Raw genomic sequence first — 43,418 nt, 5'->3', positions numbered from 1 at the left:
GCCCCTGCTCCGGGCCGGCCGCCCTGCCTCCCGTCAGACGGCCGACGCGGCGGACCGGGCGTTGCGGCGGCGGACGTAGACGGTGGCCAGGACACCGGCGAGCACCGCCCCGCCGCTCATCCCCGCGACGGACGGGTTGATCATCGGCACGGCGGCGGCGGGCTCGGCGCCGCCGCACCGGGCGTGCCCGATGACCAGGTTGGCGCCGTTCAGCGACGGCAGCAGGGTGAGGTGGACGGCGTTGACGGTGAGGACGCCGTTGGCGTCGGTGGTCTGCTCGTTGAGGACGATCGAACCGACCAGCGGGATGCTGACCCTGGTGTTGGCGGGGGCGTTGGCCTGGAGGTTGGTCGGGATGCCGGCGACGCTGATCGACCCGCCGGCGATCAGGCCGCTGCCGGTGGCCCCGGCGGGGGTGGCGGCGCAGGTCGAGTCGACGCCGGTCAGGGAGACCGAGGCGACACCGAGGTCGAGCCCGAGCTTGTCGACCGTCGCGGAGGCCGAAGCGGTGCCGTCGACCGGGTTCCCGGCGGTGTTCGCGGTGAGCACGGCGGTGGTGGCGACCGGCCCGACGGTGAGGCCGACCAGGGTCCGGGTGCCGCCGGACGGGTACGTCGACTCGGGCGACGGCGGGACGGCGACCATCCCGCCCAGCGCCTCCGTGGAGACGACGTAGGCGTCGGCCACCGGGGCGGGCAGCGCGGCGTACGCCGGGGACGCCACGGACAGGGCTCCGACGGCGAGGGCGGTTCCGGCGAGGACACGGTTGCGGGTACGAGTGCGCACGGGTGGGCCTTTCGGACGGGGGCACGGCGGACGGAGGTGTCCGCCGTACGGAGGGGGCAGGAAGGGGGGTGGTGCGTCGACTCCGCCGACCGGCCGCGGTGTTCGGTGCGGCCGCGGCCTCACCGGCCGGGGAGAAGTCTCGGCCGCTCAGACGGTGGCGATCTCCTGGGCGGCGGGCGCGGGGGCCTGACCCGGCGGCGGCTCGGCCGTACGGGCCGTCTTCTGCCAGGAGCCCTTGCCCCGCACGATCCGCCAGAAGGCGCGGACCGCGACGAGGTAGGTGGTGGCGGCGTAGACCGCGAGCGCCAGGCCGTAGCCGAGCGCGGCCCGGCGGCTGATCCCCGGTTCGCTGCGGCGCCGGTACAGCGGCCCCCAGAGGGCGAACTCGGCGACCCCGACGACCAGGTAGAGCGCGATCAGCACGGCGCCGCCCTGGCGGAGGAAGGCGAGCACGAACTCGGGGTAGAAGACCGCGTTGTAGCCGAAGACGGCGATCGGCACCGCGTAGACCACCAGGCCGACGACCTGGAGCCAGGGCTGGACCATGAAGTAGAGGACTTCCAGGAAGCCCGCCGTGGTGAACTCCCGGGAGCTCCAGACCCGGCGCAGGTACGGCGCGCACTGCATCGAGCCCTGCGCCCAGCGGACCCGCTGGGTGATCAACTGCCGTACGTTCCACAGGGCTTCCTGGTCCACCCAGGCGGTCGTGGTGTAGCCGTTGCGCCAGCCGGCCAGCATCATCCGCAGCCCGAGCTCGAAGTCCTCCAGCAGCGCCCGGCCCCACGGCCCGCCGCTGCCGCCCCGGTCGATCGAGCGCAGCGCGCTGAGCCGGTTGGCCTGGCCGTTGCCGCCCACGTTGACGGTCCGGGTGAGCCGGCGGGTGATCTGGATGGCGGAGATCGGCCCGCGGAACTCGATGTCCTGGAGCCGGGCCAGCAGCCGGGCGAAGCGGTTGGCCAGGCGCCCCCGGTGGGGCAGCGGCACGGCCACGTCGCGGTTGGACATCCGGACCTCGACCTGGACGGCGCCGATGGCCGGGTCACCGAAGCAGGAGGCTCCTGCGAAGGTGTCCAGCATGCCCGGGGAGGGCCGCCCGTCGGCGTCCAGGACGATCAGGACGACCCGGTCGGCGTCGGCGCCCTCCGGCAGCCGGGCTTCGAGCGCCCGGTAGGCGGCGTTCAGGGCGTCGCCCTTGCCGGTGCGCGCCCGCGGCAGCCGCCGGTCCACCAGGTGGACGGGCCGTCCCTCGGCGGCCCGGGCCCGCACCGCCTCGGCGGTCCGGTCCTCGCAGTGGTCGTCGACGACCCAGACCCGCGCCCGGGGGAAGTGCTCGGCGAGGTAGTCCAGGGTGGTGCCGATCACGGCCTCCTCGTCCCGGCAGGGTATGAGGAAGTGCCAGTCGAACCGGTCCGGATCGCCCGGGGCGTCCGGGCCGACCCGCAGGAAGTTGCGCACGATCACCGTGACGTAGGCGAGGAAGCCGATCCCCAGCACGAAGGAGAGGGAGACGGACAGGTCGAGCAGGGTCACGGCGCATCGGCCTCCGCGTCGCGGGTGGACGTTCGGGTGATCAGGAGGAGGAAGAACAGCAGCGCGATCAGGCCAGCGGCCATCATCAGCACCGAGCCGAACAGGACGTGCGTCCAGCCGAACCCCTCGTCGCCGTACCGGTACTGCATGGCGACGATCAGCGTCAGCCGGCCCAGGTTGGCGGCGAGGACCAGCGCGGCCGCCAGGACGAAACCCAGCAGGACCCGGGCCGGCCCGCGGGTGCCGAACAGCAGCAGGACTCCGGCCAGCAGCGCCAGCGGGGCGATCAGCAGGGCGCTGCCGCACCCGGTGGTGAGGGCGATCCCGCGCCCGAACCCGCTCGCGTCGCCGGCGTACAGCACCGGCGCGTCGGGGGCGGCGAGCAGCAGGGTCCGCAGGCCGAGCCCGTGCGAGACCACCCACCGCGCACCGGCCAACTCATGGAACCGGTAGGCGCGTTCACCGGCGACCAGGGCCCCGCCCAGGCCCAGCAGCAGCGGTCCGGCCACTCCGGCGAGCACCCGGCCCGACAGCGGGGCGCGGCCGGGCCGCGACAGCGGCGGGCGGGCCGGCCCCGGTGGCCGGGCGGGTTGCGGGTACACGTCTGCGGTCACGGGGACACCCCTTGGAAGGAAGGCGGGTTGGCGGCGGGCGGCGCGGTGCGGTGCGGCGGGCTAGCGGCCGTCGCGCTTCCGGTCGGTCCGCTCAGTCCGCTCTGCCCGGTCGGCGGCCAGCCGGCTGCGTCGCAGCAGCGCGACTCCCACCAGCACCAGGGCGGTGCCGGCCGCGGCCGCGAAGCCGAGGCCGGGCGAGCCGGTCGAGGCCAGTACGCCGCCGCCGGCCGCCGTCGGGGGGAGTCCGCCGCCTATGGGTCCGTACATGGTGGTCCCTCTCGTCAGGTCCGGCCGTGATGCCCGGTCGTGATGTCCGAGTCATCCCGATCTTTGCGATCTGGAGCCGTATGTTGCTGGGCTGATCGGATGATCGGATAGATGCGCCGCGCCCATTCGGGTGGAAATCACCCGTTTGCCGCAACCGGCCGCGCGGGGGCACCGGCGAACCGGTATCCGTGGGCGAGGCCGGCCGCCAAGTGGTCCCGGTGCGCCGGGTCTTGATGCACCGGCACACGAACCACCGCCGGGCCCGTTCCGCTCCCGAGGCGGCCTCGGGCGGACCCCGGACGGCCTCCTGTCGGCCAAGTGGGTGACATTGTTCCCATCTATGGATCTTTCTGACGAATCTCCCCATATCGTCTGCTGATACTTCACCACCCCACCCCCTCGCCCCCTTCGGAGCGCCATGTCCTCGACCGACGTCGCCCTGGTCCTCGGAACCCGACCGGAGATCGTCAAACTCGCCGGAGTGGCCCGCCTCCTCGGCCCGCGGGCCCGCATCGTCTGGAGCGGCCAGCACTGGGACCCGGCCCTCACCACCACGTTCTTCGCCCAGTACGGCCTCCCCCGCCCGCACCACCTGCTGAAGGGCGTCGGCGGCGAACCGCGCGGACGCCAAATAGGCCGGATGGTCAGCGCGTTGAGCGACCACCTCGCGGCCCGCCCACCGGCCGCCGTCCTCGTCCAGGGCGACACCAACACCGCCGCCGCCGGCGCCCTCGCGGCGCACTGCGCGGGCATACCCGTCGTCCACGTCGAGGCCGGACTGCGCTCCTTCGACCCCGGCATGCCCGAGGAGGCCAACCGCCGCCTGATCGCCCCGCTCGCCGACCTGCACTGCGCGCCCACCGCGACGGCGGCGGCGCACCTGCTGCGCGAGGGGATCGAAGCCGACCGGGTGGTGATCACCGGCAACACCGTCGTCGAGGCGACCCTGGCGACCCTGCCCGCCGAGGCCGAGGCCCACCGCATCGTCGCCGAACACGCCGTCACCCCCGGCGGCTACGTGCTCGCCACCATCCACCGCCCCGAGAACACCGACGACGCCGCGCGGCTCGCCCAGATCCTCGACCAGCTCGCCGCCCTGGACCTGCCGGTCCTGCTGCCGCTGCACCCCCGGACCAGGGCCGCCGTCGAGGCCTTCGGCCTGCGCGGCCCGGTCGCACGGCTGCGCCGGATCGAACCGCTGGACCACGCCGGGTTCCTCGCCCTGGCCCGGCACTGCCGGCTGCTGGTGTCGGACTCCGGCGGGGTCCAGGAGGAGTGCACGGTGCTCAAGCGCCCGCTCGTGGTGGTGCGCAACTCCACCGAGCGTCCCGAGGCCGTCCGGGCCGGCTTCGCCCGGCTCGCCCGCCCGGGACACGAACTCGCCCGCGCGCTGCGGGAGTTGCTCGCCGACGAGGCCGTCGGCGAACGGCTGGCGCAGCTCCCCTCGCCCTACGGCGACGGACGGGCGAGCGCCGAGATCGTCGCCGCCGTCCGCAGCCGCTACCTCGCCCCCGAGCCGCGCACCGAACAGCACACCGAACAGCGCCCGGAGCCCGACCGCACACCGGTCGCGGCCGCCGCCACCGGCGTCGGCGGACACCGCTGAGCGAGGGCGGACAGCCGCCGCCTCCAGGACCCGCCCGGAAACTGCCAGGCACGAAGGTGGCGGGTCGGACCCGTCGACCCCGCCCACCCCGGCTGGCAGGGTCGGAAGCAGCCCGCAACCGGCGGGATCGACTGCACCCGGGGGGGCTCCCATGACGACGACATCCGACGGCCGGCCGGCCACCGGAGCGGGCGCGTCCGGGTGCCGGCCGCGGACCGCGGGCTGAGGCGGGCACCATGGACGACCGCTACGAGCGCCACTGCTTCGCCGACCCGCTGTTCTACGACGACCCCGCCCGCGCCGAGCACGCCGACGACCGCTTCGCCGCCGCCACCGCCCCGCTGCCGCCGGGCTGGGAGCGCCACGAGCACGGCCCCTGGATCAGCCTGCGGCCGCCGCACGCCCGACTCCCCGAGCAGGGCTGGAAGGTGCACGTCTCGGCCACCCCGGACGAGGCGGAGCAGGTCGTCGACCAGGTCCTGGCGTACGGCCTGGAGCACGGGCTGACCTGGAAGTTCCTGCGCGGCCGGGCCACCGTGCTCGCCCTGAACAGCAAGTACGCCGACCGCCGCGCCAGCGGCAAGCTGATCACGCTCTACCCGGAGGACGACACCCGGCTGGCCCGGGTGCTGGACGACCTGTCCACCCTGCTGAAGGGCGTCCCCGGCCCCTACGTCCTGAGCGACCTGCGCTACCGGGAGGGCCCGCTCTACCTGCGCTACGGCTCCTTCGTCGAACGCCACTGCACCGACGAGCGGGGCCGGCGCGTCCCGGCGATGCGCGGCCCGGACGGCGCACTGGTGCCCGACACCCGGGGCACCGTCTTCACCGTGCCGGACTGGGCACCGGTGCCGGAGCTCGTCTCCGCCCAGCTCGCCGCCGACGCCGCGCGTGAGGCCGAGGCCCCGGCCGACTTCCCGTTCGAGGTCGTCAAGGCGCTGCACTTCTCCAACGGCGGCGGGATCTACCAGGCCACCGACCGGCGCGACGGCCGACAGGTGGTGCTGCGCGAGGCCCGCCCGCACGCCGGGCTCGACTACGCCGGCCGGGACGCGGTGCAGCGACTGCTGAGCGAGCGCCGGGTGCTGGAGGCGCTGGCCGGGGTGGACTTCGTGCCCGCCCTGTACGAGTACCGGCAGGTCTGGGAGCACCACTACCTGGTCGAGGAGTACATCGAGGGCGAGCGGCTGGAGGACGTCTTCACCCGGACCTGCCCGCTCACCCACCCCGACCCGGACGAGGCCGAGCTGGCCGCGTACACCGACTGGGCGCTCGACGTGCTCGACCAGGTCGGCGGCATGCTGGCGGCGCTGCACGAGCGCGGGCTGGTCTTCGGCGACCTGCACCCCAACAACGTGATGGTCCGGCCGGACGGGCGCTGCGCGCTGGTCGACTTCGAGATCGCCTTCCCCGCCGACGACCCCGCCGCTCCCCCGCTGGGCGCGCCCGGCTTCGTCTCGCCGAAGGCCCGGCGCGGAACCGCCGTGGACGCGTACGCGCTGGCCGCGCTGCGGCTCTACCTCTTCCTCCCGCTGAACATCCAGCTCGGGCTGGACTCGGGCAAGGCCGAGCTGGCCGGCCGGGAGATCTCCCGCCGCTACCCCGTGCCCGCCGGGTTCGGGCCCGGGGTCGCCGAGGCGCTGCACCGGGCGGCCGGCGGGAAGCTGCCGGCGGGCGCCACCGAACGCGCTCCGGGTGCCGCCGACGGCGCCGCGGGGCCGGCTCGTCCGGCCTGGCCCCAGGAGCCCTCGGCGGACACCGCGGCCTGGCGCCCGGTGCTGGACTCGCTGGCCGCGGGCATCCTGGCGATGGCCACCCCGGACCGGACGGACCGCCTCTTCCCCGGCGACGTCGAACAGTTCGGCCCGGGCCACGGCGGCCTGGGACTGTCCTACGGCGCGGCCGGCGTCCTGTACGCGCTCCGGGCCTGCGGCCGCCCCGCCCCGCCCGAGCACACCGACTGGCTGGTGGCCCGCGCGGACGCCGCGGCCGACCTGCCGCCCGGCCTCTACGACGGGCTGACCGGCATCGCCTGGACGCTGGCCCGGCTCGGGGCGACCCGGGAGGCCGACGCGCTGGTCGAGCGGCTGCTCGCCACCGAGGCCCCGGCCGATCCGGGGCTCGGCTCCGGACGGGCCGGCATCGCGCTCGGCCTGCTCGACCTGGCCGACGTGCTCGGCCGCGAGCGGCTCGCCGACCGGGCCCTCGCCCTCGGCCACGAGCTGGCCCGGGACGAACCCGCACCCCGGCTGCGCGGCCTGCTGGACGGCTGGAGCGGGCAGGCCGCACTGTTCCTGCGGCTGTACGGGCACACCGGCGAGCGGCGCTGGCTGACGGCGGCCGAGGCGGCGCTCGGCCGCGAACTGGACGAGGCGGACGTCACCGACGGGATGCTCTTCCTGGTCGAGGACCGCCACCGCCGCAAGCTCCCGTACCTGGCCGCGGGCGGCGTCGGCACCGCCCGGCTGATCTCCGAGCTGGCGCGGCACAGCGGGGCGGACCGACCCGACGGCGCGGGCCGGCTGCCCGGCCGGTTCGCCCAGGCGACCGCCGCCGCCGACCGCGCCTGCCTCCCCGACCTGATCGCGGCGGCCGGCCTGTTCGAGGGCCGGGCCGGGCTGGTACTGCACCTGCTGCGCGGCGGACGCGGGGCCGAGGCCGACCGCCACCTGCGGCTGCTGGAGTGGCACGTGATGAACCATCGCGGCCACCTCGCCTTCCCGGGCCGGCGCTCGATGCGCCTGTCGGCGGACCTGGCCACCGGCGCCGCCGGAGTCCTGGTCGCGCTGCACGAGGCCGTCCTCGGCCCGGTGCCGCTGCCCGGCATCACCGACTTCCCCGGTCCTGAGGCCTCGCGGCCCTGAGGCTTCGAGGCCCCTGGGACCCGGGGGACCACCACGGCCACCATCCGGTGGCCGGCACCACCACGGAAAGGAACGACCATGACCCAGATCCTGGCCCTCCAGGGCCTCCAGAGCGAGACCGGCACCGGTGCCGTCGAGCCCAACAGCCACTGGAGCAGCTTCGCCCACTACCGCGCCGAGGCGCCCGTCGCCGAGGAGGCCGGTCTCTGATGTCGACGATCCTCTCCCTCCAGGCGCTCGAGGCCGCCCAGGACGACGCGGCCGTCCCGTTCAGCCACTGGAGCACCGACCTGCACCTGCCGTTCGGCGCCCCGGTCGAGGCTGCGGAGTAATCCTCCGACCGACGACGCGCAGGCCCGCCGGGACCACCCGGCGGGCCTCCGTCCGTCGTTCCCGGGCCCTCGTCGGCCGTGCCCGCCGGGTGGGGCCGGCCTCAGCAGGGCCCGGTGGCGTCCGCCGGGACGGTGAGCCCGGCCCGCTCGGCCAACGCCCCGGCCTGGAACCGGCTCTGCGCACCCAGACGCGCCAGCAGCTCGGCGATGTGGCGCCGGCAGGTGCGGGTCGACATGCCCAGCCGCCGGGCGATCGTGTCGTCCTTCTCCCCGGCGGCGAGCAGCACCGCGATCACGTCCTCGACCTCGCGGGACACCGTACGGGCGGCCCGCGGCGCGGTGTCGTACGGGACCGCCTGGCTCCACTCGTGCTCGAAGAGCCCGACGAAGTACGCGACCAGGGACGGCTCCCGGACCAGCAGCGCCGCTCCGGTGGCGAGCCGGGCCGGCACGAAGGCCGTGGTCCGGTCCACCACGACCAGCCGGGCCGGTACCTCGGCGCGGGTCCGGACCTCCGCCCCCGCGGCGATGACCAGCTCCGCGTAGGAACGGGTGGGCGGGTCGAACCGGGCCGGGTGCTGGTACAGGCTCCGCAGCCGGACGCCCCGCCCCAGCGCGGCCAGGTCCCGGGGCAGCGCCTCCGTCAGGTCCGCCTGCGGGTGGCCGCCGCCCGGCTGGACGGTCAGCACCTCCTCCTTGGCGGCGCCCACCACGGAGCCGAGCGCCGAACCGGCCGCGTGGGCGTCCTCCAGCAGGCGGACCGAGCCGTCCACGCCGCCGCCCTGCGCCCGGTACACCGGCTCCAGCGAGGCCACCTCGGCGCGCAGCCCCGCCAGCGCGGCCTGACGGCGGCCCAGCTCGGCCTCCGCGATGCGCAGCCGCGCCTCCTCCCGTCCGGTCAGCCGCGCGGCGGCCGCCTCCGGGCCGACCGCCGCGAAGCAGCCCGGCCCGGCTCCCGGTCGCCGCACCAGCAGGCACAGCGCCGCCAGCCGGTCGACGGCCGCCCGGCAGCGCGCCTCGCCGAGCCCGAGGTCGGTGGAGATCCGCGCCAGGTCGGCGGGCTCGACCCGCCGGTGCCGCACCGCCCACTCGTAGACCAGCCGCGTCTCGCGATCGAGCAGGGCCTCCCGCCCCGACGACCGGACCGCGTCCGTTTTCACCGGATTCATCCACCCCTCCTCAGTCGGCCAACAACTTCCTGGCCCCCTCACCCCCTGGCGGCCGCCGCGACCGTTGACGACGATCGAACAACCGCTTCCGGGGCCGACCGACCGCCGGACGCGACCGTCGACCGTCGGCCGCCACCAGCTGTCAAGAGGGCTGTCATGAGAGAACGTGGAACCGTCCACATCGCGTTCACCCCACACGCACCAGGAGCCCCACTGGGCTCCGTCCCGGCCCCCACCACCCCCACCGCCGGGCCGGGCGACGGCACCGTCGCCTTCTACGCCTGGGCCGTCCGCCGGGACCGGCCCGCACCGGTCCGGCCCGTGACCGGGCAGTCGTGGCGGGCCGAGCCGTCGTGGACGGCCGCGCAGGCGGTCCACGGGCGGCCGGAGACCGGCGCACCCGCCGTACGGCCGGAGGGGGTGCCGCCGGGCCACGGCGCCGTGCACGCGATCGTCGGCGACCGGCTGCTGCGGGCCCGCCGGGAGGTCGTCCTCTGCTGCCCCGGCGGCGACCCGACGGCGGCGGCGCTGGCCGACCTGGTCGTGGCCGAACTGCCGCGCACCGACCCCGCGCTGCGGGTCCGGATCGTCCACCAGCACCCCGCGCGCTTCCACCTGCCCACCCAGCGCCAGGCCCGGGCTGCGGAACGGGCCGGCGCCGAGGTGCGGACCACCGGGGAGAGCTGCGGCCCGCTGCTGGTCGTCGACCGGGAGAGCGCCTTCCTGCCGGAGCGGGGACGGACCGACGGGCTCGTCCTGGTGGACCAGCCGTCGGTGGTGGCCCACCTGGCCGACTCCTTCGAGACGCTCTGGCACCAGGGCGAGGCCTTCCGCAGCGGCCCGGCCGCCGCCCGCGCCGTCTCGGACGAGCTCCGGACGACGATCCTGCGGCTGCTCGCCGACGGCCTGAAGGACGAGGTCATCGCCCGCCGGCTCGGGCTCTCGCTGCGCAACTGCCGACGGCACATCGCCGGCCTCTACAGCTCCCTGGGCGCGGACAGCCGCTTCCAGGCGGGCGTGCTGGCGGAGCGTCACGGCCTCACCGGGACGGCGGCGGCCGCCGCCGTCGCCACCGGAGGCCGCTGACGGCCGGCCCGGGTACGACGGCGACACGCCCGGCGTCACACCGCCGTCACGTTCACCACGGATACTCGGACGGGCCCACCGCCCGCGCCCCGTACGACGGAGGACCCGCCTGTGACCGCCGGCCCCGACCGCCCCACCTTCCTGCTGGTCCACGGCGCCTGGCACGGCGCCTGGTGCTGGGACCCCCTGCGCGCCGCCCTCGCCGCCGACGGCTGGCGCTCCCACGCCGTGGACCTGCCCAGCTCCGCCGCCCGCCCCGACGGCACCCGGTCGGCGGGCCTGCTGGAGGACGCCGCCGTGATCCGCGACCACCTGCGGCGGATCGACGGCCCGGTGGTGACGGTCGCCCACTCCTACGGCGGCGCCCCCGCCACCGAGGCCGTCGCGGGCGCCGCCAACGTGGTGCGGGCGGTGTACGTCTCCGCCTTCCAACTGGACGTGGGCGAGAGCACGTTCTCCTTCCTGGGGATTCCCTCGCCGGAGGACGACACGGGCCACACCCCGCCGGACGTCGCCCACGCCCGCCAGGAGTACTACGCCGACGTGCCCGCCGACGTCGCCGACCGCGCGGTGGCCCGGCTGAGCCCGCAGAGCGTCCGGTCCTTCACCGAGCCGGTGACCACGGCGGGCTGGCGCACGGTGCCCTCCAGCTACGTCGTCTGCGACCAGGACCAGGCCCTCGACCTGTCCCAGCAGCACCGGCTCGCGGCCCGCGCCGACACCGTCCACCGGCTGCCGAGCAGCCACTCCCCGTTCCTGTCCATGCCCGGGGAGCTCGCCGCCCTGCTGGCGCGGATCGCCGGCTCCGCCGCACCCTCGGCCTGACTTCAACCTCCTTGGCGAAAAGGGGTGTTGGCGGACACGGCAGGGTGGTCCGGCTCGTGCCGGACCACCCCGCCGCGGCCCTCGCTGGTCAGCCGGCCTCGGTGCGCGGCTCCAGCCGGGTACCCGTCCGGAGGGTGATCGACATCAGGTCGCTGGGGGCGTCGAGTTCCAACCGGTGCCAGCGGCCCCGGGGCACGATCGCGGCGGTGCCCGCCGTCAGCCGTACCACCGACTCGGCCTCGCCGGGCTCACCGGGCTCGACCGGGCGGAGGAAGAGCCGGACGCCGCCGGCCAGGCAGCAGACCGCCTCCTCGGCCTCGGGGTGCATCTCCCAGTGGTCGGCGTGGACCTCGGCGTCGCTCTCCACGTGGAAGGTCGCGATCTGCCAGGCCCCGGCGTCGCCGCCGGTCATCCGCCGCCCGGTGGCCCGGACGTCGCCGTCGGGGTGGATGTGCAGGGCCGAGGAGAACAGGTCCACGGCCTCGATCGGCGTGGTCGTCATGAGCGGGTTCCTTCCAGTCGGTTCTCCACGCGGTTCCGCGCGGAGCTTTCTGCGGGGCTCTCCGCTCCTGGGGTGAGCGGGTCGGGGAGGCCCGGCGCCTCCGGCCGCCGCCGGGGCAGCACGGCGACCGCCACCAGCGCGGCGAGGACGAAGAGCCCGGCGGTGACGGCCAGTCCGGTGGCGTAGCCGTCGTTGAGGGCGGCCGGGTCGGTGGCGCCGCCGGTGCGGTGCGCGGCGACGGTGGCCAGGGCCGCCAGGCCGACGCAGCCGCCGAGCTGGCGCGAGCTGTTGAGCAGGCCGGAGGCCATTCCCGCCTCGCGGGCGGCCACACCGGTGGTCCCGGCGGCGGCGACCGGGGCCAGGACCAGTCCGGTGCCGACGCTGGTGACCAGCGACGGGCCGAGGACGTCGGTGAGGAAGCCACCGTCCGGGCTGATCAGCGCGAACCAGGCCAGGCCCGCGGCGGCCAGCACGGCCCCGGGCACCAGGGCGGCCCGCGGAGTGCGGCGCGCGACGACGCGGGTGGCGAACACGGTGCCCGCGACCAGTCCGGCCGAGAAGGGCAGGAAGGCGAGGCCGGTGGCGGCGGCGCCCAGGCCCAGGACCTGTTGGAGGTAGAGCGAGACGAAGTAGAAGGCGGTGAACTGCCCGGCGGCGGCCAGGAACACCAGCACGTTGGCACCGGCCACCCAGCGGCTGCGCAGCAGGCCGAGGCGGAGCAGCGGCGCGGCGGTCCTGGCCTCGGTGACGGCGAAGGCGGCCAGCAGGGCGCCGGCGGCGGCGAGCGTCCCCAGGGTGGCCGGGGAGCCCCACCCCCGGACGTCGGTGCGGACCACGCCGAACACCAGCAGCCCGATGCCGGCGGTCGCGAGGACGGCGCCGAGCACGTCCGGCCGCTCCCGCCTCACCGGCCGTACGGACCGCTCGGGCCGCGCCTCGGCGGGCAGCAGGGCGAGCGCCGTCGCCACGACGGGCAGGTTGACCAGCATGACCCAGCGCCAGCTCGCGTACTCGGTCAGCAGCCCGCCCGCCAGCACCCCCAGGGCGCCGCCGGCGGCGTTCGTCGCGCTCCACACGCCGAGCGCGCGCACCCGCCCGGGCCCTTCGGTGAACGTGGTGGTGAGCATCGCGAGCGCGGCCGGGGCGGCCGCCGCGGCACCCACGCCCTGCCCGGCGCGGGCGGCGACCAGCTGCCAGGGCTCCTGGGCCAGCCCGCCGCCGAGCGAGCAGAGGCCGAAGACGGCCAGGCCGAACAGGAGCAGCCGGCGCCGTCCGTACAGGTCGCTCGCGCGGCCGCCGAGCAGCAGGAGCCCGCCGAAGGTGAGCGCGTAGACGTGCACGACCCAGGAGAGGTCGAGCGGGGCGAATCCCAGGTCGGTCCGGATCGCGGGCAGGGCGACGTTGACCACCGACATGTCCAGGGCGAAGACGAACTGGGCGACGGCCACCGCCGCCAGCACCCGGCCGGGGCGCCCTCGTGAGTTTTTGTACATGTATAGAAAGTAACCCCGGGCGATCCCCACTGTCGAGTCCCGGGTGATGATGGGGGCATGCAGCAGCCCTCCACCCCGCCGTCCGCCACCCCCCAGTCGGCCGGAGCGCGGCCCGCCGCGGCGCAGCCCGCCGCGCGGCGCAAGGCCACCGGTCGGCCTCCCCGGATCTCCCGGGAGGAGGTCGTCACGGCGGCCCGCCGGATCGTTGACGAGGAGGGCGTCGAGCGGCTGACCATGCGCCGCCTGGCCGCCGAGGTCGGCAGCACGCCGATGGCGCTCTACCACCACGTCCGCGACAAGGAGGAGCTGCTCGTCCTGCTGCTGGACGACTACGCCGCGCGGACACTGCGACCGACGGCGCTCCCGGCCGAGCCGCGCGCACGGGTCGTCGCCGCGGCGGCCGCCATCCACGAGGCGCTCGCCGCCTGCCCGTGGATCGTGGAGGTGCTGACCGGGGACAGCCTGATGTCCGCCCACTCGCTCTGGTTCGTCGAGCAGATCGTCGACGGCCTGGTGGCCTGCGGCCTGTCGCCGGAACGGGCCGTCCAGGGCTACCGCGCCATCTGGTACTACACGGCCGGCGAGATCATGGTCCGCACGTCGACGGCCCGCCGCCGGCCCGCCGACGACCGCCCGACCCACCGTCAGCAGGTCTTCGCCGACCTCGACCCGGAGCAACTCCCCCGCCTGGCCGGGCTCGCGGACCGCTGGGCGCCGCTCACCGCCCAGGACACCTACCGGGACGGCCTCGACGCCCTGGTGGACGGCCTGCTCGCGGCCCGCTGAGCGGCCGCTACCCGGTCACCCCCTGACCGGCGCCCCGGCTACTTCCCGACCACCAGGCGGCCGATCGTCCGGCCGAGGAGGCGGGGCGCCAGGCGCCGGGCGGTCCACATCGCGCGGGTGCCGCGCCCGGGGAAGGCCCACAGCCGACCGCGCGCCAGGGCGCGGTCCATCGAGTCCAGGACCGCTTCGGTGCTCAACCCGCGGACCCGGCCCATCAGTTCGGGGGAGTCGTCGCGCATCCGGTCCAGCATCGGGGTCTCCACCGCGGGCGGGCAGACGCACACGACCTGGATCCGGTCCTTCCGGTGCTCGGCCGCGACGGTCTCGGCCAGGAAGTGGACCGCCGCCTTCGCCGCCCCGTACGCCCCGCCCATCGGCACCGGCACCCAGCCCGCGATCGAACCGAGGATGACCACCTGGCCCCCGCCCCGGGCGGCCATGGCGGGGACGACGGCGTGCACCAGGCGGAGCGTGCCGCCGTACACGGTGTCCATCACCCGCAGGGTGTCGGCCGCGTCCCGGTCCAGCAGCCGGCCCATCGCGCCGACGCCCGCGCAGTGCACCAGCCGCCGGGGCGGGCCCAGTTCGCGGCCGACGTCCCGGACCACGGCGGCGACCGCCGTACGGTTCGTGACGTCGCAGACGAACGGGCGCGCCCCGGGAGCCTCCCGCGCCAACCCCTCCAGACCGGCCGCGTCGACGTCGACCGCCGCGACCGCCCAGCCCGCCCGGGCCAGCCGCAGCGCCGCCGCCCGGCCGATCCCGCTGGCGGCACCGGTGACGATCGCCACCTCTCCCGGTACGGACGCCATCTGTCACGCTCCCAAGGCCGCGAGGAGTACCGGACACGCTCCCGGCGCCGGAGGCCGGCCTCCCCCATCTCCCGCGCCGACCGGTGCCTACCCGGTCGACGCCCCGCCAACTCCCCTCCCCCGAAGGAACATCGACCTCAACCGTTGCCGAAGAAGCCGAGCGCCCCCGCCCCGCACACCCCGCCGACCCCCATGAACACCGGGGTCAGCACCTTGATCTCCACCCAGCTGCCGGCCCGGAACCGCATGCCCTTCGGCGGCCCGATCGGGTACCAGCGCCGGCGCCCGATCGGGATCGGCCACAGCACCGGGCAGCCCGAGACGGTCAGCGCGTCGCCCAGGCAGTGCACCAGCGCGCCGAGCGCGATCGGCAGGCCGATCCAGAGGTACTGCTGCCCGGGCTCCTCGAACAGCCACTGCGAGCCGTTGCCGGGCTTGTCGAGGACCTCCGCGAGCATCCACGCGCTGGTCGCCCCCAGCAGCCACACCAGGACGTCGCTGGAGACCCGGGCGTGCCGCCACAGCAGTCCCTCGATCGCCAGCACCATGTGCACGAACAGCACCACCAGCACGCCCCAGCGGCCGCCGTACACGGCCACCGCCGCTGCGCCCGCCCCGCACAGCACCGCCCAGAGCCAGGTGTGCGTCAGCGTCCGGTGGCCGCCCGAGCGCCGCGGGTCGCCCTTGCCGCGGGTGGCCTTGTACACCGCGTACGAGAGGTTGTCGATCACCTCGCAGAGCGCCCGGGACACCGGCCCGAACGCCCTGGATATCGTCGCCGCCTTGTGGTCCAGGTCCGGCGCCAGGGCCGCGCCCGCACAGATCAGCGCCCCCGCGAGCAGGACCGGCCAGGGCATCGGCTCCCCCATCCCGGCCGCCGCCGCGCCCACCCCCAGCCAAGCGGCCGCACCCGACAGCGAATGCGCCGGTCCCATCATGTCCGTACACCACCGATCCTCATCAGTTCCGTCCTCACCGCGAGGACCTGAGTTCACGGCAGCCTATCCGTCCAAGATCACCGGGCCCGCGCCCGTCCCGTTCGCCCCCGCCCCGGCGCGAGCCCTCCAGCCCGCGCCGGTCAGGCCAGGGCCTTCTCCAGCGCGGCGAGGTAACTGCGCATCAGGTGGTCGCGGATGCCCTCGCCGTCCGGGGAGAACGCCGCGGCGCCCAGGCCCTTGGCCCGGTCGGTCAGCGCGGAGACCAGCGGGACCTTCTCCTGGACGCGGCCCGCGGAGTCGATGTGGCGCAGCGCCTCGACGTGGGTGAAGGCGGGCTCCGGGGGCAGCTCGGGGACGATGTCGTTGCCGTGCACGAAGCGGTAGGTGCGCCCGCGCAGGCCCTTGTCGTACGCGGCGGCGAGCAGCCGGTCGCAGGTCCGGGGCTGGCCGTAGGTGTAGACGCCGTCGGCCGCCAGGCTCGGCTCCTCCAGGTCGAGCCGGGCGGCGGCGAGCATGGCGAGGGCGCCGCCGAGGCTGTGGCCGGTGAACCACACGGTCTGGTCGCCGGTCCGCAGGTCGGAGAGGGCCTTGGCGACGTCCGGGTAGACGGATTCGAGGGCCTCGGCGAAGCCGTAGTGGACGTAGCCCGTCCGGGCGGGGCCCGGCCAGGGCGGGGTGGTGGAGTCGGTGAGCCAGTCACGGATCTGCGCGGGCTCGGTGCCGCGGAACGCGGTGACGATCATGTTGTCGCCGGCCATGGTGTAGGCCTGGGTGTCCTGCAGCGGGAACGGCGGGGTGAAGCGCGTCTGGTGGTGGCGCACGGTGTCGAAGCCCCAGGCGCGGGCCTGCTCCTCGATCGCGGCCTCGTCCTGGTAGGCGAGTTCGGCGGCCTTGGCCAGCCAGTACGCGTGCGGGAGGCTGTAGCCGGTGGCGTGCTGGTCGAAGTCGGTGGGGACGGCCATGGGGGCGACTCCTGTCGGGTCGACGGAAGGGACGGCGGGCCTGCCCCAGGGCCCGGCCTGCGCCCTCCACCGGGCGCGCACCGTAACGCCCTGGCGACCAAGGGTGACGCTACCGCCCGCGCGGTTCGTGGGCGACCGGGCACACCGCCGCCCGCCTTCCCTCCCCAACGGGGGCGGGCGCCCACCAGCGGCGACGCCCTCCCGTCCGGCCCCGTCAGCTCGTGGGCCGGGCGGCCCCGGCCAGGGTGGTGTCCAGCCAGTCGAAGGCCACCTGGTGGAAGCGGAACATGGCGCCCATGTGGCAGTGCTCGCCCGCGCCCTCGGCCTCGGGCAGGGTGACGAGCGTGTGCGGGCAGGTCAGCGCGGCCTGGACCTGCTGGGGCTGGCCGCGGAAGAACTGGTCGTTCTCGGCGTCCAGGACGAGGGTCGGGCAGTCGATGAGCCGGGCGACGCCGTCGAGGGTGTAGTCGGCGGTACGGCGGATGTAGTCCGCCACCGACGCGGCGCCGAACGTCCACACCCCGTTGCGCAGCGCCCAGCGCACCTGGGTGCTCACCTGCATGAACAGGCCCATGACGGGCTCCACGAGGTCGTCCCGGCCGGCCTCGATCCACTCGCGCAGGAACGGCGGCAGGAACCGGTCGTGGGCCTCCCGGTAGTTGTAGACGCCGTCGTCCAACACCAGGGCGGCCAGGCGGTGTTCGTGGGCGGCGGCGCGGGCGGCCAGGTAGCCGCCGAGGCTGTACCCGAACAGGACCAGCCCGTCGGCGGCGATCTCGGGGCGGGTCAGCGCGTAGTCGACCACCGGGGTCACCACGGCCTCCCAGTCCGGCCGGAAGACCAGCTGCTGCTCGCGCAGCACCGCGCCCTGGCCCGGCCCGTCGTAGGCGAGGACGTTGTAGCCGCGGCGCAGCGCGGCCGCGGCGACGGCGAAGTACGCCTCCTCCAGCGTCGAGTCGAAGCCGCTGGTGAACAGGACGGTGGGGCGCCGGGCGCCGGAGTCGTCGACGAGGAACAGGTAGCCGGGCAGGTGCGTGCCCTCGTAGGGAATGGCCACGGCCTCGACGGGGGTGTCCATCAGGGCCGCCGCGGCGGCGAAGGTCTCCCGGGAGAGGGCGGACAGGCCCTTGGCCTCGGGGTCGTTCGCGGGGTCGTCGCGGCGGTAGAACTCGGCGGTGCGGTAGTAGTTCGACGCGCGCAGCAGGGCCTCGCGGGCGCTGACCCGGTGCCCGGCCGCCAGGGCGCGGCTGCCGATGCCGTGGACGCGCTCCGCGGTGGCCTTCCACTCGCGCAGCCAGGCCTCCTCGTCACCCTCGCCGATGTTCCGGGCGGTGGCCACGACCTCGCCCAGGTCGGCGCCGCCGTAGTCGGCGAATCCGGCCGCCCTGAGCGTCTCGAAGGAGAAGGACTCGTCCTCGAAGAGGAATCGCATGGTGCACTCCCGGAGGTCTTGGCGAGACGGAACCGTTCCGTCTCGTCTATGACGCTAGCCCTCACCCAGTCGAGACGCAAGCGTTCCGCCTGATGTAGGTTCGGGGCATGCCCAGCACCCCCGCGCCCCGGCCGGCCTCCGACACCTCCGCGGCCCCCGACACCGCCACGCCCCCCGCACGCCGGACGCCCGGCGGGCCGGTGCTCCAGGACTCCGTGACCGAGGCGATCGCGGCCGCCTTCTTCGAGGAACTGGCGGCCGTCGGCTACGCCCGGCTCTCCCTGGAGACGGTCGCCAAGCGGGCCGGTGCGGGCAAGGCCGCCATCTACCGCCGCTGGCCGTCCAAGCTCGACATGACCGTCGCCCTGATCCGCGCCGTGGCCGTGGACGCCTCCGAGATCAAGGACACCGGCACCCTGCGCGGCGACGTCCTCGCCTTCCTCACCGCGACCGCGGACGCGCTGCGCCACCCGCTCCCGGCGAAGATCATCCCCGACCTGCTCGCCGAAGCCGTCCGCACCCCCGAACTCGCACAGGTACTGCTGACCGCCGTCCGCGACCCCCGCCGCAGCAAGGCCACCGACCTACTGGAACGAGCGGTCGACCGCGGCGAACTCCCCGCCGACCTCGACCGCGAACTCGCCCTCGACCTCCTCGCCGGCCCGCTGTACTGGCGCCTCGCCGTCGTCCACACGGCGACCGCCCCCGACTACCTCGACCGCCTCACCGACAAGCTCCTCGCCGCCTTCGCCGCCTGACGGCCGAGCCACCGCCGAGGCGCTCGCACACCAGACCCGCACCGGCCTCCACCGACCCCCGAACCACCAGCGGCCATGGCGGCCCCCCTGCACCCACGACCCGCCACAGCCGCCGTCAGCCCGCCTCGGCCCGCCGCGCGATCCGTTCCCGTGCCGCGACCGCCCGCACGTCCTCATACCCGTCCAGCAGTGCGAGCGCCTCCGTCCGGTGCCGCCGGGCGGCCTCCGGCTCCTCCGCGGACACCGTCGCCGCCAGGGCGTCGAGGGCGAGCGCCTCGTGCCAGCGGTCGCCGAGTTCGTGGTGGGCGGTGGCGGCCCGGCGGAGGAAGGCGGCGGCCTCGGCGTGACGGCCGAGGCCGCGGTAGGTCTCGCCCGCGCCGTACCAGGCGAGGGCCTCGCGGCTGCGGTCGCCGAGGCGGCGGTGGAGGACGGCGGCGCGCTGGTAGGAGTCGAGGGCGTCGGCGGATTGGCCGTCGGCCCGCTGGGCGTCGCCGAGGGTGAGGAGCCAGAAGCCCTCCAGGCGGTGGTCGCGGAGGTTCAGGGCGATGTCGAGTGCCGCGTGCGCCGAGGCGAGTGCGCCGGCCTGGTCGCCGCCCTCGCGTCGGATGTCGCTCAGCAGGCGCAGGGCGTTTCCCTCCCCCCGCTGGTTCTTCAGCGCGCGGTGGGCGGCCAGCGCCTGCCCGACGGCGGTCGCGGCCTCGGGGAGGCGTCCGGCGCGGTAGTGGGTGCTGGCGAGGTTGGCGAGCGTGGTGGCCTCCCACTGGGCCTCACCCAACGGCCGGAAGGCGGTGAGGGCCTGCTCGAAGTACTGTGCGGCGCCGTCCAGTTGCCGGCCGTGCAGGTGGACGAGTCCCAGCAGGTTGAGCGAGTGCGCCTCGTCGAGCACGTCGCCGCGTTCGCGCCAGAGCGCCAGGGCTCTGCGGTGGCACTCCAGGCTGTCGCCGAGGGAATTGACCCGGGTGTGCCCCATGCCGAGGTCGGTGAGCAGCAGGGCGCGGGCCGCGGTGTCGTCCAGGCGTTCGGCGGCCGCCAGTCCGAGCCGGCCTGCCGGGAGCCAGTCCGCGCCGGGGGCGGAGGGTGCCTGGGCGTTCCAGAGGACGGCGGCCAGCTGCCAGGTCCGCCGGTCCTCGCCCGCGGCGAAGGCGGCGTGGACGGTCTGGAGGAGGTTGACACGTTCGCGCTCGGCCCAGTCCACGGCGGCGTTGTAGTCGGCGAAGGCCGCCGGCCGGACTCCGTCGGACACCGGGTCGAGCGGTAGCCGGGCCTCGGCCGGCCGCAGCCACCGCTGGGCGGCGTCGGCGGTGTGCAGGTACCAGTCGAGCACGCGGCGCAGGGCGGCCTGGCGCTGTGCGGGGGTCTCTTCGTGCTGGGCCTGGTCGGTGGCGTAGGCGCGCAGGAGGTCGTGGAACTGGTAGCGGTCGGGCGCGCTCTGCTCGACGAGGTGGGCGCCGACGAGGGAGTCGAGGAGTTGCCGGGTCCGGCTGGGGGTGAGGTGGGCGAGGGCGGCCGCGGCGTGGAGCCCGAAGTCGGGGCCGGGGTGGAGGCCGAGGAGCCGGAACAGGCGGGCGACCGGGTCGGGCAGGGCCCGGTAGGACCAGGCGAAGACCGTACGGACGGCGTCGGCGTCCTCGTCGTCGCCCACGCTGAGGGCGTCCCAGAGCGCGGACTCGTCACGGAGGTCGTTGATCAGGTCGTCCAGGCCCATGTGGGGCAGGCTGGCGGCGCGCTCGGCCGCGATGCGCAGGGCCAGCGGCAGTTGGGCGCAGAGACGGGCCAGTTCGGTGAGCTTCGCCGGGTCGTCCTCGGACCGGTGCCCGGCCGTGACGGCCCGCAGCAGGGCGACGGCCTCGGCCTCGGGCAGGGTCCGCAGGGTGAGCCGGCGGGCGCCGTCGCGTACGGCGAGGCCGGACAGCCGGCTGCGGCTGGTGACCAGGACGAGGCTTCCGGCACTGCCGGGCAGGAGCGGCCGGACCTGCTGCGCACTGGCGGCGTTGTCGAGGACCACCAGGACGCGGCGCTCGGCGAGGAGCGAGCGGTAGAGGGCGGCCGCCGCGTCGGGATCGGGCGGGACGGCCTGAACGGCGACGCCGAGGGAGGTCAGGAAGCGGTGGAGGGCCTCCTGGGCGGTGACGGGCCGGCCCGGATCGTAGCCGCGGAGGTTGACGTACAACTGGCCGTCGGGGAAGCGGTGCCGGGCCTGGTGGGCCCAGTGCAGGGCGAGCGAGGTCTTCCCCGCGCCGGCGGTTCCGGCGATGACGACGACGGCAGCGGCGGCGTCGGGGTTCGGGTGATCGCCCGCCAAGGCGTCGTTCAGCTGCTGGAGTTCGACCGTACGGTTGACGAAGCCGCGTACGTCTGCGGGCAGTTGGCGCGGAGTCGGGGTGCTGTTCGGCCGGTCGGGTCCGCCGTGGAAGTGGATGCCTCCGCTGACGTCCCTGGCCTGGACCACGTCCTGGGCGGAGGACCCGGACACGGTGGAGCGCGTGCTTCCGGGGTCGCCGGTGGACCCGACGTGCTCGTCTGCCACTGCGCTCCGTTTCCTACGCGGGTGGGAGGAGGTGTGCGGCTTCACGTTCGAAGTACGCCAGAACGTCCTCGCCCACCCGGTGGAGATCCGCGAGATATCCCTCCCACCGGAGGACGAGACCGGGATCGGTGTACCTGATCGCACCGGCCGGAATTCCCGCCTCCGAATACCGCACCTGATAGAGCGTACGGCCGCCGAGAACGACGATTTCCGGCAGCTGTCCGAATTCCTCGGAATCGGCCATTTCCACGGCGTCGACCATACGGACGCGCTCCCCGCATTCGGCTCGGATCCGCAGCGAGTGCAGCTGCCAGCGCAGGTAGTCCGTCCACGGCCGCTCGACCACCCGCACCCGGTGGAAGAAGGACCGCCGCGCCGCGTCCTCCCGCCCGATCGCGAGCAGCGCCGGGCGCCGGTCCTCCAGAAGTCGCAGCGCCTCGCCCCAGTCGCCGCGCCGGGCGGCCTCCCAGCTCGGACTGCCCTGCTCCTCGAAGTACTGGCGTCGCTCCAACTTCCATGAGTCCCGGCCGCGGATCAGCGCGTCCCGCTCGCGGAAGTCACGCTTGTAGTCGTCCCGGGCGAGGAGCTCGCCCCACTCGGGCCGCAGCTCGGGGGCGTTCCGATCAGGCATCCGGGATGTCCGCCTTCGCCGTGCTCACCATGAGGCCGGGGATGACGACGAGCCGCTCACCCGGGCCCAGGACGACGCCTTCGGGAAGCCGCCCGCGGTAGTCCTCCGTGAGATCGCGACCGATGACGGCGACATCGCCGTTCGAGAGCTGCCAGATGTCCGGGCATTCGTCCTTTCCGTCGGACGATCCCAGTTCCTTGGCGGATTTCCCGAGGCGTTTCTGCAACGAAGCGGAAGGATCGGCTTCCCATCGGCGAGCCATGCCTGCCCCCATTGGTATTGCTCTCGGCGCGGAACCATGGTTGCCGCATCTTACACCTGATGGGGAGTCAGGAGAATGTTCAGTACATTCGCCATGTACTCCTAAATGATCACCATCGCGGGCACATCGGTCCCCTGCGCGACAGAAACTCCGGGCACGTGGGCGTCGCACGTCGCCTCAGGGCGTGCGCGTCCCGTCGAGGTAGGCGAGGACGGCGAGGACGCGGCGGTTGTCGTCGTCGGAGGCGCCGAGGTTGAGCTTGGCGAAGATGTTGGAGGTGTGCTTGCTGACGGCGCCCTCGCTGAAGTGCAGCCGTTGGGCGATGGCGGCGTTGGAGCGGCCTTCGGCCATCATGGCGAGGACGTCGCGTTCGCGCGGGGTGAGGAGGGCAAGGGGCTGGTCGTCGGCGTTGCGGGCGAGGAGGCGGGAGATGACCTGGGGGTCCATGACGGTGCCGCCGGCGGCGACGGTGTGGACGGCGTCGACGAACTGGTCGGCCTTGGAGACGCGGTCCTTGAGGAGGTAGCCGACGCCGCCGGTGCCGTCGGCGATCAGCTCCCGGGCGTAGAGCTGTTCGACGTGCTGGGAAAGCACGAGGACCGGCAGGCCGGGCCGTTCGCGGCGGGCGGCGAGCGCGACCTGGAGGCCCTCATCGGTGTACGTGGGGGGCAGGCGGACGTCGACCACCGCGATGTCGGGGCGGTGTTCGGCGATGGCGGCGGCCAGTTCGGGGCCGCTCTCCACCGCTGCGACGATCTCGTGCCCGTGGGCACTGAGCAGCAGGGAGAGGCCGTCCCTCAGCAGGACGAGGTCCTCGGCGAGGACAACACGCACGGTAGCTCCATGATCAGCCTGGTCGGACCCCCCGGGGGGCTGGTCAGCGTGAGCGTACCGTCGAACGCGGCGAGCCTGCGCCGGATGCCCCGCAGGCCGCTGCCCCCGTCGGGGTCGGCGCCGCCGCGGCCGTCGTCGGTGACTTCGGCGCGGAGCAGTCCGGCGGCATGGGTGAGGTGCACGGTGGCGTGCCGGGCCTCGCCGTGCTTGACGGCGTTGGTGAGCGCCTCGCTGACGGCGAAGTAGACCGCCGACTCCACCGGCGCCTCGGCCCGTCCGGGCAGTTCGGCCCGGACCTCGACCTTCAGCGGGACGTCCAGTGCCAGCGCCCGTACGCCTTCGACGAGGCCGCGTTCGGCGAGCACCGGCGGGTGGATGCCGCGGACCAGGTCGCGCAGTTCCTGGAGGGCCTGGGTGACGTTCTCCTGGGCGTCCGTCGCCACCTGCTTCGCCTGGCCCGGATCGCGGTCGACCAGTGCCGCGACCGCGCCGAGGCGCAGGCTCACCGCGACCAGTCGGGCCTGCGCGCCGTCGTGCAGGTCCCGTTCGATCCGGCGCAGTTCGGCGGCCTGGGCCTCGGTGGCGTCCAGCCGGATCTCGGTGAGCTGCTCGACCCGCCGGGCGAGCCGGGAGCGTTCGGTGGGGCCGAGGAGGGCGCGGGTCCACCGGCCGTGCAGGCGCAGCGCGGGCCGGGCGAGGGCGAGTCCGGCGGCGATCGACACCGGGCCGAGGAGGCCGAGGAGCAGCGCGACCGGGCCGCCGAACGGCAGGTCGTACGGCAACGGCGCCTGGACCACCCCGTACAGGCCGGCGCCGACCAGCAGCACGGGCAGGGCCGCGATGCCGCCGCCGACCAGCGGGTCGGCTAGCACCCAGAGGACGTCGCGCCAGGTCGCCGGGTCGGTCCAGAGCCAGCGGACGTCGAGGGACATGCCGGCGAACCAGCGGTTCCGGTGGTAGTCGTGGCCGGTCCAGTACCAGCCGTGGAGGGTGCGTTCCAGGGCCGGGCGCGGCCGGTACGGCGGCGGTACGGGCACCTGCGACCAGTGGCCGGCCGCCCACCGGGCGGCCCCGGCGGCGGAGCGCACCATCCGGGTGGCGGTCGGGAAGAACGGGAAGATCCCGAGGCAGCCCCAGATCACGAACGACAGCAGGAAGGCCGCCGTCAGCCCCACCCCGACCGGTATCAGCAGCGTGAAGGCGGCGAGCCGCCCGAGCGCCCGTACGGCGGCGCGCAGCTCGCGCGCGGCGCCGCGACCCGGTTCGGCGGTGTCCGGCTCACGGGCGGCTGGGGTCTGCGGGCTGCTCACGGGGCCTCCGGTCGGATTCGGTCGTACGCGCCGTTCATGATCGCAGCCGTCCGCTCGGACGTCCCCCCGGGCACCACCCCCCGCTGACCGCGAGTCAGCCGGCACGCCCCCAGCACGAACCCGACCGCCGACGGCAGGTACCGGGCCAGGAACCAGCTCCGATTGGCCGGCGCGAAGACCGACCTCCCAGCGCCACCGCGCCCCGAACCGCTTGCCCAACCCCGACAGCCGCAACACCGGAACCCCCGCCCCGCGCGCACCGTTCCCCGCACCTCGCCCTCCCGCATCACCACGCCCGCCCGCAACCTCGGACGGCACGCGCTCAACGCTAGGGACGGCGGCGCGACGACAGAATCCACCTGCACCCCGGCCAGGGGTGGGGCTGGACCCACCCCGCCCCAGCCCGCCGCCGACGCTGAGGACCACTCAACGGGGGAACTCGCTTGGCGTGATTGAGGACAGCGATGCCTTAGCCTCCGGCCACCCCAGATCGCCAAGGCTTCTCCCCACACGCGCGGGGCAGTCGGCAGCCACAGCTCTGACGAGAGCCATGCACCACCTCAGTCGTCCGCCACGGCCCAGCCCACCGCATGGGCCCGAGCCGCGACGGCGTCGAAGCTCGCGGTAGCCGACAGCGCGGCGACCATACGGCGGTCGAGCGGAGCACCCTTCAGCACGGCCTCCACCGCCTCCCGGTCGACGGGCCGTTCGTGATACTCCTCCGCGAAGTCGATGAACGCCTGCGCGGGATCGGAACCGGTGAGGATGTCGAACAGCCAATCAGCGCCGTCCGTCTCCCCCTCGGCGAATTCGACCGGACCGCGCCGCCATCCGCCGGACCCGGCCTCGTACCAGGCACACACGGTCGCGTCGAAGAACCCGTCGAACTGGAACTCGGGCGCCTGCGCGAACTCCGCGAGCGATTCCGGCAGGCCGTCCAGCAGACCGGGCCAGTGCGCGCGTTCGTCCTCCCGCCACGGGGAGGCGTCGCTTTCATGGTCGAAGCCGTAGAGGAACACCCCGTCCGGACCGAAGACGATGTCGTACTGGTCACCGGACCCGTTGTCCATCCCGGCCAGGTCGACGCCCGGACGCCAGTCGGCCACGAACGTGTGGCTGGGGCCGCCGGGCGCAGAAACGATCGTGTCCAGCAACGCCACCGCGCGGCAGCGGGCTCGCAGTTCCTGGGGTTCGGGAAGGACGGCCATGAGTTCGTGAACGGACATGGCGCACACTCAACAGTATCCCTCTGACATTCCGCCGGATCAGCCGGACCCGCCGGCAGCTCTGAGCCCGGAACACCGCGTGATCCTCCTCGTCACGCGGCCTCGACCTTGACCATCGCGTCGCCGGCAGCGGCCGCCTGGGCGAAGTAGTCCTTCAGCGCGCGCAGGTCGGCGCTCAAATCACCGGCCCACGCCTCGGACCACGGGGTCGCGAACCCGAGCGACGCGACCTCGTCCGCCAGCACGGCGTCCACGGTCCCCACCAACTCGTCGACGCCCACCGCGTCCAGGAAAGCCGATGCCGTCCGCACCTCATCGGGTCGAAGCACCCAGACCGCCATCTCGCCGAACTCTGCGTCGCAGTCGGGGTCTCCCTCGACGGCCGTCCGTTCCTCACCACCGAACACCGGCAGTTGGGCCGCTCTCAAGTCCGGGCCCGCACCGCCGACCGCCTTCATCAAGGCGACGTGCATCAGGTATCCGTTGCGCTCCACGGCCAGCACCGCACCGGCCGCGTACAGAGGGCCGAAGTCGTCATCGGACCAGCCGGGCACCAGGGCGCGGAGCTCCGTCGGCGACAGTTCGTCCAGCACCGTTCCGTCCACCCGCCGCCAGAAGAAGTCCACACTCATGCCCCGCACCCGTCCTGCTCTTCGCCATCTGGACGGCCTCCGATATCCGTCTCGCCGTCAGGTTAGGCGGACCCTCCGACAGCCACCGCCTTGGGAGAGCGGGCGGCATGGACGGACTACCCGAGTCCCGGTGACTCACACCCAGGGTGCCCCGCCCCGCCCGTCCGCCCACAGGGCGAGCGCCCGCTGGTCGACGGCGCGGATGCCGACCTGGGCGCAGAACGCGGCGGCGGCCTTGGTGAAGGAGCTGGTCGTCACCACGGCGGCCAGGTCGCAGTGGTGCACGTCGCGGTAGGTGCCGTTGACCTTCTGGACGTCCTGGGAACCGACGAACGTCCTCGGCCCGTACCGCTTGGCCTGGATGAGGATCCGCTGCCCGGCGGGGGTGGTGGCCAGGACGTCCGCCGCGAGGTCGCCGGCCCCGCCGACCACCTTCACCTTCGTGCAGCCGTCCCGGCGGCACAGGTCCGCCAGCGCGTGCTCGAAGGCCTTCGGGGTCATCGCCAGGAACGGCCCGATGTGCCGCAGTCGGGCGGTCCGCGCGTCCAGTTCCCGCTGCCGGGCCCGCACCCGCGAGCGCAGCACGGCGGCGCCCGCTCCCACGCCGACGATGAGGAACGCGGCGACCAGCAGCAGGTGTTGGGCCAGCCACTGGACCACCAGCGTGCCCAGCACGACCGCGACCAGCGCGGCCGCCCCCAGCAGCGGCGTGTTCTGCTTCAACCGGCGGGCGACGGTCGACCGACGTCGCCGAACAGGCCTACGGGCCACGGCACTCCCCCTCACGCCACGGTGTCCGGACGAGCCTAGGAGCAGCCGTCCCCGTACGCCCGCGATGCGGACGAACTCCTGCGCCTGGGCGGCCGAGTTGACCGGATTTCGGCATCGGCGGCCGAACCGTCCCCTTCAGTGGCCGCCCCCGTGCCTGCGGGGAGGACGCCCTCCGACCTGCACCGCACTACAGCCTTTGCCATTTCTTGACTATGCTGCGGTGCCGAGGCCGCCGGGTCGGGCGGCGTCATGGGACGTGCCCGTCGCGCGGTCGTGCCATGCCTCCAGTGGCGATGGACCGCTGCGGTCCGGGCTCCCCGGGCGTCGCAGTACAGAACACCGAACTCCCGGAAGGCTCCCCACCATGACCGCTCTCTCCTGGCTGTCGCGGGCTGCGACGACCGTGCTGCTGATCCTGGAGACGGTGGCGGTGGTGATGTTCTTCTGCATCGCGGTCCCGTTGTTCTACAACGGGATCGGGTTCGAGGACGAGGTGGCGCCGAAGCCGCAGTGGGTGCCGTACGTGATGGGGGCCGCCGGGTTCGCGATGGCCGGGGTCAACGCGTTGGCGGTGCGCGGGGTCTGGCGCCCGCGGCCCGGCTGGAGGCTCCTGGCGGCGACGGCCGGGGTGCAGGTGCTGCTGCTGGCGTTCACCGCGCTGTCGGGCGAGTACCTGTTCGGGATCTTCGCGGCGGCGGCGCTGCCCGCGCTGGGCTCGGTGGCCGCGTTCGCGCACTGGAGCGGCCTCCGCCGAGCCGACGCGAGGGCCGACGCGGGCTGACGGGGCTGCCGCGGGCCGGCGGAGCCGGCTCACCCCGCCCCGCCCCTCCCCCGCGCGCGTTCCTCGACGTACTCCTTGAACCGCCTCAGGTCCCCTTTCACCCGCCGGTCGACCTCGCCCCGGACGTCGGCGGCCTGCTCCCCCGGGCCCGCGGGCCGGAGGTCGACGGCGAGGGTGACCCGGGTGTGGCCCGGGTCGAGCCGCCGGAAGGTCACCACCTCCTTCCGCTCGGCCTCGCCGTCCATGCCCCGCCAGGCGATCAGCTCCTCCGGTTCCTGGTCGACGATCTCGGTGTCGAACTCGCGGGTGACGCCGTCGATGCTGGTCTGCCAGTGGTTGTGGCGGCTGTCGAGCCGGCTCACCGAGTCGACGCCCTCCATGAAGCGCGGGAACTCCTCGGCGAGCGTCCACTGGTTGTAGGCGGCGTGCAGGGGGACGGCCACGTCCACGGATTCCTTCACCATGCTCATGACGACCTCCTCGTACGGCGCGGCCGGGGCCTTCCTGCCCGTCTGCGCGCGCCCGTCTGCACGCCTTCCGCCCCCTTCCTGTACGCCTGCCCGTCCGGCACCGGCGCAACCGTCCCCCGCCCGCGCTACGAGCCGTTCCGCTCGCCGGGCGCGGTACGCGGCCGGTCGCCGTCGGCGAGGTGCCGGGCCACCGTGGCGAGGTCGGTGCCCAGTCGCTGGGCGGCTCCGACCAGCAGGCTCAGCGCGGCGTGCGGGGTGACGTCGAACCGCTCGGCGGTGAGGCCGATGGCCAGGCCGGTGGCGTGCCGGCGGTCGAGCAGGTCGGCCACGGCCCGGGACAGCGCGAAGCGGTCGAGGGCGGCCGACGCCTGGAGGGCGAGCACCTCCACCAGCCCGAGGGCCGGTGTGCCGGGGTCGACCGGGGTGCGCAGGTAGGCGCTGAACACGGTGCAGCCGTGCGGGTGAGTGCGCAGGTGCGCGCCGGCCACGGCCCGTACGCCGCAGCGCCGGGCGCGGTCGGCGAACCGGTCCGGCCGGCCGGGGTCGAGCCGGACGACGATCTGGCCCTCGCCCTGGCGGCGGAGCCGGGGCAGCGGGCCGGCGTCCGCCCCGCTCTGGGCGCGTTCGAGGGCGAGCAGGTAGGACGGGGTCGCCGCGAAGGTCTCGACCGAGCCGTCGTCGTGCCAGGTGCTCACGGCGGCGCCCACGCAGTCCGGGACGGTGACCCTGGTCAGCTGCACCACGTCGTGCAGGCTGGGCAGGGGCGCGGCCCGTACCCGCTCGCGGGCCGCGAGGTCGCCGAGTTCGGCGAGGAGCGCCGCCCGGGCCCGGTCGGTCGCCGGGGCTCCGGCCGCCGCCCCGCCGCCGTCGGCCGGGCCCTGACGGGCCAGCAGCATGCGGGCCCGGGCGACCGCGCGGACGGCGTCGGCCTCGCCCGTGTAGATGCCGATCGTGTAGCAGACGTCGCGCAACCGCTGCCGGGCCTCCGGCGAGCTCGACGGGGACAGGGCCTCGTACTCCGCGACCAGTCGGCCGAGGGCAGCGACATCCACCATGGGCATGAGCACCTCCGTGTGTTTACGGAAAGTATGCGCCGATCACGCAGCGAAACCGCACCCCGGGTCCCCGCCCCGCACGTCGGCCCGCCCCACCGCCTCAGCCGGTGCCCTCGCGCCCACCCTCGGCACCGCCCTCGCCCCCGACCCCGGAAGCGACGGCCTCCGGCTCCCCATCACCCCACCCAGGCGCGTCCCGGTCCTCCAGTTCCTCGCGCAGCCAGGCCAGGGTGGCGCTGAGCAGCCGGGAGACGTGCATCTGGGAGACGCCGATCCGGTCCGCTATCCGGGACTGGGTGCACCCGTCCCAGAACCGCAGCTTGAGGACGGTCTGCTCGCGCTCCGGCAGGCGGGCCAGCAGCGGGCGGACGGCGGTGCGGAAGTCGGCGAGTTCGATGCCGGGGTCGCAGCCGCCGAGCCGGTCGAGCAGGGCGCTGCCGGTCTCTTCGGTGTCCTGGTCGCGCAGCGCGTCCAGGGAGTTGGGGCGGTAGACCCGGCCCGCCAGCAGCCCCTCGGTGGCCTGTTCGACGGTGAGGTGCAGGTCCTCGGCGATCTCCTCGGGCCGCGGTTGCCGGCCGAGTTCCTGCTCCAGGCGGTCGGAGTCGCGGGCGACGGACAGGTACAGCTCCTGCATGCTGCGCGGGACGCGCACCGGCCAGGAGGTGTCGCGGAAGAACCGCTTGATCTCGCCGGTGATGGTGGGGATCGCGTAGGTGACGAACTCGACGCCGCGCCGCGGGTCGTAGCCGTCGACGGCCTTGATCAGGCCGATCGTGCCGACCTGGAGGATGTCCTCCATGTCCTCGGCCCGGTGGCGGAAGCGGGCGGCGATGAAGCGCACCAGCGGCATGTTGAGCTCGATGATCGTGCCGCGGACGTAGCTGTAGGCGCGGGTCTCCCGGGCCAGCCCGGCCAGCCGCTCGAACAGCGCGTCGCTCAGCTCCCGCGCCTCGGACTTCCCCATGCGGCGGAGTTCGGCCGCCGTGGGCCGTCGCGGGAGGTCGGGCGGCAGGCCCGAGGGGGCCGCTTCCCAGCCGGCTGTTTCCAGGTGGACGGACACGTGATCGCTCCTGGGCGCCGGGGTGAGCGCCCGGCGCCACGTACGGCCCGCACCTCGTGCGGCGTGTCACGGACTTCTCCCCCGGGACCCGTGCCCGGCCACTGCGGGCGCGGCCCCGGTGGCACCGGCCCCGGCGGCACCGCCCGAGGTGCTGGAGCAGCCGGAATCGCACGGCCGCTGTACGACTGGTTCTACCCCGGGATCCGGCTCCGAACGCACGTTCCAGGAGCTTTCCTGCGCCGCCGGCGCCGGCGCCCGGCAGCGCTCAGTGATCGAGCGGACGAGGCCGGCCCGGCCACCCCGGCCACCCGGGCTGCTGGGGCCACCCCGGCCATCCGGCCGGCTCCGGCCGTCGCGGCCGGACGTACTCGACCAGCTGCATCATCCCGAGGTCCTCGTGCTGCAGCTGGTGACAGTGCAGGACGGTGCGGCCGGTGAAGTCCTCGTACTTGACCAGGAGGGTGACGGTGTCGCCCGGCTTGCCGCCGGTCAGGTCGACGGTGTCCTGCCACACCGGCGGGTCGAGCCGTTCCCCGTTGCGGTGGGTGACGAGGACGTGGTTGGTGTGCAGGTGAAAGGGGTGGTGGAAGATCGGCATGGTCTCGTCGGTGTGGATGGTCCACCGTTCGACGGTGCCGAGTTCCAGGGTGTGGTTGACGTACTCGGGGTCGAACAGGCCGTAGGCGGGGTCGCGGGTGAGGTCGCCACCGGGGTCGGCCGCGGGGGTCGGGTGGCTGCCGAGGACGCGGTAGGCGTTGGGGAACGGCTGGGCGAAGACCTTCGGGTCGACGTGGAAGACCACCCTGCGGTCGCCGCCGGGGTTGGCGATGTCCTTCTCGTCGAGGAACGGCATGCCCTGCGGCAGCGAGGTCGGCAGCTCCATGGGCGGCTGGACGGCCTCCCCCGCCACCTCGATCGTCATCAGCGGGACGGGCACGCCCTTGGCCCGCAGTTCGTACGTCCCGGCCTCGCCGCCCCGGACCAGCACGTCGGCGCGGTTGCCCACGCCCAGCGGGACCACCTCGGTGGCGACCGGCGCGGGGAAGGTCACGCCGTCCATGGCGATCTGATGCAGCGTCAACTTCCGCTCCCCGTCGGCGACCTGGAGCGAGAGGGCGGTGAACGCGGTCGCCGCGACCAGGCGCCAGCGCTGGACCTCACCAGGGCGCAGCACGAGGACGGGGTTGACCTCGCCGTTGACGGCGAAGGTGGGCGGGACGGCGGCCAGGGCGTCGCCGGAGGTGAAGTCGGGGACCCTGCCGCCCTTGACCCGGAGTTCGTTGATGCAGACGACCAGGTCGGCGGCGGCCTTGATCTGCGGCACCTCGTCGACGTCGCCCTCGATGACGATGACCCCGGCCATCCCTCCGGCGATCTGTTCGGCGGTGGCCCCGTGCGCGTGCGGGTGGTACCAGTACGTCCCGGCCGGATGGTCGGCCGGGATCTGGACGATGGTCAGGTACCGCGGCTCCGGGGCGCCGGCCGCGGCCTCGTCGGCGGTGCGCGGCGGGAACTCCCGCAGGATGTTGTCGGCACGCCCGGACGGCGAGACGTGCAGGCCGTGGGTGTGCAGGTTGAAGGTGTTCAGGCGCTGCGGCCGGTTGTGGCCGCCGTGGCGCGCCGGGCCTGACATCCCCGACATGCCAGACATCCCGGTCGAACCGGCCGGCTCGACCGGGTTCGGCGGCAGCCCGTTGACCTGGGTCAGCCACAGCACGTCCCCGGCGCGCGCCCGCAGGGTCGGCCCGGGGATGGTCCCGTTGTAGGTGCGCGTGGTGACCGTCCCGTAGCCCGGGACGGAGAGCGTCGTGAACCGTACGTCGAGCGTCTGCTCGAGCACCGCCGCCGGCCCGCCGGAGGCCGACCGGGCGCGCCGGACGACGGGCTGCGGGAAGGCGGCGGCCGCCACCGCGGGCCGGGCGAGGATCCCGCCGGAGCCGGCCGCGAGGACGGCTCCGGGGACGGCCTTGAGCACCGATCGGCGACTGATTCCGACATTTTCTCCCATAACCGGGCAATGTAAGTCGGGTCCGGTACGGCAACGGTCAGGCACACCGCGCGCCGGCCGGGGGTTGGGCCTTCCGTACCACGCTACGAACGTTCCGGGTGGGTCAGGTTGGCCCCGGTGCGGGGGTCGAAGACGTGGATGCGCGCCGTGTCCACCCGCAGGTCCAGCGGGCCGCCCTCGGCGGCCCGGGTGGCGGGGTTCAGCCGGGCGACCACCCGGTGCTCCCGCATGCCGGTGTCGGCCCGGCCCGAGTCGGCGGCGAGTTCGGCCAGCTCGGCCAGTTCGGCGAGTTCCGCCAGTCCGGCGAGGCCGCCGGGGCCCCGGGCCGCCGCCGGGCCGCCCTCCTCCGCGAAGTGGACGTAGACGTCCGAGCCGACCGACTCCCGGACCTCGACGGTCACGGTGACGGTGACCCCGCCGGCGTGCCCCTCGACCAGGGCCGCGTCCTCGAAGTCCTCGGGGCGGATGCCGACCACCAGTTCGCGCGGCGCGTCCGCGCCCTCCAGGGCGCGCCGGGTGCGGTCGTCCAGCGGCAGGTCGCCCAGCGAGGTGCGCAGGGCGCCGTGCTCCAGCGCGGCGCCGAGGAAGTTCATGCCGGGCGAGCCGATGAACCCGGCGACGAAGAGGTTCACCGGCTCGTCGTACAGCTGCTGCGGCGAGCCGACCTGCTGGACGACGCCGGAGCGCATCACCACCACCCGGTCGCCGAGCGTCATCGCCTCGACCTGGTCGTGGGTGACGTAGACGGTGGTGGTGCCCAGGCGGCGCTGGAGGGCGGCGATCTGGGTGCGCATCTGCACCCGGAGCTTGGCGTCCAGGTTGGACAGCGGCTCGTCCATCAGGAAGACCTTGGGGTCGCGGACGATCGCCCGGCCCATCGCGACCCGCTGGCGCTGCCCCCCGGAGAGGTGGGCGGGCTTGCGGTCGAGGTGCCGGGTGAGGTCGAGGACGCGGGCGGCCTCCTCGACCTTGGCGGCGATGGTCGCCTTGTCGACCTTGGCCAGGCGCAGCGCGAAGCCCATGTTGTCGCGCACGCTCATGTGCGGGTAGAGGGCGTAGCTCTGGAAGACCATCGCGATGTCGCGGTCCTTGGGCGCGCGGTCGTTGACCACCTCCCCGGCGATCCGCAGGGTGCCCTCGGTGATGTCCTCCAGCCCGGCGATCATGTTGAGCGTGGTGGACTTGCCGCAGCCGGAGGGGCCGACCAGGATCACGAACTCGCCGTCGGCGATGGTGAGGTCGACGTGGCGGACGGCGAGGGCGCCGTCGGGGTAGCGCTTGGTGATGCCGTCGAGGACGATCTCGGCCACGGTCCGCCTTCCTGGCCCGCCGGGTGGGGCGGGCTCTTCCTGGGAAACCCATCCTGGGAAAACTCGATGTCGGGCTCAGCCCTTGACGGCGCCGGCGGTGAGCCCGGCGACGATGCGGCGCTGGAACAGCAGCACGAAGACCACGATCGGGATCGTGATGATCACCGCGGCCGCCGCGATCGAGCCGGTCGGCTGCTCGAACTGGGAGCTCCCGGTGAAGAAGGCGATCGCGGCCGGGACCGTCCGGGCCGAGGTGGTGGAGGTCAGCGAGATCGCGAACAGGAAGTCGTTCCAGCAGAAGATGAAGACCAGGATGCCGGTGGTGAACACCCCCGGCGCCGCCAGCGGCGCGATGACCAGCCGGAACGCCTGCCACGGCGTGGCGCCGTCCACCTTGGCCGCCTTCTCCAGGTCCCAGGGGATCTCCCGGAAGAACGCCGAGAGCGTGTAGATCGCCAGCGGCAGCGAGAAGGTCATGTACGGGATGATCAGCCCGGGCCAGGTGTCGAACAGGCCGAGCGCCCGCTCGATGCCGAACAGCGGCGAGACCAGCGAGATCGGCGGGAACATCGCGATCAGCAGGGACACCCCGATCAGCAGCCGCTTGCCGGGGAAGCGCAGCCGGGCCACCGCGTACGCGGCCATGGTGCCGAGCGCGACGGCGACGGTGGTGGCGATCAGCGCGATGCCGATCGAGTTGACCAGGGCGCGGGTGAACTCCGAGGTCTGGAAGATGCCGCGGTAGTTGGCCAGGGTCCACCGGCGGGGCACGAAGGCGCCGTCGGAGAGGGTGCTCGGGTCCTTGAAGGACAGCGCCACGATCCACCACACCGGGAAGAGCGCGTAGAGCACGACCACCAGGTTGGCGATGCCCCAGCCGGTCAGGGCCCGGGCGGGCCGGCCGCTCATCGCTGCTCCGGTTCCGCGCCGGGCGTGGCCGCGCCGAACAGCTTGACGAAGACCAGCGCGATGAGCGCCACGCAGACGAAGATCAGCACCGAGATCGCCGAGCCGATGCCCAGGTTGAGCGCGGTGAAGAGGTTGTCGTAGCCGAGGATCGACACCGAGCCGGTGCCGTTGGAGCCGCTGGTCAGCACGTAGATGTTGTCGAAGATCCGGAAGGCGTCCAGGGTCCGGAAGAGCAGCGCGACCAGGATCGCGGGCTTCATCAGCGGCAGGATCACCAGCCGCAGCCGCTGCCCGGAGCTCGCGCCGTCCACCATCGCCGCCCGGACCGTCTCGTCCGGGACGAGGGCCAGGCCCGCGAGCAGCAGCAGCGCCATGAACGGGGTGGTCTTCCACACCTCCGCGAGGATGATCAGACCGACGGCCGGCCACTGCTCCGTCAGCGGGGCGCTGCCCTCCGGCAGCAGGGCGGCCAGGTAGCCGGTGCCCGGGGTCCACGCGTACTGCCAGGAGTAGGCCGCGACGACGGTGACGATCCCGTACGGCACCAGCACCGCGGTGCGCACCGTCCCGCGCCCGAAGACCGTACGGTGCATCACCAGGGCGAGCGCCAGGCCGAGCACCAGCTCGACGGCCACCGACACCGCGGTGATCAGCACCGTGACACCGAGCGCTTGCCACCAGAACGGCGAGGTCAGCACCGCGCCGTAGTTGGCGAGCCCGACCCAGTGCGCCTGGGCCGGGAAGCGCAGGTCGTAGCGCTGCAGGGACAGGTAGACGGCGTAGCCGATCGGGTAGGCGGTGACGGCGAGCATCACGACCACGGCGGGGGCGCACAGCAGCAGGCCCAGCCGGCTCTCCTGGCGGGCGCCGCGCGAGGGCCCGGCCGGTCCCGGCCCGGCGGCGGCCCCGGCAGCGGCCTCAGCGGGCGGTGACCCGGGAGCGGGCGGTGGCCCGGGAACGGACGGCGTCCCAGGAGCGGGCGGTGGCCCGGGAACGGGCGGTGTCACGGAATCAGCCCCTTCGAACCGAGGGCGTCCCGGATCTGCCCGCGGAGGTCGGCCACGTCCTTCTCCGGGTGGATGCCGGCGGGCGGGGAGAGGGTGTGCGAGATCGCGATGGAGACGTTCTGGTAGGCCGGGGTCTGCGGCCGCACGCTGGCGGAGTCGAGGGCGGCCAGCACGTCGGCGGCGAACGGGTAGCTGGCGGTCAGCTCGGCCGTCTCGTACAGGCTCCGCAGCGAGGGCGGGAGGCCGCCCTTCAGCGCGTTGGTGAGCTGGTTGTCCCGGTCGCGCAGGCAGAGCGCGGCCTTGGCGGCGAGGTCGGGGTGCCGACTGTAGGCGCCCACCGCGAGGTCGATCCCGCCGATGGTGACGCTGGCGGGGCGGTCGGCGCTCACCGCGGGGTACGGCGCCCAGCGGAAGTGCGGGAACAGCTCCGGCCGGTTGGCCTTCATCGAGGGGTAGACGAAGGGGTAGTTGAGTTCGAAGGCGGCCGTGCCGGACTCCATCGCGAGCCGGTTCTGGTCCTCCATCTGGTTCGACAGCGAGGGGTCGGCGGCCACCGAGGCCGCCAGGTCGCGCATCACCCCGGCGGCCGTGACGGCGGGCGCCCCGAGCGCGGGCCCCTGGGCGTCGGGGGTGAGGATCGACCCGCCCGCGCTGGTGACCAGCGTGTTGAACCAGACCGTCAGCCCCTCGTACTGGGCACCCTGGATCTCCACGAGGTGCGGCTTGCCCTCGCGGTCCAGCTCCCGGGCCTGGGAGAGCATCTCCGCCCAGGTGGCGGGCGGGGTCGGCACCAGGTCGTCGCGGTACCAGAGCAGCTGGGTGTTGGAGTTGTACGGCACGGCGTACAGCCGGTCCCGCCAGGTCGCGGTCCGCACCGCCGCGTCGAGGGTGTCGGCGGTGGCCCGCTCGCGCATCGCCCCGGTCCACTCGCGGATCCAGCCGGCCTCGGCGAACTCGGCGGGCCAGGTGACGTCCAGGCCGAGGACGTCCACGCCGGTGTCGTGCGCCGCCATCCGGCGCACCAGCTGCTGGCGCTGGCCGTCGGCGCCGCGCGGCAGCTTGTTGTAGCGGATCGTGTAGCGGCCGCCGGACTGCTGCCCGCAGCGGTCGGCGGCCTGCTGGAGGGCGCCCGAGTCGTCCGGGAAGTTGTACCAGTTCAGGGTGACCGGGCCGCCGCTTCCACCGTCCCCGCAGCCCACCAGGGCGGCGGCGAGCACGGCCAGTCCGGCGGCGGCGCCCGCCCACCGCGAGCGGAACGTGGGGACCCTCGGCATCGTTCTCCCGGGCTGAAAGGACCGGCTGGGGCGGAGCGCTCGGAACGGCGCGACCGGCACACGGCGGTTCGGCCGACCCTAGCCCGGCGCCCCCGCCCGGCCCGGGCGTGCCGCGCCGCCGCCCGGCCGACCAGCCGGACGGCGGAACCGGGCCCGTCCCGTCACCCACCGCGACCGGCGACGGCTCCGGGAGGCGCCGGTCCGGGCCGGCGCGGATACTGGCCGCACCGAGACCTCCGGGGGCTGGGGCCGCACCGGAACCGAGGAGCACGCCGTGACCGGACCCGTCGTCGTCGGATTCGACGGCTCACCCGAGAGCCTGGCCGCCGCCGCCTGGGCCGCCCACGAGGCGCAGCGCCGCGGCCTGCGCCTGGACGTCCTCCAGGCCTGGCCCCGGCCGAAGCAGATCGCCCCCGGGAGCAGGCCCGGCGACCACTCCGCACTGGCACGACTCGCCGAGCGCGAGCGCGAGTTGCGCACCCTCGCGCCGGAGGTCGAGGTCACCGCCGACTCCGTGGCCGGCGATCCCGTCGAGGCGCTGGAGGCCGCCGCGCACGGGGCCGCCCTGCTGGTGCTCGGCTCGCGCGGGCTGGGCACCCTGCGCGGCTTCCTGGTCGGCTCGGTGAGCCAGGAGGTGCTGCGCCGGGCGGACTGCCCGGTGGTGCTGATCCGGGCCGGCGGGGACGAACCGGACGGCGCGGTGACGGTCGGCCTCGACCTGGCGCACCCGGCGGACGAGGTGCTGGCCTTCGCCTTCGAGGCCGCCGCGCTCCGTTCGGCGCCGCTGCGCGTGGTGCACGTCTGGTCCCCGCCGGCCGGCAGCGAGTACATGTCCTACGGGGCGATCGGCGGGCTGGAGGGCGAGGTCTCGGCCGTCGAGCACGACGGCCTCGCCCGGGCCCTGGAGCCCTGGCAGGCCCGGCACCCCGAGGTGACGGTGAGCACCGACCTGATCCGCGGCAAGGCCGCCGTCGAGCTGGTGGACGCCGCCGCGACGGCCCGGCTGCTGGTCGTCGGCCGCCGCATCCGGCGGATGCCGCTGCGCCACCACCACCTCGGCCCGGTGGCGCACGCCGCGATCCACCACGTGCACTGCCCGGTCGCCGTCGTCCCGTACGGCTGACCGCGCTCCTCCCGTACGGCTGACGGCAGCCGGGTACGGCCGACCGGGTGGCCGGGCGCGCTACAGTCCGGTCCATGAGTGAGTCCACCGCCCCGCCGTTCGGGAACTTCGCCACCGCCGTACCGGCCCTGGAGCTCGGCGCGGAGCTCGCCGCGCCCGTCGCCGACGCGCTGAAGAACTGGGACGCGCCCGGAGCGGCCGCCTCGGTGCTCTACGTGGACAGCGACCCGGAGCAGGCGGACACCGCCGTGTTCTGCGCGGCCTACGACGTGCCGCCGGAGCTCTCCGCGAACTGCGTGGTGGTCGCCGCCAAGCGCGCCGGGGAGGTGACCCTGGCCGGATGCCTGGCCCTGGCCACCACCCGGGTGGACGTCAACAAGGCGGTGCGCACCCACCTGGGGGCGCGCAAGGCGTCCTTCGCGCCGATGGACACCGCGGTCGAGCTGACCGGCATGGAGTACGGCGGCATCACCCCCGTCGGCCTGCCCGGCGGCTGGCCGCTGCTGATCGACGAGGCGGTGGCCGCGGCCCCGTACGTCCTGGTCGGCAGCGGTCGGCGCCGGGGCAAGCTCATCCTGCCCGGCTGGGCCCTGGCGGAGCTGCCGGGCGCCCTGGTGCTGCCGGGCCTGGCCGGCTGACCGGCTGACCGGCCCGCCGACGTCAGCGCACCCGGGGGGCGAGGCCGACCGGGCAGACCACCGGGGTGCCGTGCACCGGGTCGGTGAGGATCACGCTCTCCACCCCGTACAGCTCGCGCACCAGCTCCGGGGTGACGATGTCGCGCGGCGCGCCCTGGGCGGCCACCCGGCCGTCGCGCATGGCCACCATGTGGTCGGCGTAGCGGCAGGCGGTGGTCAGGTCGTGCAGGACGAGGACGACGGTGCGGCCGCGCTCGGCCGTCAGGCCGCGCACCATCTCCAGCACCTCCAGCGCGTGGCCCATGTCCAGCGCCGAGGTCGGCTCGTCCAGCATCAGGATGTCGGTGTCCTGGGCGACGGCCATGGCGATCCAGGCGCGCTGGCGCTGGCCGCCGGAGAGGGTGTCCAGCGGGCGGTCGGCCAGCTCGTGCAGGTCGGCGGCGGCGAGCGCGTGCTCGACCGCTTCGGCGTCGGCGGCGGACCACTGCCGCAGCAGGCCCTGGTGCGGCTGGCGGCCGTAGCGGACCAGGTCGCGGACGGTCAGCCCGTCCGGGGCGGTGGCGGACTGCGGCAGCAGGCCGATGATCCGGGCGATGGCGCGGGTGGACAGCGAGGTCAGCGGCTTGCCGTCGAGCAGCACGGCGCCGGAGCGCGGGGCGATAGTCCGGGCGAGGCCGCCGAGCAGGGTGGACTTGCCGCAGCCGTTCGGGCCGACGATGACGGTGACCTGGCGCTGCGGCAGTTCGAGGTCGAGCTCGCGCACCACGATGGTGCGGTCGTGGCCGAGGCTGAGCGCGCTGGTCGCCAGCCGGGGCGCTCCGACCGTGGCCGTCACGGTCCCGGGGGATTCAGCGGTCGCGGGGCGGGCGGTCATGCGGTCCTCCGGGGACGGGTGGTGAGCAGCAGCCAGAGCAGGTACGGGCCGCCCACGACGGCGGTGACCAGGCCGGCCGGCACCTCCAGCGGCGACAGGAGGGTGCGGCCGATCAGGTCGGCGAGCAGGGTGAAGGCGGCTCCGGCGACGGCCGAGGTGAGCACCGGCACGCAGCGCGGTCCGGCGATCCGGCGGGCGGCCTCGGGCGCGGCGAGCGCGATCATGCCGAGCGGTCCGGCGACGGCCACCGCCAGGCCCGCGCAGACCACGGAGACCAGCAGGACGCCGACCCGCAGGCCGCGCACCCGGACGCCCAGCCCGGTGGCGACGGCGTCGGAGAAGCGCAGCAGCGACAGCCGGCGGCCGAGCAGCACGGCGGCGGGCAGGCAGGCCAGCAGGCCGAGTTCGAGGTAGCCGACGGCGTCGGCGTCCCGGCTGTTGAGGGTGCCGACCGTCCAGGCGTAGGCGGCGTTGGCGGAGTCGATGGCGGCGCGGGAGAGCATCAGGTTGGTCACCGCGCCGAAGACCGCGCCGATGCCGAGGCCGACGACCAGGAAGCGGTAGCCGTTGCGGCCGGCCCCGCCGCCGAGGGCGAAGGCGAGCGAGGCGGCGGTGGCGGCGCCCGCCAGGGCGGCGGCGGAGGGCAGCAGCTGGGTGGCGACGCCGGTGACGGAGGCGACCGCGAAGGCGGTGGCGCCCTCGTTGAAGCCGACGGTGTCCGGGGTGGCCAGCCGGTTCTGGGCGAGGGTCTGCATCAGGCAGCCGGCGACGCCGAGGGCGGCGCCGACGGCCAGTGCGGCCTCGACGCGGGGCAGCCGCAGCTTCTCCACCAGCAGCACGTCGCGCGCGGTGCCGTCGCCGAAGGCCGCGCGCAGGGCGGTCACCGGGTCGAGGTTCGTCTCGCCGACGGCCAGGCAGACGGCGGTCACCGCGACCACGGCGAGCAGCAGGACGGTGCAGCCGAGCAGCGGCCGGACCGGGACGAGCACCGAGCGGCCGCCCAGGGCGAGCAGCCGGGTGCCGGGCGGCACGGGCCGCGCCGGCCGCCGGGTCGCGGCCGAGGGGGCGTCGGGTTCCACGGCGTTCTCTGCGTCGTTCTCTGCGGCGGTCTTCACGGGGGCCTTCACAGCGCGGGCATTCGGTGCGAGCGGACGACGGCGACCAGCACGGGGGCGCCGCACAGGGCGGTCATCACGCCGAGCGGCATCTCGTACGGGCGGGCGACCAGCCGGGAGGCCACGTCGGCGAGCAGCACGACGGCCGGCCCGAGCAGGGCGGAGACGACGAGCAGCCGGCGCAGGTCCGGGCCGACCAGGGCCCGGGCGGCGAAGGGCACCACCAGGCCGACGAAGGAGACCGGTCCGGCGATCGCGGTGGCGGCGCCGACCAGCAGGGCGACGGCGGTCACCGCGAGGGCGCGGGCCCGGCGGGGCTTGTGGCCGAGGCCGGTGGCGACGTCGTCGCCGAGGCTGAGCGCGGTCAGCGCCGGGCCGGAGAGCAGCGCCAGCACCAGGCCGAGCAGTAGGACCGGCAGTACCGCGAGCAGTTGGTCGGTGCCGCGGCCGGCGACCGAGCCGATGGTCCAGAACCGGATCTCGTCGGCGGCCCGGGCGTCGGAGAGCAGCAGCACGGAGGAGCCGGCGTTCATCAGCCCGCTCAGCGCCGCGCCGGCGAGCACCAGCCGGACGGGGTCGTCGCCGGTGCCGCGCAGCCGGGCCGCGCCGAGTGCCAGCAGGCAGCCGGCGCCGGCGCCCAGTACGGCGACGTACGGGCCGACGCTGGCGGCGCTGGCGCCGAGCACGATCGCGATCACGACGGCGAAGGAGGCGCCGGTGCTGACCCCGAGCAGGCCGGGCTCGGCCAGCGGGTTGCGGGCGGCTGCCTGGAGGACGGTGCCGGCCACGCCGAGCGCGAGTCCCACCGCGAGGGCCACCGCGGTGCGCGGGGCGCGCAGGTGGAACACGGTGAACCGGGAGTCGGAGTCGCCGTCACCGAGCAGGGTGGAGAGCGCCCGTGACGGTCCCACGTCGCCCGCGCCGAGCAGCAGGCTCGCCAGTACGGCGAGCAGCAGTATCGCGCCGGCGGGCAGCAGTCCGCGCAGCAGGAGTGATCGGAATGTCACACCGGGCCTCCCCGTCAGGGCCTTACGTATGGTTAGGCTAACCTCAGAAAAACGGTTCGCCCGTAAACTACCATTTCTCGGAGAACACCCATGCTTGGCACCCGCTTTACCAAGACCCTGCTCGGCGCGGCCGTGGTCGGCGCCCTCTCCCTGGGCCTGACCGCGTGCGGCTCCTCGGGGTCCGGCGGGTCCGCGGGTGACTCCGGCTCCTCGTCCACCGCCGCCGCGAAGGGCGGCAAGCGCAGCATCGACACCGCCTTCGGCGCCGTGGAGGTCCCGGCCGAGGCCAAGCGGGTCATCGCCCTCGGCGACACCTCGCTGGACACCGCCCTCGCGCTCGGCGTCACCCCGGTGGGCACCAGCTCCAGCCGCGGCGGCACCACCGCCCCCGCCTACCTGAAGGCCGACGGCATCCCGCTGGTCGCCACGGTCAAGGAGCCCAACCTCGAGGCGATCCTGAAGGCCACCCCGGACCTCATCCTGGCCTCCTCCGGCATCGAGAAGTCCCAGTACGACAAGCTCTCGGCGGTCGCCCCGACCATCGTCCCCAAGGCCGGCGACTGGCGCGAGGTGCTCGCCGTGTACGGCGACGCGCTCGGCCACAAGGCCGACCTGGCCGCCAAGCTGGACGCCCTGGACAAGCGCGCCGCCAAGGCCGGCGAGGGCAAGAGCGGCAGCGCCGTGGTGATGCGCTGGATGCCCAACGGGCCGATCGTGATGAACACCACCAACATGCCCGGCGACCTGCTGAAGAAGGCCGGCGCCGGCACCATGCCGATCGCCGACGGCCTGGGCGCCCAGCCCCACTCGGACCCGCTGTCCCTGGAGAACCTCAACAAGGCCGACGCCGACCGGGTGTTCGTCGCCACCCTGAACGCCGAGGGCGAGAAGGCCCTGGAGACCGCCCGCAAGCAGGAGGCCTTCACCCGCCTCAAGGCCGTCGGCACCAACCAGCTCATGGGCGTCGACGGCCAGGTGTGGAGCAGCAGCTCCGGCCCGATCGCGGCGGAGAAGGTCGTCGAGGACATCGAGAAGGCCTTCGGCGCGAAGTAACCGCGCCCGTCGGGGAATTCCCCCCCCCCCGGAGTTCTGAAGGGCCGTCACCGGAGCGGGTCCGGTGACGGCCCTTCCGCCGCGGGCGCGGAGCCCCGAACGGGTCGGCAGAGGCGGCTCAGCCCAGGAGCCTCGCCACCACCCGGTCGAGCACGCGGATGTCCTCCGGCGGCAGCGCGAGCAGCGCGTCGGGCGGGGTGCTGAGGATCCCGGTGGCGATCGCGGCCTTCGCCTCGCCCTCCTCGGTGAGGTGGACCAGCTTGGAGCGCCGGTCGACCGGGTTGGTGATGCGCTCGGCGAGGCCGCGCCGCACCAGGTCGTCCACGATGACGCTGGTGTACGGCGGGTCCGCGCCCAGCCGCTCGGCCAGCTCCCGCAGGGTGATCGGGCCGGCGACGAGCCGGCGCAGCGCCCTGACCCGGCTGAAGCTCATGCCGAGGGCTTCGGCGACGCTCTTGCGGCGGTCGTAGCGCTCCAGCACGAGGGCGTTCATCCCCTGCCAGACCCGGGCCGCCGCTCCGGCCTCGCTCCCGCTCCCCTCCGGGTGCCCGCCGCTGTCCAGGCGCTCCATCAGGCGTCCACCATCCCCTTCGTCCGCTCGGCTTCCTCGGCCGCCTCCTCGGCGGCGAGCCGCTGCGCCGCGCGTTCGGCCGTCGCCCGGGCCCAGCGGCCGGAAGTGAGCGTACCGGCGCTGCGATCAATCTCGCTCGCATCGACGCCCACCTCACCGAAACACCACGAGCCCGCACCCGCACCAGCCACTTCGCAGTACTCGGCCC

At 74.6% G+C, this 43,418-nt stretch carries 43 protein-coding genes and 1 pseudogene; 12 read left to right on the top strand and 32 right to left on the bottom strand.

Annotation, left to right across the window (positions count from 1 at the left end; genetic code table 11):
* Positions 1 to 33 precede the first annotated feature (33 nt).
* The 4 genes from ACFU7Z_RS03470 to ACFU7Z_RS03455 form a co-directional block, all read right to left on the bottom strand.
* On the bottom strand, positions 34 to 786 hold the full coding sequence (locus ACFU7Z_RS03470; RefSeq protein ID WP_380775673.1) for a choice-of-anchor P family protein: 753 nt from the start codon (positions 784 to 786) through the stop codon (positions 34 to 36).
* Between the two features lie 147 nt (positions 787 to 933).
* Entirely contained in the window at positions 934 to 2,316 is a 1,383-nt protein-coding gene (locus tag ACFU7Z_RS03465; protein WP_380775671.1) for a glycosyltransferase, read from the bottom strand.
* Positions 2,313 to 2,930 (bottom strand): archaeosortase/exosortase family protein, encoded by a 618-nt coding sequence (locus tag ACFU7Z_RS03460; RefSeq protein WP_380775669.1) that lies wholly within the window; start codon positions 2,928 to 2,930, stop codon positions 2,313 to 2,315. Before ACFU7Z_RS03460 ends, ACFU7Z_RS03465 begins: the two co-directional genes overlap by 4 nt.
* A gap of 60 nt (positions 2,931 to 2,990) precedes the next feature.
* The gene (locus tag ACFU7Z_RS03455; RefSeq protein WP_380775667.1) at positions 2,991 to 3,197 is read right to left on the bottom strand and encodes a hypothetical protein; all 207 of its coding nucleotides are present in this window, start codon (positions 3,195 to 3,197) and stop codon (positions 2,991 to 2,993) included.
* A gap of 418 nt (positions 3,198 to 3,615) precedes the next feature.
* Between ACFU7Z_RS03455 and wecB the strand changes: the two genes are divergently transcribed.
* From wecB to ACFU7Z_RS03435, 4 genes are all read left to right on the top strand, one after another.
* Positions 3,616 to 4,803 (top strand): non-hydrolyzing UDP-N-acetylglucosamine 2-epimerase, encoded by a 1,188-nt coding sequence (gene wecB, locus ACFU7Z_RS03450; protein ID WP_380775665.1) that lies wholly within the window; start codon positions 3,616 to 3,618, stop codon positions 4,801 to 4,803.
* 236 nt (positions 4,804 to 5,039) lie between these two features.
* Positions 5,040 to 7,667 (top strand): class III lanthionine synthetase LanKC, encoded by a 2,628-nt coding sequence (gene lanKC / locus ACFU7Z_RS03445; RefSeq protein ID WP_380775663.1) that lies wholly within the window; start codon positions 5,040 to 5,042, stop codon positions 7,665 to 7,667.
* A gap of 78 nt (positions 7,668 to 7,745) precedes the next feature.
* Positions 7,746 to 7,877, top strand: coding sequence for a hypothetical protein (locus tag ACFU7Z_RS03440; protein ID WP_259316466.1), 132 nt, complete (start codon positions 7,746 to 7,748; stop codon positions 7,875 to 7,877).
* Positions 7,877 to 7,999: a hypothetical protein gene (locus ACFU7Z_RS03435; protein WP_255357467.1), complete on the top strand. Its 123-nt coding sequence runs from the start codon at positions 7,877 to 7,879 to the stop codon at positions 7,997 to 7,999. Before ACFU7Z_RS03440 ends, ACFU7Z_RS03435 begins: the two co-directional genes overlap by 1 nt.
* A gap of 101 nt (positions 8,000 to 8,100) precedes the next feature.
* On the opposite strand, the gene ACFU7Z_RS03430 is transcribed toward ACFU7Z_RS03435, so the two are convergent.
* Entirely contained in the window at positions 8,101 to 9,168 is a 1,068-nt protein-coding gene (locus tag ACFU7Z_RS03430; protein ID WP_380775661.1) for a LuxR C-terminal-related transcriptional regulator, read from the bottom strand.
* Positions 9,169 to 9,324: 156 nt separating this feature from the next.
* Between ACFU7Z_RS03430 and ACFU7Z_RS03425 the strand changes: the two genes are divergently transcribed.
* Positions 9,325 to 10,254: a LuxR C-terminal-related transcriptional regulator gene (locus ACFU7Z_RS03425; RefSeq protein WP_380775659.1), complete on the top strand. Its 930-nt coding sequence runs from the start codon at positions 9,325 to 9,327 to the stop codon at positions 10,252 to 10,254.
* A gap of 111 nt (positions 10,255 to 10,365) precedes the next feature.
* Entirely contained in the window at positions 10,366 to 11,079 is a 714-nt protein-coding gene (locus ACFU7Z_RS03420) for an alpha/beta fold hydrolase (protein WP_380775657.1), read from the top strand.
* A gap of 88 nt (positions 11,080 to 11,167) precedes the next feature.
* Here the strand turns inward: ACFU7Z_RS03420 and ACFU7Z_RS03415 are convergent, their stop codons facing one another.
* Together ACFU7Z_RS03415 and ACFU7Z_RS03410 are read right to left on the bottom strand one after the other, a co-directional pair.
* Positions 11,168 to 11,581, bottom strand: coding sequence for a cupin (locus tag ACFU7Z_RS03415; protein WP_380775654.1), 414 nt, complete (start codon positions 11,579 to 11,581; stop codon positions 11,168 to 11,170).
* Entirely contained in the window at positions 11,578 to 13,074 is a 1,497-nt protein-coding gene (locus tag ACFU7Z_RS03410; protein WP_380775652.1) for an MFS transporter, read from the bottom strand. The genes ACFU7Z_RS03415 and ACFU7Z_RS03410 overlap by 4 nt, the downstream gene beginning before the upstream one ends.
* 57 nt (positions 13,075 to 13,131) lie before the next feature.
* On the opposite strand from ACFU7Z_RS03410, the gene ACFU7Z_RS03405 reads away from it, so the two are divergent.
* The gene (locus ACFU7Z_RS03405) at positions 13,132 to 13,860 is read left to right on the top strand and encodes a TetR/AcrR family transcriptional regulator (RefSeq protein WP_082345634.1); all 729 of its coding nucleotides are present in this window, start codon (positions 13,132 to 13,134) and stop codon (positions 13,858 to 13,860) included.
* A gap of 38 nt (positions 13,861 to 13,898) precedes the next feature.
* Here ACFU7Z_RS03405 and ACFU7Z_RS03400 read toward each other — a convergent pair whose 3' ends face one another.
* The 4 genes from ACFU7Z_RS03400 to ACFU7Z_RS03385 all read right to left on the bottom strand — a co-directional run bounded on the left by ACFU7Z_RS03400 (position 13,899) and on the right by ACFU7Z_RS03385 (position 18,004).
* The gene (locus tag ACFU7Z_RS03400) at positions 13,899 to 14,672 is read right to left on the bottom strand and encodes an SDR family NAD(P)-dependent oxidoreductase (protein ID WP_380775650.1); all 774 of its coding nucleotides are present in this window, start codon (positions 14,670 to 14,672) and stop codon (positions 13,899 to 13,901) included.
* A 137-nt stretch (positions 14,673 to 14,809) separates the two neighbouring features.
* On the bottom strand, positions 14,810 to 15,610 hold the full coding sequence (locus ACFU7Z_RS03395; RefSeq protein WP_049650939.1) for a metal-dependent hydrolase: 801 nt from the start codon (positions 15,608 to 15,610) through the stop codon (positions 14,810 to 14,812).
* Between the two features lie 140 nt (positions 15,611 to 15,750).
* Positions 15,751 to 16,572, bottom strand: a complete 822-nt coding sequence (locus ACFU7Z_RS03390; protein WP_380741030.1) for a lipase family protein — start codon at positions 16,570 to 16,572, stop codon at positions 15,751 to 15,753.
* Between the two features lie 214 nt (positions 16,573 to 16,786).
* Entirely contained in the window at positions 16,787 to 18,004 is a 1,218-nt protein-coding gene (locus tag ACFU7Z_RS03385) for an alpha/beta hydrolase family protein (RefSeq protein WP_380775648.1), read from the bottom strand.
* Between the two features lie 107 nt (positions 18,005 to 18,111).
* Between ACFU7Z_RS03385 and ACFU7Z_RS03380 the strand changes: the two genes are divergently transcribed.
* Positions 18,112 to 18,762, top strand: coding sequence for a TetR-like C-terminal domain-containing protein (locus ACFU7Z_RS03380; RefSeq protein WP_380775646.1), 651 nt, complete (start codon positions 18,112 to 18,114; stop codon positions 18,760 to 18,762).
* A 115-nt stretch (positions 18,763 to 18,877) separates the two neighbouring features.
* On the opposite strand, the gene ACFU7Z_RS03375 is transcribed toward ACFU7Z_RS03380, so the two are convergent.
* The 8 genes from ACFU7Z_RS03375 to ACFU7Z_RS03340 form a co-directional block, all read right to left on the bottom strand.
* The gene (locus ACFU7Z_RS03375) at positions 18,878 to 21,289 is read right to left on the bottom strand and encodes an ATP-binding protein (RefSeq protein WP_380775644.1); all 2,412 of its coding nucleotides are present in this window, start codon (positions 21,287 to 21,289) and stop codon (positions 18,878 to 18,880) included.
* 13 nt (positions 21,290 to 21,302) lie between these two features.
* On the bottom strand, positions 21,303 to 21,920 hold the full coding sequence (locus tag ACFU7Z_RS03370; protein WP_380775642.1) for a DUF6879 family protein: 618 nt from the start codon (positions 21,918 to 21,920) through the stop codon (positions 21,303 to 21,305).
* Positions 21,913 to 22,182 (bottom strand): hypothetical protein, encoded by a 270-nt coding sequence (locus ACFU7Z_RS03365; RefSeq protein WP_049650950.1) that lies wholly within the window; start codon positions 22,180 to 22,182, stop codon positions 21,913 to 21,915. Before ACFU7Z_RS03365 ends, ACFU7Z_RS03370 begins: the two co-directional genes overlap by 8 nt.
* A 177-nt stretch (positions 22,183 to 22,359) precedes the next feature.
* The gene (locus tag ACFU7Z_RS03360; protein WP_049650944.1) at positions 22,360 to 23,016 is read right to left on the bottom strand and encodes a response regulator transcription factor; all 657 of its coding nucleotides are present in this window, start codon (positions 23,014 to 23,016) and stop codon (positions 22,360 to 22,362) included.
* Positions 22,980 to 24,326, bottom strand: coding sequence for a histidine kinase (locus tag ACFU7Z_RS03355; RefSeq protein WP_380775639.1), 1,347 nt, complete (start codon positions 24,324 to 24,326; stop codon positions 22,980 to 22,982). Before ACFU7Z_RS03355 ends, ACFU7Z_RS03360 begins: the two co-directional genes overlap by 37 nt.
* A gap of 560 nt (positions 24,327 to 24,886) precedes the next feature.
* Positions 24,887 to 25,552 (bottom strand): hypothetical protein, encoded by a 666-nt coding sequence (locus ACFU7Z_RS03350; RefSeq protein ID WP_380775637.1) that lies wholly within the window; start codon positions 25,550 to 25,552, stop codon positions 24,887 to 24,889.
* Positions 25,553 to 25,644: 92 nt separating this feature from the next.
* Positions 25,645 to 26,184, bottom strand: coding sequence for a hypothetical protein (locus ACFU7Z_RS03345; RefSeq protein WP_117486830.1), 540 nt, complete (start codon positions 26,182 to 26,184; stop codon positions 25,645 to 25,647).
* Between the two features lie 135 nt (positions 26,185 to 26,319).
* Positions 26,320 to 26,907, bottom strand: coding sequence for a restriction endonuclease (locus ACFU7Z_RS03340; protein ID WP_380775635.1), 588 nt, complete (start codon positions 26,905 to 26,907; stop codon positions 26,320 to 26,322).
* 412 nt (positions 26,908 to 27,319) lie between these two features.
* On the opposite strand from ACFU7Z_RS03340, the gene ACFU7Z_RS03335 reads away from it, so the two are divergent.
* A complete protein-coding gene (locus ACFU7Z_RS03335; protein WP_380775633.1) occupies positions 27,320 to 27,736 on the top strand; it encodes a hypothetical protein in 417 nt (138 codons plus the stop codon).
* 29 nt (positions 27,737 to 27,765) lie between these two features.
* On the opposite strand, the gene ACFU7Z_RS03330 is transcribed toward ACFU7Z_RS03335, so the two are convergent.
* The 8 genes from ACFU7Z_RS03330 to ACFU7Z_RS03295 form a co-directional block, all read right to left on the bottom strand.
* Positions 27,766 to 28,206 carry an SRPBCC family protein gene (locus tag ACFU7Z_RS03330; protein WP_380775632.1) on the bottom strand — a complete coding sequence of 147 codons (441 nt, stop codon included), beginning with the start codon at positions 28,204 to 28,206 and terminating at the stop codon, positions 27,766 to 27,768.
* 125 nt (positions 28,207 to 28,331) lie between these two features.
* Complete coding sequence (locus ACFU7Z_RS03325) at positions 28,332 to 29,261, bottom strand: DUF5133 domain-containing protein (RefSeq protein ID WP_380775630.1); 930 nt, start codon at positions 29,259 to 29,261, stop codon at positions 28,332 to 28,334.
* 100 nt (positions 29,262 to 29,361) lie between these two features.
* The gene (locus tag ACFU7Z_RS03320; protein WP_380775628.1) at positions 29,362 to 30,321 is read right to left on the bottom strand and encodes a SigB/SigF/SigG family RNA polymerase sigma factor; all 960 of its coding nucleotides are present in this window, start codon (positions 30,319 to 30,321) and stop codon (positions 29,362 to 29,364) included.
* A gap of 265 nt (positions 30,322 to 30,586) precedes the next feature.
* Complete coding sequence (locus ACFU7Z_RS03315) at positions 30,587 to 32,329, bottom strand: multicopper oxidase family protein (RefSeq protein ID WP_380775627.1); 1,743 nt, start codon at positions 32,327 to 32,329, stop codon at positions 30,587 to 30,589.
* A gap of 83 nt (positions 32,330 to 32,412) precedes the next feature.
* Positions 32,413 to 33,639 carry an ABC transporter ATP-binding protein gene (locus ACFU7Z_RS03310; RefSeq protein WP_380741019.1) on the bottom strand — a complete coding sequence of 409 codons (1,227 nt, stop codon included), beginning with the start codon at positions 33,637 to 33,639 and terminating at the stop codon, positions 32,413 to 32,415.
* A gap of 75 nt (positions 33,640 to 33,714) precedes the next feature.
* Complete coding sequence (locus ACFU7Z_RS03305) at positions 33,715 to 34,548, bottom strand: carbohydrate ABC transporter permease (RefSeq protein ID WP_375875480.1); 834 nt, start codon at positions 34,546 to 34,548, stop codon at positions 33,715 to 33,717.
* Positions 34,545 to 35,396 (bottom strand): carbohydrate ABC transporter permease, encoded by an 852-nt coding sequence (locus ACFU7Z_RS03300; protein ID WP_380775675.1) that lies wholly within the window; start codon positions 35,394 to 35,396, stop codon positions 34,545 to 34,547. The genes ACFU7Z_RS03305 and ACFU7Z_RS03300 overlap by 4 nt, the downstream gene beginning before the upstream one ends.
* Positions 35,397 to 35,551: 155 nt before the next feature.
* Positions 35,552 to 36,829, bottom strand: coding sequence for an ABC transporter substrate-binding protein (locus tag ACFU7Z_RS03295; RefSeq protein ID WP_380775625.1), 1,278 nt, complete (start codon positions 36,827 to 36,829; stop codon positions 35,552 to 35,554).
* Between the two features lie 274 nt (positions 36,830 to 37,103).
* Between ACFU7Z_RS03295 and ACFU7Z_RS03290 the strand changes: the two genes are divergently transcribed.
* Both ACFU7Z_RS03290 and ACFU7Z_RS03285 read left to right on the top strand, forming a co-directional pair.
* Positions 37,104 to 37,952 carry a universal stress protein gene (locus ACFU7Z_RS03290; protein ID WP_380775623.1) on the top strand — a complete coding sequence of 283 codons (849 nt, stop codon included), beginning with the start codon at positions 37,104 to 37,106 and terminating at the stop codon, positions 37,950 to 37,952.
* A 74-nt stretch (positions 37,953 to 38,026) separates the two neighbouring features.
* A complete protein-coding gene (locus ACFU7Z_RS03285; protein ID WP_049656611.1) occupies positions 38,027 to 38,590 on the top strand; it encodes a YbaK/EbsC family protein in 564 nt (187 codons plus the stop codon).
* 22 nt (positions 38,591 to 38,612) lie between these two features.
* Here the strand turns inward: ACFU7Z_RS03285 and ACFU7Z_RS03280 are convergent, their stop codons facing one another.
* Genes ACFU7Z_RS03280 through ACFU7Z_RS03270 form a run of 3 tightly spaced genes read right to left on the bottom strand, consistent with a single transcriptional unit; the run spans position 38,613 to position 41,586 of the window.
* Positions 38,613 to 39,464, bottom strand: a complete 852-nt coding sequence (locus ACFU7Z_RS03280) for an ABC transporter ATP-binding protein (protein WP_380775621.1) — start codon at positions 39,462 to 39,464, stop codon at positions 38,613 to 38,615.
* Positions 39,461 to 40,579: a FecCD family ABC transporter permease gene (locus ACFU7Z_RS03275; RefSeq protein ID WP_380775619.1), complete on the bottom strand. Its 1,119-nt coding sequence runs from the start codon at positions 40,577 to 40,579 to the stop codon at positions 39,461 to 39,463. The genes ACFU7Z_RS03280 and ACFU7Z_RS03275 overlap by 4 nt, the downstream gene beginning before the upstream one ends.
* Before the next feature lie 8 nt (positions 40,580 to 40,587).
* Positions 40,588 to 41,586, bottom strand: a complete 999-nt coding sequence (locus ACFU7Z_RS03270; RefSeq protein WP_079272857.1) for an iron ABC transporter permease — start codon at positions 41,584 to 41,586, stop codon at positions 40,588 to 40,590.
* Positions 41,587 to 41,676: 90 nt separating this feature from the next.
* Here ACFU7Z_RS03270 and ACFU7Z_RS03265 point away from each other — a divergent pair, with 90 nt between their 5' ends.
* Entirely contained in the window at positions 41,677 to 42,639 is a 963-nt protein-coding gene (locus tag ACFU7Z_RS03265) for an ABC transporter substrate-binding protein (protein ID WP_053112312.1), read from the top strand.
* 118 nt (positions 42,640 to 42,757) lie between these two features.
* Here ACFU7Z_RS03265 and ACFU7Z_RS03260 read toward each other — a convergent pair whose 3' ends face one another.
* A complete protein-coding gene (locus ACFU7Z_RS03260; protein WP_380775618.1) occupies positions 42,758 to 43,210 on the bottom strand; it encodes a MarR family winged helix-turn-helix transcriptional regulator in 453 nt (150 codons plus the stop codon).
* Positions 43,210 to 43,418 (bottom strand): annotated as a pseudogene (locus ACFU7Z_RS03255) (hypothetical protein); the annotation flags it as partial. The gene ACFU7Z_RS03260 and the pseudogene ACFU7Z_RS03255, both read right to left, overlap by 1 nt.

Source organism: Kitasatospora sp. NPDC057518 (assembly GCF_042802075.1).
Lineage (GTDB): Bacteria > Actinomycetota > Actinomycetes > Streptomycetales > Streptomycetaceae > Kitasatospora.
This window is presented reverse-complemented; position numbering and strand designations above follow the sequence as displayed.

Bases quoted from the DNA above. Each gene is read 5' to 3' on its own strand.
- ACFU7Z_RS03425 (WP_380775659.1), top strand. From the start codon at position 9,325: ATGAGAGAACGTGGAACCGTCCACATCGCGTTCACCCCACACGCACCA.
- ACFU7Z_RS03345 (WP_117486830.1), bottom strand. From the start codon at position 26,184: ATGAGTGTGGACTTCTTCTGGCGGCGGGTGGACGGAACGGTGCTGGAC.
- ACFU7Z_RS03380 (WP_380775646.1), top strand. From the start codon at position 18,112: ATGCCCAGCACCCCCGCGCCCCGGCCGGCCTCCGACACCTCCGCGGCC.
- ACFU7Z_RS03285 (WP_049656611.1), top strand. From the start codon at position 38,027: ATGAGTGAGTCCACCGCCCCGCCGTTCGGGAACTTCGCCACCGCCGTA.
- ACFU7Z_RS03385 (WP_380775648.1), bottom strand. From the start codon at position 18,004: ATGCGATTCCTCTTCGAGGACGAGTCCTTCTCCTTCGAGACGCTCAGG.
- ACFU7Z_RS03305 (WP_375875480.1), bottom strand. From the start codon at position 34,548: ATGAGCGGCCGGCCCGCCCGGGCCCTGACCGGCTGGGGCATCGCCAAC.
- ACFU7Z_RS03395 (WP_049650939.1), bottom strand. From the start codon at position 15,610: ATGATGGGACCGGCGCATTCGCTGTCGGGTGCGGCCGCTTGGCTGGGG.
- ACFU7Z_RS03330 (WP_380775632.1), bottom strand. From the start codon at position 28,206: ATGAGCATGGTGAAGGAATCCGTGGACGTGGCCGTCCCCCTGCACGCC.
- ACFU7Z_RS03410 (WP_380775652.1), bottom strand. From the start codon at position 13,074: ATGTACAAAAACTCACGAGGGCGCCCCGGCCGGGTGCTGGCGGCGGTG.
- ACFU7Z_RS03280 (WP_380775621.1), bottom strand. From the start codon at position 39,464: ATGACCGCCCGCCCCGCGACCGCTGAATCCCCCGGGACCGTGACGGCC.
- ACFU7Z_RS03440 (WP_259316466.1), top strand. From the start codon at position 7,746: ATGACCCAGATCCTGGCCCTCCAGGGCCTCCAGAGCGAGACCGGCACC.
- ACFU7Z_RS03430 (WP_380775661.1), bottom strand. From the start codon at position 9,168: ATGAATCCGGTGAAAACGGACGCGGTCCGGTCGTCGGGGCGGGAGGCC.
- ACFU7Z_RS03390 (WP_380741030.1), bottom strand. From the start codon at position 16,572: ATGGCCGTCCCCACCGACTTCGACCAGCACGCCACCGGCTACAGCCTC.
- ACFU7Z_RS03295 (WP_380775625.1), bottom strand. From the start codon at position 36,829: ATGCCGAGGGTCCCCACGTTCCGCTCGCGGTGGGCGGGCGCCGCCGCC.
- ACFU7Z_RS03370 (WP_380775642.1), bottom strand. From the start codon at position 21,920: ATGCCTGATCGGAACGCCCCCGAGCTGCGGCCCGAGTGGGGCGAGCTC.
- ACFU7Z_RS03260 (WP_380775618.1), bottom strand. From the start codon at position 43,210: ATGGAGCGCCTGGACAGCGGCGGGCACCCGGAGGGGAGCGGGAGCGAG.
- ACFU7Z_RS03335 (WP_380775633.1), top strand. From the start codon at position 27,320: ATGACCGCTCTCTCCTGGCTGTCGCGGGCTGCGACGACCGTGCTGCTG.
- ACFU7Z_RS03415 (WP_380775654.1), bottom strand. From the start codon at position 11,581: ATGACGACCACGCCGATCGAGGCCGTGGACCTGTTCTCCTCGGCCCTG.
- ACFU7Z_RS03265 (WP_053112312.1), top strand. From the start codon at position 41,677: ATGCTTGGCACCCGCTTTACCAAGACCCTGCTCGGCGCGGCCGTGGTC.
- ACFU7Z_RS03400 (WP_380775650.1), bottom strand. From the start codon at position 14,672: ATGGCGTCCGTACCGGGAGAGGTGGCGATCGTCACCGGTGCCGCCAGC.
- lanKC (WP_380775663.1), top strand. From the start codon at position 5,040: ATGGACGACCGCTACGAGCGCCACTGCTTCGCCGACCCGCTGTTCTAC.
- wecB (WP_380775665.1), top strand. From the start codon at position 3,616: ATGTCCTCGACCGACGTCGCCCTGGTCCTCGGAACCCGACCGGAGATC.
- ACFU7Z_RS03405 (WP_082345634.1), top strand. From the start codon at position 13,132: ATGCAGCAGCCCTCCACCCCGCCGTCCGCCACCCCCCAGTCGGCCGGA.
- ACFU7Z_RS03325 (WP_380775630.1), bottom strand. From the start codon at position 29,261: ATGGTGGATGTCGCTGCCCTCGGCCGACTGGTCGCGGAGTACGAGGCC.
- ACFU7Z_RS03350 (WP_380775637.1), bottom strand. From the start codon at position 25,552: ATGTCCGTTCACGAACTCATGGCCGTCCTTCCCGAACCCCAGGAACTG.
- ACFU7Z_RS03315 (WP_380775627.1), bottom strand. From the start codon at position 32,329: ATGGGAGAAAATGTCGGAATCAGTCGCCGATCGGTGCTCAAGGCCGTC.
- ACFU7Z_RS03365 (WP_049650950.1), bottom strand. From the start codon at position 22,182: ATGGCTCGCCGATGGGAAGCCGATCCTTCCGCTTCGTTGCAGAAACGC.
- ACFU7Z_RS03455 (WP_380775667.1), bottom strand. From the start codon at position 3,197: ATGTACGGACCCATAGGCGGCGGACTCCCCCCGACGGCGGCCGGCGGC.
- ACFU7Z_RS03435 (WP_255357467.1), top strand. From the start codon at position 7,877: ATGTCGACGATCCTCTCCCTCCAGGCGCTCGAGGCCGCCCAGGACGAC.